53 protein-coding genes, 1 tRNA gene and 3 rRNA genes (1 of these 57 cut by a window edge) are annotated in these 56,905 nt (G+C 66.7%); 44 read left to right on the forward strand and 13 right to left on the reverse strand.

The window, feature by feature from the left end:
* Positions 1 to 30: 30 nt before the first annotated feature.
* Both ACZK39_RS02620 and istA read right to left on the reverse strand, forming a co-directional pair.
* Complete coding sequence (locus ACZK39_RS02620; RefSeq protein WP_463612417.1) at positions 31 to 774, reverse strand: ATP-binding protein; 744 nt, start codon at positions 772 to 774, stop codon at positions 31 to 33.
* On the reverse strand, positions 771 to 2,306 hold the full coding sequence (istA, locus tag ACZK39_RS02625; RefSeq protein ID WP_463612418.1) for an IS21 family transposase: 1,536 nt from the start codon (positions 2,304 to 2,306) through the stop codon (positions 771 to 773). The genes ACZK39_RS02620 and istA overlap by 4 nt, the downstream gene beginning before the upstream one ends.
* A gap of 213 nt (positions 2,307 to 2,519) precedes the next feature.
* Between istA and ACZK39_RS02630 the strand changes: the two genes are divergently transcribed.
* Positions 2,520 to 3,134, forward strand: a complete 615-nt coding sequence (locus ACZK39_RS02630) for an AAA family ATPase (protein ID WP_463612419.1) — start codon at positions 2,520 to 2,522, stop codon at positions 3,132 to 3,134.
* Between the two features lie 65 nt (positions 3,135 to 3,199).
* On the opposite strand, the gene ACZK39_RS02635 is transcribed toward ACZK39_RS02630, so the two are convergent.
* From ACZK39_RS02635 to ACZK39_RS02645, 3 genes are read right to left on the reverse strand one after another with little or no spacing between them, the layout of a single operon-like run.
* Complete coding sequence (locus ACZK39_RS02635; protein WP_463612420.1) at positions 3,200 to 5,395, reverse strand: ATP-binding protein; 2,196 nt, start codon at positions 5,393 to 5,395, stop codon at positions 3,200 to 3,202.
* Complete coding sequence (locus ACZK39_RS02640; RefSeq protein ID WP_463612421.1) at positions 5,328 to 5,894, reverse strand: hypothetical protein; 567 nt, start codon at positions 5,892 to 5,894, stop codon at positions 5,328 to 5,330. Before ACZK39_RS02640 ends, ACZK39_RS02635 begins: the two co-directional genes overlap by 68 nt.
* Entirely contained in the window at positions 5,891 to 7,141 is a 1,251-nt protein-coding gene (locus ACZK39_RS02645; RefSeq protein WP_463612422.1) for an SIR2 family protein, read from the reverse strand. The genes ACZK39_RS02640 and ACZK39_RS02645 overlap by 4 nt, the downstream gene beginning before the upstream one ends.
* Positions 7,142 to 8,015: 874 nt before the next feature.
* Here ACZK39_RS02645 and ACZK39_RS02650 point away from each other — a divergent pair.
* Together ACZK39_RS02650 and ACZK39_RS02655 are read left to right on the forward strand one after the other, a co-directional pair.
* The gene (locus ACZK39_RS02650; RefSeq protein WP_463612423.1) at positions 8,016 to 8,168 is read left to right on the forward strand and encodes a hypothetical protein; all 153 of its coding nucleotides are present in this window, start codon (positions 8,016 to 8,018) and stop codon (positions 8,166 to 8,168) included.
* The gene (locus tag ACZK39_RS02655; RefSeq protein WP_463612424.1) at positions 8,168 to 9,235 is read left to right on the forward strand and encodes an ArdC-like ssDNA-binding domain-containing protein; all 1,068 of its coding nucleotides are present in this window, start codon (positions 8,168 to 8,170) and stop codon (positions 9,233 to 9,235) included. The genes ACZK39_RS02650 and ACZK39_RS02655 overlap by 1 nt, the downstream gene beginning before the upstream one ends.
* Positions 9,236 to 9,366: 131 nt before the next feature.
* Here the strand turns inward: ACZK39_RS02655 and ACZK39_RS02660 are convergent, their stop codons facing one another.
* Both ACZK39_RS02660 and ACZK39_RS02665 read right to left on the reverse strand, forming a co-directional pair.
* Positions 9,367 to 10,527: a tyrosine-type recombinase/integrase gene (locus tag ACZK39_RS02660; protein WP_463612425.1), complete on the reverse strand. Its 1,161-nt coding sequence runs from the start codon at positions 10,525 to 10,527 to the stop codon at positions 9,367 to 9,369.
* 224 nt (positions 10,528 to 10,751) lie between these two features.
* Positions 10,752 to 10,836: transfer RNA gene (locus ACZK39_RS02665), tRNA-Leu, on the reverse strand.
* Between the two features lie 98 nt (positions 10,837 to 10,934).
* On the opposite strand from ACZK39_RS02665, the gene ACZK39_RS02670 reads away from it, so the two are divergent.
* Positions 10,935 to 11,309, forward strand: a complete 375-nt coding sequence (locus tag ACZK39_RS02670; protein ID WP_182783848.1) for a DUF3224 domain-containing protein — start codon at positions 10,935 to 10,937, stop codon at positions 11,307 to 11,309.
* Positions 11,310 to 11,316: 7 nt separating this feature from the next.
* On the opposite strand, the gene ACZK39_RS02675 is transcribed toward ACZK39_RS02670, so the two are convergent.
* Together ACZK39_RS02675 and ACZK39_RS02680 are read right to left on the reverse strand one after the other, a co-directional pair.
* The gene (locus ACZK39_RS02675; protein WP_459054663.1) at positions 11,317 to 12,279 is read right to left on the reverse strand and encodes an aldo/keto reductase; all 963 of its coding nucleotides are present in this window, start codon (positions 12,277 to 12,279) and stop codon (positions 11,317 to 11,319) included.
* A gap of 11 nt (positions 12,280 to 12,290) precedes the next feature.
* Positions 12,291 to 13,115 (reverse strand): undecaprenyl-diphosphate phosphatase, encoded by an 825-nt coding sequence (locus ACZK39_RS02680; RefSeq protein WP_459054662.1) that lies wholly within the window; start codon positions 13,113 to 13,115, stop codon positions 12,291 to 12,293.
* Positions 13,116 to 13,189: 74 nt separating this feature from the next.
* Between ACZK39_RS02680 and ACZK39_RS02685 the strand changes: the two genes are divergently transcribed.
* Genes ACZK39_RS02685 through ACZK39_RS02715 form a run of 7 tightly spaced genes read left to right on the forward strand, consistent with a single transcriptional unit; the run spans position 13,190 to position 18,068 of the window.
* Positions 13,190 to 13,858: an Rv2135c family putative phosphatase gene (locus ACZK39_RS02685; RefSeq protein ID WP_459054661.1), complete on the forward strand. Its 669-nt coding sequence runs from the start codon at positions 13,190 to 13,192 to the stop codon at positions 13,856 to 13,858.
* A 10-nt stretch (positions 13,859 to 13,868) separates the two neighbouring features.
* A complete protein-coding gene (locus ACZK39_RS02690) occupies positions 13,869 to 14,387 on the forward strand; it encodes an Rv2134c family protein (protein ID WP_459054660.1) in 519 nt (172 codons plus the stop codon).
* Positions 14,384 to 15,121: an Rv2133c family protein gene (locus tag ACZK39_RS02695; protein WP_463612426.1), complete on the forward strand. Its 738-nt coding sequence runs from the start codon at positions 14,384 to 14,386 to the stop codon at positions 15,119 to 15,121. The genes ACZK39_RS02690 and ACZK39_RS02695 overlap by 4 nt, the downstream gene beginning before the upstream one ends.
* Before the next feature lie 29 nt (positions 15,122 to 15,150).
* Positions 15,151 to 16,401: a cysteine--1-D-myo-inosityl 2-amino-2-deoxy-alpha-D-glucopyranoside ligase gene (mshC, locus tag ACZK39_RS02700; RefSeq protein ID WP_463612427.1), complete on the forward strand. Its 1,251-nt coding sequence runs from the start codon at positions 15,151 to 15,153 to the stop codon at positions 16,399 to 16,401.
* A 17-nt stretch (positions 16,402 to 16,418) separates the two neighbouring features.
* Entirely contained in the window at positions 16,419 to 16,682 is a 264-nt protein-coding gene (locus ACZK39_RS02705; RefSeq protein WP_459054658.1) for a phosphoribosyl-ATP diphosphatase, read from the forward strand.
* A gap of 13 nt (positions 16,683 to 16,695) precedes the next feature.
* Positions 16,696 to 17,556 carry an ATP phosphoribosyltransferase gene (hisG, locus tag ACZK39_RS02710; RefSeq protein WP_463612428.1) on the forward strand — a complete coding sequence of 287 codons (861 nt, stop codon included), beginning with the start codon at positions 16,696 to 16,698 and terminating at the stop codon, positions 17,554 to 17,556.
* On the forward strand, positions 17,553 to 18,068 hold the full coding sequence (locus tag ACZK39_RS02715; protein WP_463612429.1) for a PH domain-containing protein: 516 nt from the start codon (positions 17,553 to 17,555) through the stop codon (positions 18,066 to 18,068). The genes hisG and ACZK39_RS02715 overlap by 4 nt, the downstream gene beginning before the upstream one ends.
* A 1-nt stretch (position 18,069) precedes the next feature.
* Here the strand turns inward: ACZK39_RS02715 and ACZK39_RS02720 are convergent, their stop codons facing one another.
* Entirely contained in the window at positions 18,070 to 18,543 is a 474-nt protein-coding gene (locus ACZK39_RS02720) for a hypothetical protein (protein ID WP_463612430.1), read from the reverse strand.
* A 54-nt stretch (positions 18,544 to 18,597) separates the two neighbouring features.
* Here ACZK39_RS02720 and ACZK39_RS02725 point away from each other — a divergent pair, with 54 nt between their 5' ends.
* The 10 genes from ACZK39_RS02725 (at position 18,598) to ACZK39_RS02770 (ending at position 28,162) form a co-directional block, all read left to right on the forward strand.
* Positions 18,598 to 19,089 (forward strand): SseB family protein, encoded by a 492-nt coding sequence (locus ACZK39_RS02725; RefSeq protein ID WP_182783868.1) that lies wholly within the window; start codon positions 18,598 to 18,600, stop codon positions 19,087 to 19,089.
* Between the two features lie 138 nt (positions 19,090 to 19,227).
* The gene (gene infC / locus ACZK39_RS02730; RefSeq protein WP_463612431.1) at positions 19,228 to 19,995 is read left to right on the forward strand and encodes a translation initiation factor IF-3; all 768 of its coding nucleotides are present in this window, start codon (positions 19,228 to 19,230) and stop codon (positions 19,993 to 19,995) included.
* Positions 19,996 to 20,028: 33 nt separating this feature from the next.
* Complete coding sequence (gene rpmI / locus ACZK39_RS02735) at positions 20,029 to 20,235, forward strand: 50S ribosomal protein L35 (protein ID WP_182783872.1); 207 nt, start codon at positions 20,029 to 20,031, stop codon at positions 20,233 to 20,235.
* 78 nt (positions 20,236 to 20,313) lie between these two features.
* Positions 20,314 to 20,679: a 50S ribosomal protein L20 gene (gene rplT / locus ACZK39_RS02740; RefSeq protein WP_182783874.1), complete on the forward strand. Its 366-nt coding sequence runs from the start codon at positions 20,314 to 20,316 to the stop codon at positions 20,677 to 20,679.
* Between the two features lie 16 nt (positions 20,680 to 20,695).
* Positions 20,696 to 21,523 (forward strand): TrmH family RNA methyltransferase, encoded by an 828-nt coding sequence (locus tag ACZK39_RS02745; RefSeq protein ID WP_463612701.1) that lies wholly within the window; start codon positions 20,696 to 20,698, stop codon positions 21,521 to 21,523.
* On the forward strand, positions 21,507 to 22,616 hold the full coding sequence (gene pheS / locus ACZK39_RS02750; RefSeq protein WP_463612432.1) for a phenylalanine--tRNA ligase subunit alpha: 1,110 nt from the start codon (positions 21,507 to 21,509) through the stop codon (positions 22,614 to 22,616). Before ACZK39_RS02745 ends, pheS begins: the two co-directional genes overlap by 17 nt.
* A complete protein-coding gene (gene pheT, locus ACZK39_RS02755) occupies positions 22,613 to 25,102 on the forward strand; it encodes a phenylalanine--tRNA ligase subunit beta (RefSeq protein ID WP_463612433.1) in 2,490 nt (829 codons plus the stop codon). The genes pheS and pheT overlap by 4 nt, the downstream gene beginning before the upstream one ends.
* A 41-nt stretch (positions 25,103 to 25,143) precedes the next feature.
* Positions 25,144 to 26,214 (forward strand): GNAT family N-acetyltransferase, encoded by a 1,071-nt coding sequence (locus ACZK39_RS02760; protein WP_463612434.1) that lies wholly within the window; start codon positions 25,144 to 25,146, stop codon positions 26,212 to 26,214.
* A gap of 5 nt (positions 26,215 to 26,219) precedes the next feature.
* A complete protein-coding gene (locus ACZK39_RS02765) occupies positions 26,220 to 26,807 on the forward strand; it encodes a TetR/AcrR family transcriptional regulator C-terminal domain-containing protein (protein ID WP_182783882.1) in 588 nt (195 codons plus the stop codon).
* A complete protein-coding gene (locus tag ACZK39_RS02770) occupies positions 26,804 to 28,162 on the forward strand; it encodes an MFS transporter (RefSeq protein WP_463612435.1) in 1,359 nt (452 codons plus the stop codon). The genes ACZK39_RS02765 and ACZK39_RS02770 overlap by 4 nt, the downstream gene beginning before the upstream one ends.
* Here ACZK39_RS02770 and putP read toward each other — a convergent pair.
* Together putP and ACZK39_RS02780 are read right to left on the reverse strand one after the other, a co-directional pair.
* Positions 28,059 to 29,540 (reverse strand): sodium/proline symporter PutP, encoded by a 1,482-nt coding sequence (gene putP, locus ACZK39_RS02775; RefSeq protein WP_463612436.1) that lies wholly within the window; start codon positions 29,538 to 29,540, stop codon positions 28,059 to 28,061. The two genes, ACZK39_RS02770 and putP, sit on opposite strands and share 104 nt — an antisense overlap.
* Positions 29,541 to 29,607: 67 nt before the next feature.
* Positions 29,608 to 30,510 carry a hypothetical protein gene (locus ACZK39_RS02780; protein ID WP_463612437.1) on the reverse strand — a complete coding sequence of 301 codons (903 nt, stop codon included), beginning with the start codon at positions 30,508 to 30,510 and terminating at the stop codon, positions 29,608 to 29,610.
* A gap of 81 nt (positions 30,511 to 30,591) precedes the next feature.
* Here ACZK39_RS02780 and argC point away from each other — a divergent pair, with 81 nt between their 5' ends.
* The 7 genes from argC to tyrS are packed head-to-tail and all read left to right on the forward strand — an operon-like array spanning position 30,592 to position 38,142.
* A complete protein-coding gene (argC, locus tag ACZK39_RS02785) occupies positions 30,592 to 31,623 on the forward strand; it encodes an N-acetyl-gamma-glutamyl-phosphate reductase (RefSeq protein WP_463612438.1) in 1,032 nt (343 codons plus the stop codon).
* Between the two features lie 40 nt (positions 31,624 to 31,663).
* Positions 31,664 to 32,827, forward strand: coding sequence for a bifunctional glutamate N-acetyltransferase/amino-acid acetyltransferase ArgJ (gene argJ / locus ACZK39_RS02790; protein WP_463612439.1), 1,164 nt, complete (start codon positions 31,664 to 31,666; stop codon positions 32,825 to 32,827).
* A gap of 58 nt (positions 32,828 to 32,885) precedes the next feature.
* Positions 32,886 to 33,791 (forward strand): acetylglutamate kinase, encoded by a 906-nt coding sequence (gene argB / locus ACZK39_RS02795; protein WP_182799566.1) that lies wholly within the window; start codon positions 32,886 to 32,888, stop codon positions 33,789 to 33,791.
* On the forward strand, positions 33,788 to 34,960 hold the full coding sequence (locus tag ACZK39_RS02800) for an acetylornithine transaminase (RefSeq protein WP_463612440.1): 1,173 nt from the start codon (positions 33,788 to 33,790) through the stop codon (positions 34,958 to 34,960). The genes argB and ACZK39_RS02800 overlap by 4 nt, the downstream gene beginning before the upstream one ends.
* A complete protein-coding gene (locus tag ACZK39_RS02805) occupies positions 34,953 to 35,453 on the forward strand; it encodes an arginine repressor (RefSeq protein ID WP_182783896.1) in 501 nt (166 codons plus the stop codon). The genes ACZK39_RS02800 and ACZK39_RS02805 overlap by 8 nt, the downstream gene beginning before the upstream one ends.
* Positions 35,443 to 36,855, forward strand: a complete 1,413-nt coding sequence (gene argH / locus ACZK39_RS02810) for an argininosuccinate lyase (protein WP_463612441.1) — start codon at positions 35,443 to 35,445, stop codon at positions 36,853 to 36,855. Before ACZK39_RS02805 ends, argH begins: the two co-directional genes overlap by 11 nt.
* Positions 36,856 to 36,888: 33 nt before the next feature.
* Positions 36,889 to 38,142 carry a tyrosine--tRNA ligase gene (gene tyrS, locus ACZK39_RS02815; protein ID WP_463612442.1) on the forward strand — a complete coding sequence of 418 codons (1,254 nt, stop codon included), beginning with the start codon at positions 36,889 to 36,891 and terminating at the stop codon, positions 38,140 to 38,142.
* 1 nt (position 38,143) lies between these two features.
* Here tyrS and ACZK39_RS02820 read toward each other — a convergent pair whose 3' ends face one another.
* The gene (locus ACZK39_RS02820; protein ID WP_463612443.1) at positions 38,144 to 39,163 is read right to left on the reverse strand and encodes a CapA family protein; all 1,020 of its coding nucleotides are present in this window, start codon (positions 39,161 to 39,163) and stop codon (positions 38,144 to 38,146) included.
* 1,002 nt (positions 39,164 to 40,165) lie between these two features.
* Between ACZK39_RS02820 and ACZK39_RS02825 the strand changes: the two genes are divergently transcribed.
* From ACZK39_RS02825 to ACZK39_RS02900, 16 genes are all read left to right on the forward strand, one after another.
* Positions 40,166 to 41,683: ribosomal RNA gene (locus tag ACZK39_RS02825) — 16S ribosomal RNA — on the forward strand.
* A gap of 324 nt (positions 41,684 to 42,007) precedes the next feature.
* Positions 42,008 to 45,098 (forward strand): 23S ribosomal RNA (locus ACZK39_RS02830).
* A 98-nt stretch (positions 45,099 to 45,196) separates the two neighbouring features.
* Positions 45,197 to 45,313: ribosomal RNA gene (rrf, locus tag ACZK39_RS02835) — 5S ribosomal RNA — on the forward strand.
* The 16S, 23S and 5S rRNA genes sit together here, the layout of an rRNA operon.
* Before the next feature lie 163 nt (positions 45,314 to 45,476).
* On the forward strand, positions 45,477 to 46,769 hold the full coding sequence (locus tag ACZK39_RS02840; protein WP_463612444.1) for a hypothetical protein: 1,293 nt from the start codon (positions 45,477 to 45,479) through the stop codon (positions 46,767 to 46,769).
* Positions 46,754 to 47,761, forward strand: coding sequence for a hypothetical protein (locus tag ACZK39_RS02845; protein ID WP_463612445.1), 1,008 nt, complete (start codon positions 46,754 to 46,756; stop codon positions 47,759 to 47,761). The genes ACZK39_RS02840 and ACZK39_RS02845 overlap by 16 nt, the downstream gene beginning before the upstream one ends.
* Complete coding sequence (locus ACZK39_RS02850; protein ID WP_463612446.1) at positions 47,761 to 48,750, forward strand: HAD-IIA family hydrolase; 990 nt, start codon at positions 47,761 to 47,763, stop codon at positions 48,748 to 48,750. Before ACZK39_RS02845 ends, ACZK39_RS02850 begins: the two co-directional genes overlap by 1 nt.
* Entirely contained in the window at positions 48,747 to 48,962 is a 216-nt protein-coding gene (locus ACZK39_RS02855; protein WP_463612447.1) for a hypothetical protein, read from the forward strand. The genes ACZK39_RS02850 and ACZK39_RS02855 overlap by 4 nt, the downstream gene beginning before the upstream one ends.
* Positions 48,952 to 49,668: a TlyA family RNA methyltransferase gene (locus tag ACZK39_RS02860; protein ID WP_463612448.1), complete on the forward strand. Its 717-nt coding sequence runs from the start codon at positions 48,952 to 48,954 to the stop codon at positions 49,666 to 49,668. Before ACZK39_RS02855 ends, ACZK39_RS02860 begins: the two co-directional genes overlap by 11 nt.
* A gap of 12 nt (positions 49,669 to 49,680) precedes the next feature.
* Complete coding sequence (locus tag ACZK39_RS02865) at positions 49,681 to 50,574, forward strand: NAD kinase (protein WP_182799567.1); 894 nt, start codon at positions 49,681 to 49,683, stop codon at positions 50,572 to 50,574.
* Complete coding sequence (gene recN / locus ACZK39_RS02870; RefSeq protein WP_463612449.1) at positions 50,550 to 52,247, forward strand: DNA repair protein RecN; 1,698 nt, start codon at positions 50,550 to 50,552, stop codon at positions 52,245 to 52,247. The genes ACZK39_RS02865 and recN overlap by 25 nt, the downstream gene beginning before the upstream one ends.
* A 79-nt stretch (positions 52,248 to 52,326) precedes the next feature.
* Positions 52,327 to 53,979, forward strand: coding sequence for a CTP synthase (gene pyrG, locus ACZK39_RS02875; RefSeq protein WP_370585786.1), 1,653 nt, complete (start codon positions 52,327 to 52,329; stop codon positions 53,977 to 53,979).
* Entirely contained in the window at positions 53,969 to 54,589 is a 621-nt protein-coding gene (locus ACZK39_RS02880) for an NUDIX domain-containing protein (RefSeq protein WP_255422340.1), read from the forward strand. The genes pyrG and ACZK39_RS02880 overlap by 11 nt, the downstream gene beginning before the upstream one ends.
* Positions 54,586 to 55,500: a site-specific tyrosine recombinase XerD gene (xerD, locus tag ACZK39_RS02885; protein WP_463612450.1), complete on the forward strand. Its 915-nt coding sequence runs from the start codon at positions 54,586 to 54,588 to the stop codon at positions 55,498 to 55,500. The genes ACZK39_RS02880 and xerD overlap by 4 nt, the downstream gene beginning before the upstream one ends.
* Positions 55,501 to 55,575: 75 nt before the next feature.
* On the forward strand, positions 55,576 to 56,499 hold the full coding sequence (locus tag ACZK39_RS02890) for a ParA family protein (protein ID WP_370585788.1): 924 nt from the start codon (positions 55,576 to 55,578) through the stop codon (positions 56,497 to 56,499).
* Positions 56,496 to 56,843, forward strand: a complete 348-nt coding sequence (locus ACZK39_RS02895) for a hypothetical protein (RefSeq protein WP_182784042.1) — start codon at positions 56,496 to 56,498, stop codon at positions 56,841 to 56,843. Before ACZK39_RS02890 ends, ACZK39_RS02895 begins: the two co-directional genes overlap by 4 nt.
* A protein-coding gene (locus tag ACZK39_RS02900) for a segregation and condensation protein A (RefSeq protein ID WP_463612451.1) crosses the window boundary here: on the forward strand, positions 56,840 to 56,905 show its beginning. 762 nt of this gene lie beyond the right edge of the window; only the first 66 of its 828 coding nucleotides appear in the window; its start codon is at positions 56,840 to 56,842; the stop codon falls past the right edge of the window. Before ACZK39_RS02895 ends, ACZK39_RS02900 begins: the two co-directional genes overlap by 4 nt.

Consider the following 56,905-nt stretch of genomic DNA (forward strand, 5'->3'; position numbering starts at 1 on the left):
CGGCCGGGACGGTCGGCCCCCGACTGTTGGCTATTCGAGGTGGGTGAAGTGTTTGCGCATGGAGTCGTCGCAGTTGAGGACGGTGGCGTGCGCGTTGGTGGTGATCCGGTCGACGATGGCGTCGGCGAGGATCTTCTCTTCCATCCGGTCGTGCCATTGACCGGGCGGCAGCTGGGTGCAGTAGATCGTTGAGGTGGTCTTGTGGCGCCGGTCGATCAGGGTGTGGAGTTGCTGGACCTGGGGCCGGCTCGGCGGTGTGAGGAACCAGTCGTCGATGATCAGCAGCTCGACCTTGACCAGCGTGTCGAGGCATCGTTTCTTGTCGCCGGTGCGCTCAGCGATGGTGATCCGGTCGAACAGTTCATCGGCGGACAGGTAGAGCACTCTGCGGTACTGCTGGCAGGCCTTGTTCCCCAGGGCGCAGGCGACGTAGGTTTTCCCGGCTCCGGTGGGTCCTTGCAGGATGACGTCTTGGTGTTTGACCAGGTAGGAGCCGATCGCCAGCCGGCTGATCAACTCGGCGTCGACGCTGCGTCCGGGCATGGCCTTGAGGTCGGCGATGTCGGCACCGGGTTGCGCGAGGCCGGCCTGCCGGCGGAGTCGGTGCAGCTTGCTGTCACGGCGCCGTTCGTATTCCCAGTCGACGGCCTGCTTGACCAGCTCTGGGCCGTTCAACGGGGCCGCGGTGGTGGTGTCGGCGAGGTTCTCGAAGTACTCGGCCATCCCCGAGAGCCGCATGGTCTTGAGCCGGGTGAGGGTTTCGATGTCGATCATGCCCGGCTCCCGTAGTAGTCAGAGCCGCGGACGAACCCTGCATCACCCAGCGATGGCGGCGGCGGGGTCGGGACCGGTGTCCATCCAGCCCATAGCTTCTTGATCAGCGTGTAGGACGGCGCAGGGGTGGCCGCCAACGCCCTGCCGCAGGTGTCCTCCAGCCGGGCCATACCGCCCGACCTCTTGGCCAGCGACATCACCCCCAGGCATGACCGGTAGGACTGCTCGACGATCTTGCGTGAGCCGAGGATCGCCCGGATCGCGGCCTGCGTGTTCGGTCCGACGGTCGCGGCCCACTGCTCGAAGCGTTCCGGTGACCAGTCCACCAGCCGGCTCGCGTGCGAGGCCGGCATGTGCGCGGGCAGGGTCGAGTAGCGGCCCCTGACCCCCTTGAACCGCGGATGGGACGCGACGCGTTCGACGCCATCGAACACCTCCACGATGCTGGAGGTGACCCGGACATCCAGCGATTCACCGATCAGCCTCGCGGGGACCGAGTAGAAGTTCCGGTCGACCTGGACGTGATAGTTCGGCCCCACTTTCGCCTTGCGGAGATCGGCCAGCTCGAATCCGATCGGCGGCAGCGGCATCAGGAGCGGCTTCTCGTCGCGTTCGAACACCACCAGCCGGGAGTCCTCCCGCTTCTGGAACGGGCGGGCGTTGATCGCGGCGACCTCGTCGAAGATGGCCTCGTTCAGCTCCGCCAACCCGACGAACTGACGATCACGCAGTATCGCGGCGACCTGACCTGCGACGAACCGGACGCTGCCTTCGACCACCGCCTTGTCGCGGGGACGTTTCACGCGGGCCGGGATGATCGCGGTGCCGTAATGCTCCGCCAACTGGGCGTAGGCCGGGTTCAACGCCGGCTCGTACCGGTCCGCCCGCGACACCCCCGTGCGGAGGTTGTCAGGCACCAGCAGACGACCCACGCCCCCGAACTGCTCGAACGCATGCACGTGGCCCTCGATCCACGACGACAGCGTCATGTCGGTGAATGCCTCCACATAGGTGTAGGCGCTGAACGACAACGCCGCCACGAACACCCACGCCTGGGTCGGGGTCCCGCTCAGCGGATCAGCGAACCACATCGGGTCCCCGGCCCAGTCGACCTCGACCGACTCCCCGGGGCTGCGCTGGATCCGCATCGACGCCCCCGTCGACTTAATCCAGCGGCGGTACTGTTCGTTGAAGAACGAATACTGGTACGGCACCTCGCCCGTCGAGCGGCACTTCGCCACGTACTCGTTCCACAACACCAGCAATGTCACCGACGGCCGACCCAGCTCCCGGTGCACATACTCGAAATCTGGTGCAGCCCGCCCAGAGTCCGGCCTCACCGGCTCCGGCAGCAACAGGTGGCGGACCTCCTCAGCCCCGAGGTCCGCCACCTGCCCGAACCCGACACCAGCCGAGTCCGCCGCCGTGAACACCCCCGCCACCGTGTTACGTGAACACCCCAACGCGTCAGCGATCCCGCGCTGGCTCACCCCCTCAGCACGAAGCTGAAGAATCCTCTTGTAGTCGACCATCGAAGGCGACCCCTCTCGTCACGACCGTGCCCCAACGGCACGGACCCGACGAACGTCCCACACGCGAAACCGCGGCCGACCGCGGCGTCACCATGGCTCAGCCGTCAACGGAACACTGGCTCACCCCACAACGGAACACCGGCTCTCACCCAGCGCAATATGCACGTGAGTCATAGTAGTGATCGTCTGGATGTGTATTGATGGAGGGTCGTAATGGCTAGGTTCGTGACGATTGAGGGCTATGATGGAGCCGGGAAATCATCGCTCATTGGAGCTCTAGCGCTTCTTCTCCCTGAAGCTTCCTTTCGTGTCGTTGGACGAAAGGGCGAGCCCGAGCTGCTCGATATTTCAACAGCTATTGAGCGAGAACTCTTGCGACCCGGGCCAGAGACGGAGATGACACTGCGAATCGCGCTCGAGTTGGAGCGGGAGCGAGTCATATCACGGAATATTGCAGAGGGGCATATCGTTGTCTGTGACCGCGGCATAATCAGCCTCATGGCATGGTGCAAATACTTGGATTTGGCTAGTAGACTATATGAACCCCTGTTGGAACGACTACTTGATTATCGTCGGGACTCGGTGAACATCGTCTGCCAGGCCGACTTTGAGACTTGCTGGGGGAGAATCGAAGAACGGGCAGACAAATCGCGAAAGGAGCGAGAGGGGAAGGACCTCAACGAAGAATACTTCAAGATGTATCACCAGACCGTGCTCGAGTCGGCAAGTGCTGGATTGGATGTCGTCACAATTGAAACCGAAGGCTTGAGTGTGCTGGAGTCGGCGCGTCAGGCTGTTCAAGCCCTGAAAATTCGTGGCATAGTCTGAAGCCAGCATGTCCGCGTCACTTCGGCCTTCTTGGCGCAGACGTCGCGAGCACTCTTCAAGGCCTCTCAGCCCGCCATCTTAACCAGTCGAATGGGATCTTCAAGCAGTTCTGGTCCCACAGAGTACTCGTTGACGGTGGGACCGCTGCGATCCCATCCGGTGAACCTAATGACTCTTGTTTGGGAGTCTTCCGCTCGCGGTGCAAGCTTGCGTTCAAGAAGACTCGCGAACCGGCGCTCGTGTGTGGAGACGATGAGCTGTCGACGAAGCCGAAGGTGTCTACACAAGTCGGCGAAGCCGAGCACGTTGACGTCATCCATTGACTGAACCGGGTCATCGAGGAGCAGGAATGGCAGTCCGCGCTCTCCAGAGGAGAGACTCATCGCTATGAAATACGACAGGGCCACGATGTTGGCCTGCGATGTGGAGAAGATTAGGAGTGGGTCTGCGGAGACGTTTTCGATCTCGTCGATCACCAGAGGGCTGGTGGTCCCTTTTCGGTAGTAGGTATCCAGCTCGAAATCGACTGTCTTGAACGCAGGGTGGGGGTCGAGTCTCTGATAGATGTTGGCGACCAGCGGTTGGATTGACCGCAGTCGAGCCTCAGTCACCTCAACACGAGCTTCGACGGTCTGCTCTGACAGCGCTTGGAGCTTCTTGGCTCGCCCCGCTTCCGCGGCGAGGCGTTCACCTGCTGAGGCTAGGGCGGTCTTCAGACTGCGGAACTCTGCGTTTGCGCGATCTACAGCGCCTTGGTCGGACTGCTGATCGAACGTCTCCAACAGGTCATGCAGCGTCCGGCGAACTCGGCGGCAGTACTCCAAGGCTGGACCAGCGAAATCAACGAACGATTCCGCGCGCGCGTGCTCGAATTGCACCACCTCGTTGTCGCCGTTGACGTCGACCATGGCAGCGCGGGCCGCATCCTCGACGCCGCGAACTTGTCGCCAGCGTTCAGCCTGCTCCTCTGCTGTGTCGAGTCTTGCTTGGGCCTCGGTTGCGATAGCTGCGTCGCGACTGAACTGATTGTGCAGTTTCGTGAATTCCTGTTCCAACTGGAGAATTGTTCCGGTCGATTCCGCCCGCTCACGAAGTTCGCGCTCCACGAGTTCGCGGTCGATGGCCTGCCTACACACCGGACAATGATCCGCCAGCATCGGCACGGCCAGGGCGGCGAGTTGGGCTACCTCGGCCGCAGCCTTCCGGGCGGCATTCAGACGTCCTTGAGCCGCCCCCCGCAAAGCCTCGGAGGCGTCTTTTGCTAATTGTGCGCGTTCGGTTACATCCCGTAAATCGTTGAGTTGTTCTTCCGTCGGACATTGAAGGAGGCCCGCACGTAGTCTTGACGCCTCGCTCATCAGCATTCGCGCTGACTCGATCCTGTCTCCCGCGTTGCCGAATGCTACCGCTGCGAGGTGAACATCGTCGGGACCCTCGAGACTCACTAGGTCTCTATTGACAAGTACACCGGCGGGATTGGCCAGCAAGATGTCGAACGTCTCGCTTCGCAATGCGGCAACTTGGGGCCGACTTGCCAGCCGCGCTTCAGCGGCTAGGGAACGGACCTCAGCTTGCTTCAAGGCTTCAGCGAGCCGGGCTCGCTCACTGCTCGCGTTCTTCTCGCGCTCAGACGCCTGCTTGGCCACTGACCTGATGGCGTCCTCAAAGTCCTCCAGTGCTCGAAGACCAAGGATGGTGCTCAGCTGTCGATACCGATCGGAAGGCTTCGCTTCGAGAACTCGCCTCATCACGTCTTGTTGCATGAGGCCTGACGTGGTCAGTGCAGATTCGAGCGTCAGATCCGTATCGGGCAGCAGGATGCTCTGCAATACCGACTCAGCCTCGTCTCCGAACAAGGGAGGTTCGCCCTCCCGGCGCAGTTCCAGCGTGCTCCCTCCTTGGTCACCGGTGCGTCGCACGGTCGCGGAGCCTGATTCAAGCCTGAGATCGATCTCGACGGAAGCCTTGTGCCCGAGCCGGTACTGATTCACGATGTGCTCGACGTTGCGTCGCGCGCGCAGACCCTCCAGACGCTCAAGGCGTCCAAGCAGCCCCCACTGCAACGCGTCGAAGAAACTTGTCTTTCCGGTTCCGTTTGGTCCGGTTATGACTACTGCTGTCGCCGACAGGTCGAACTCGCGAAAGTCGCGGAAACCCCGGAATGATTCGACGCGAAGGCCGTCGATCATCGGCTCAAAGGACGTCATCGAGTGCGGCCCCCTGTTCAAAAGCGGTGATGGCACGGTGAGCAAGGTCTTCATCGACGCCGCGGGAGATCAGTGCCCGCAGCAGAGAGTCGACCGGATCGGTCTGTCTGACAGACGTCGCTGGCGCGTCAGGAGTGACGAAGGGCGCCAGAGCATGACCAACCGCCTCCAGCGTTGCATCGACGCCGGTGTGCGCGATGCGCCGCAGGCGTGAAGTGTCGTAGTTGATCGCATAAAGAGCACGGGTCATGTCGTCGTCCTCAGAGGACTTATCTTGAGTCAAGAGCACCAAGTAGGTGTCCCATTTCTTCGGGCCCAGGGTGGCCGAATCGAGACGTTGTGCGATTGCGTCGAAAGCCACGGACTCAGCAAGAATCAAATCCGGGATAGTGTTCGTCGCTGCCACGGCTACGACAAAGTAGGCGTTCTCCGCTAGGATCAATCCGATTCCCTGCTTGATGGTCTCGACGTGGAACCCGTGGTGCGACAACACAGCATGGGAAAGACGGAGAAGCTCTTCGTCCGAACGAACAGTGGGGAGGGAACTGTTCATGACGCAATCACCTCATCAGCGTGCCGAATATCGGGCACAAAAGACAGAGGGCCACTGATGATGTCCAACTCGTCAGCTACGCCGAGAATGTTGACGGGCAAGGATTTCGGCATCGGAATCGGCCCGATTCCGCCAGCAACGACGAACAGTGGAGAACTTTCGCCCCGGCTGGCGTGATCGTACAGTCGGCTCTCGGCCTCCTCCACAAGCCGACGAGTCGGCATGGTCTGCGTCGCAATCAATAGTTCGATGGGACCCTGGGCCGTCTCAAGTATGTGGGTGTGAGTGAGTCGCGCAGAATCGCCGACAAGGTGGCCTAGGGCGATGAGGGCCCTGCCGAACTCAGAACTCTTCATAACGGCCTGACCAACCCGCGGGTTAATGTCGACCGCCCGGGCCCATTGAAGGACGGTTAACGGATCGCACTCAAACAGCCCTTTGATGGCCGCCTCAAGGTCCGTGGCGAGGGAATCGTCAGAAGATACGCTCATCCTGTGCTCGCCGAGCCGAGCACTGATGTACGCCGCAGCGAGCTTCTCCGTGAAAAGGTCAGCAGTCGCTGGGATCTTGTGATCGTCGCGGAGGTCTGGCGCGACCGCTTGCCACTGGGAGTGGTCCCAATCCGCATCGATTCCTGGTGCAACGACGCGTATGTTGTTAAGTTGGCCGACCTCACAGATAGCATCCTCGATGCGCTTCTTCACGTACCCAGCGACGTCTCCGATGCCTATGAAGACCACGACAGCGCTGCCCAGCCTTGCACGGGTTTGCTCCTGCACCCAAGCTGGAGGGTTGTCGAGGTGATTGCTTGTTACGAGCAGTGAGTCCGGCCTTGAGGCGCAGCCGTGCACCTTAAGGACCCAAGGCGGGGTTACGCCGGCCAGGTCGATGTGGTTCGTGACTGTCGGGAGCCGTTCTTCGCCCGCTCCCCGCTCAATGCAATTGTCCCAGTTCGTGGTAAGCACGTCGATCGCACCTTCCAGCATGAGATGCGCCAAGACTCTGTGGGCGTAGCCAGGCCTCGCAGACTTGAAGTTGGCCGACTGAGCTGAGGTCTGGCGCAGCGCCTCCTCGCCGCCTGGCAAGGTAGCAACAGCATCTGCAACAGCGAGAAGATCCGACGGCTCGACTGTCGCAAGAACAGGAAAGACACCTGCTAGCTGCTTGTGAACCGTCGCCGCTAAGGTCGCACCTGTCGGGAGGTTTGTTGGTTGCGACAGACTGATGCCTGCGCCAGCGTAGATCACGAGTTTGCCTGCGGACAGGATTCGCGCGGCTAGTGCGACGGCATACGGCGGAACGCCAGCTGAGATCGGGGATGGGCAATGTCGCACTCAGCCGATGCTAGAGGAAACTGATCAACGGTGACGCTACTCTCAGTTTTCTCGACCCATGTTGTGTGCGCTTCGCGGACAGGCATGGGCGGAGCTGTGCTCCAGCACTCACAGGACATGCCCTTGGTGGGCCATCTCAGGACGTTCGACCATCAAGCATGACAGCGAAGTCACGACTCTCGGCACGGACCCTGCCGTCACAACCCACGGGAGATCCGTGATGCCACGCGGCTCGAGTGCAGTACCGGGATGATCCTTACGGCGAGACCCCTTGCGGCATCGCAGCGCGGCTGTCCACGGCCAGGGGGTGGCGTCCGTTATGCGGGGTGACGGGTTCGTCCGTCCGTCATCAGGAGGCCGCCATGAACCCCGAGCCCCGTCGCCAGTCATCGGTACAGACCTGTGGTTCCAGTGGGCCGTCGCCCACGGCGGCGGGTCTGACTGCCAGCAAGTCGTTCGACGCCTACGCCCGCGGCTACTACGGGACGACCGACGCCTACCCCGAACTCTTGCCGCGACGCGAAAGCACCGACGTCCGCCCTCCAACAGGGGCTGCGAACACCGCCTCCGCGCGGGCATCGCTCGTTGATGGCGCGATCGGATGCCGAAGCGGAAACTCGCTGCCTATGTCGACCCCTTTGAGTGTCCTTGACCCGGAGGGACGGATCGTGTCGAGACCCTTGACGCCGGAAGCCGCCGAGTTGGAGTCCATCGCAACCCCTGTTGCGTCCCCGAGGAGAGTCCGGCAGCCACATGCCTTCCCGATCCCGACCACATGGTTCCGGCTGTGAGTGAACCCGAACTCCCGCTCCCCGACGTTCCGCTCATCGTCGAGGACCTCCTCAACAAGGCGATGCAGCTTGCCGACTCCGGCGCACCGAATGAAGTGATCGAGGAGATCCTCGACCACATCGCCGCCCTGAAGGAAGGCCGCGTCTGATGGCTGGCTATCGGAGGCCGGTCAGTGACGCCGAAAGGGCCGCAGCCGCAGAGGCTCGACAGTCCACCCTGGACAAGCTCCACACTCAGCTCAGCGACGGCATCCTCGCGCTCAACGACCCGCAGGCGTGGCAGGCCTGGCTGAAGTTCTCCAGTCAGTTCCACCGGTACTCGTTCGGGAACAGCCTGCTGATCATGCTTCAGGACCCTCAGGCCACCCACGTCGCTGGCTACCAGGCGTTCAAGGCCATGGGGCGCCAGGTGCGCCGCGGCGAAACCGGCATCAAAGTCCTCGCCCCGATCACCCGCCGAGAACCCCGCCTCGATGACACCGGCCACCCTGTGCGCGACGACCAGGGCCGCGCCGTGCACCGGACACACGTCGTCGGCACCAAGCCCGTCACGGTGTTCGACATCCGCCAGACGGACGGCCCTCCTCTGCCTGACCCCAAGATCGGCGAGGCCGTCCTCCTCACCGGACAAGCCCCCGCGGGGCTGTGGGACCGACTGCAGGACCTCCTCGGAGAACGCGGATTTGTCGTAGGTCGCGGCTCGGACCTCGGTGGCCCGAACGGCTACACCGACTTCGGCCGGCGGCTCGTCATGGTCCGCGACGACGTCGACGACGCCCAGGCTGTCAAGACCCTCGCCCACGAAGTCGGACACGTACTCCTTCACCAGGCCGAAGGCAGCCGCGACTGCCGCGGGATCGTCGAAGTCGAGGCCGAATCGGTCGCGTACATGGTGACTAGTGCCCACGGCCTCGACTCCAGCCAGTACGCCTTCAACTATGTCGCTGGCTGGGCACTCAACGCCGTGACGGAGCAACATGACCTTGCCGACATCCTCCGCAGCACCGGCCAGCGCGTCATCGGCGCCGCCGACCTCATCCTTCAGGCCACGCAGCCAGCTCCGGCCATCACCGACACGGCGCTCGATGCCCTCGAAGGCGACATCCGCATCCAGACCGACCCGAAGCGCTGGGAGGCAGTCTCCGTGACCCCCTTAGCCACCCCGGAACCGGCACCCACAAGCGCTCCGTTCGTGTCAGCCGCGGTGGCTCGCTGATCGTGTGGGTGTGCTGAGCTGCGCATTCCATCGGCCACCTCGCCCATCCCGGGGGCATGGCGACGTCGGGCGTTGAGCACCAACGCGGCGGACGCCGCTGGTCGACACCTCCGGGGTCCTGCTTCCGAGCCTCATTGGGCCCCAGCCGGAGCAACGTCTCCGCGTGAGGCCCAAAGACTCCCGCCGGTCGCGAATGCCGACATGCGGGCTGCGAGTTGAGCGTCGCGTTCAGCTGCCACGTGTTGGTATCGCATGGCCATGTTGGGTGTGCTGTGCCCGATGCGGGCTTGGAGTTCGGCGAGGGTTGCTCCGAGTTGCGCGGCCAGGGTCGCGCTCGTGTGGCGCAGGCCGTGGATCGTGAGTCCGGGCATGTCGATCGCGGCCTTGCCCTTGTCGTGCGCCTCCCGCAGCACACTGTCGTTGAGAGGGGAGTGGCCGTCGCCAGCGGGGAACAGAAGCTCATCCCGCTTGCGTGTGGGCTGCTTCTCAGCCCACACCCTGAGGGCGGGAAGCAGGTGCGGAGGAATAGCCACCGACCGGATGCCGGCGTTCGTCTTGGGTGGACCGATGAGCAGCTGCCCCTTGAGCCGCACGACGGCTTGGCGGACGTGGACCACCCCCGCGTCCAGGTCGAGATCACGCACCCGCAATCCCCGCACCTCGCCAGAACGTAACCCGCACCATCCGGCCAGGAGCAGTGGCACTCTCCGTTCCTCTGGCACTGCGGCCAGGTAGCGGTTGAGTTGGTCGACAGTGAGCACCGCGATCTCGCGCGCTCGCTGCTTCTGCCCACCTGCCTTCACCCGGCAAGGGTTGTCATCAAGGAGCCCATCCTCGATCGCTTCCTTGAAGATGGACTTGAGCAGTCCGTAGGCGTTCGCCTGTTGGGTCGGGGTGTGATTCATCCCGGCGTACCAAGCGGCCACCTCAGTCGGCGTGACGTCGCCGAGCTGCCTGCCAGCCCACGTTGGCAGGATGGCCAGACGAAGCAGCTTCTCGTAGAGAGCGACCGTCGCCGGCCGAAGCCGTCGACGCCCCACGACCGTGGCCGCGTACGCGCCCAGCAGCAGGGGGGCCTCGCGAACCTGACGAGCCGGTGGTCTCCACTCTCCGCGGCTGATGAGCCGTTCCTGTTCGACCAGCCAACCCTCGGCGTCGATCCTCGCGACGAACGTGACCGGGGCGCTGTGCCGCCTCGTGTCAGGACCGGTGTAGCGAGCCCTGAACCGCCCGCTCGGAAGCACGGAGATCTCACCGAAGCCTCGCTTGGCCTTGACCCGTCGGCTACCCATGATGCGCACCCCCCGTCGCGCTTCGTAACGGTCGTCCAGTGAGTCTGGGGGACAGGGGAAGGCAGCCAGGGGGTACGCGTTCCCCACGCAGCTGGTGTCGTGGGGAATATGTGGGGAATGAACACCCACTCTTGTCCATCTGTGTCCATGAGAGTCCACCTCCGACAAGGACCGAAGTCCTTGTCAGAGGGGATTTCACGTAGTCAGAGGACCATACATCGTTGTGTCCGAGAGAGGACTTGAACCTCCACGCCCTTTACGGGCACTAGCACCTCAAGCTAGCGCGTCTACCTATTCCGCCACCCGGACGAGTGGTGATCCCCCAAGGGGGAGCGACAAGGAACTCTAGCAGGCGCCCGCCGTGGTTGCACAAATCCGCCTAGGCTGGGGGAGAGGAGGGCGCCACCATGATCGTCAACGCAACGTTCGAGATCGAGATCACGCCGGAGGAAGGTCTGCTGCCCGGCACGCGACGCTTCGAGTTCGCCAAGGTGTGGACCGGTGAGGCAGAGGGCGCCAGCAGGGGGATCATGTTGTCGGCCGGCAACCCTGCAGACGGCACGGCCGGCTACGTGGCGCTTGAAGTGTTCGAGGGACGCATCGGCGGGCGCACCGGAAGCGTGGCGTTCCAGCAGTTCGGTTCGATGCGTGACGGGGACCAGCAGGTGCGCTACGAATTGGTGCCCGGGTCCGGCACAGGGGACTTGGCCGGCGCCGTCGGCATCCTCACCTTGGAGATCGACGCCGAGGGCGTGCACCACGTCGCCTTCGACCTCGTCTGAGCGGGCCTCACCGGTAGGCGTTCGGCCCACCCGAGATGTCGTCGAGGGCTGACACGATCGGCGCAACCAGCACTTTGTCCTCGGCGTCCAACAGTTCCGCCAATTGATCCGTCGTGCGGGGCCCGACAAGGGCCGAGGCCACCTGGGGGGCGTCGCGTACCCACAGCAGCGCAACCTGGGTGGCGGTGAGGCCGAGCCCCTGCGCGGCGTGGGCGACTGCGTCGACGATGGCCGCCGAGCGCGGCTGGAGATACGGTTCGAGGAACCACCCGAAGTGGTCCGACGCCGCCCGTGAGTCGCGCGGAAGCCGTCCGCCGCGATACTTCCCCGTGAGCGTGCCGCGGCCGAGTGCGGACCAGGCCAGGACACCCATCCTGTGGTGTTCGGCCGCGCCCACCACCTCCACCTCGGCTCGCCGGGCCAGCAGCGAATACTCCACCTGGACGCTCGAGATCGGCGTGCGCGCCCGGTCCGCTGCCTGCCAGGTGGCCGCGGTCGCCGATTGCCAGCCCACGAAGTTGGACACCCCGACGTAGCGCGCCATGCCCCGGCTCACGGCGGAATCCAGGGCAGAAAGCGTCTCATCAAGAGGCGCCTCCCCCCAGGCGTGCACCTGCCAGAGATCCACGTGATCGGTCTGGAGCCGCCGCAGTGACTGCTCGAGGTCGCTCAGCAGCGCGCCTCGCGAGGTGTCGATGATGCGCCGCCCGTCGCGGATGACGAAGCCGGCCTTGGTGGCGATCACCAGCGAATCGCGCGCGAGGCCCGCCGCCAGGGCCTTGCCGATCATCTTCTCGGCCACCCCGGCGCCGTATGCGGGCGCGGTGTCGACGAGATTGCCGCCGCCGTCGACGAAGTCCGCCAGCAGGTCACGGGCCGCGGGCCACTCCACGTCCCGGCCCCAGGCCATGGTGCCGAGCCCGAGGCGGGAGACGTGAAGGCCTGAGGCGCCAAGTGGTCTGAGCTGCATGAGGCCCGACCCTACGCGGAGAGGACGCCGGTGAGGATCAGCACCGAGACCACTGCGGCCAGGATGAGGCGGTAGAGCACGAAGATCCGGAAGTTGTGCGTCGAGATGTAGCGCAGCAGCCAGGCGATGACGGCGTAGCCGATGAAGAATGCCAGCACCGTGGCTGCGATGGTCGGGCCCCAGGCCGTGGTCTGGTCCGTCCCGATGTCCTTCAGCTTGTAGAGCCCGGAGCCGAACACAGCGGGAATTGCCAGGAGGAAGGCGTATCGGGTGGCGGCCTCACGCGTGTAGCCCATGAAGAGGCCACCGGAGATCGTCGCGCCCGATCGCGACACCCCCGGGATGAGGGCCGCGGCCTGGAACAGTCCGAACAGCACACCGTCGCGCCAGGTCAGCTGCCGGAGCTCGCGGGTATTCTGCGCCCCCATCGTGTCGGCGACGGCCAGGAAGATTGCCACCCCGGCCAGCATCGCCACCGTGATCCACAGGTTGCGTAGAGAGGTGTCGATGGCGTCCTGGAAGAGCAGCCCGAGGACGACGATCGGGACCGAACCGAGGATGACCATCCAGCCCATGCGGGCGTCGGGGTCCGATCTCTCGACGGTGCCGCGCAGGCTGCCGACCCAGGCCTTGATGATCCGCCAGATGTCGTGGCGGAAGTAGACCAGTACTGCCGTCTCGGTGCCGAGCTGGGTGACAGCCGTGAACGCAGCCCCTGGATCTCGGCCGTCGAACAGCAGCTGACCGACGATCGACACGTGGGCGCTGGAGGAGATGGGCAGGAACTCCGTCAGGCCCTGCACGATGCCCAATACGATCGCCTCGAACCACTCCACGTCACAGTCCCTTCGTCAACGACGGCGCCACTGTACCGTCGGGGCGGCTCCCACCGCCGACTACGCTGGCGCCCATGACGAAGGTTGTCCTGATCCGGCACGCACGATCCACGGCCAACGCGGACGGGGTGCTGGCGGGCCGGATGCCCGGGGTCTCCCTCGACGAGGTGGGTCGCGGCCAGGCGCGCGCCCTCGGGGAACTCCTGTCCGAGGCCCGGATCGCGGCGGCCTACACCTCACCCATCCAGCGCTGCCGCGAGACGGCCGCCCTGGCGGGTTTCCCCGACGCGACCGTCCTCGACGGCGTGAGCGAGTGCGACTACGGGGTGTGGACCGGTGCGAAGCTCGCGGCGCTGAAGGACGAGATGCTGTGGGCGGACATCCAGGCCACACCGTCGGCGGTGTCGTTCCCGGGTGGTGAGTCGATGATGGAGATGTTCGCTCGGACCACCGAGGCCGTGGCCGAACTGGCGGAGCGCCACCCGGATGAAGACACGGTCGTCGTGTTCTCCCATGGGGACCCCATCAAGGCCATCCTTGCCCACGCGTTCGGCATGCGGCTCGACGACTTCCAGCGGGTGCACGTGGGTCCCGCCGGGGTCAGCGTCGTGGAGTACCTGGCGCACAGACCCACCGTCCTCTGTGTCAACGCCGGCGGAAGTCTCGCAGGGCTCCTGGCCATGCACGCGGCCCCCGTCGTCGGTGGCGGCGACGTCGACCCCCCTCCAGCGCACCGCGGCTAGGCTGGGCGTCATGCTGATGGAGTTCAACAGACCGGATCGCTGCGTCGTGGGCACCATCGGGCAGCCGGGCAACCGACTGTTCCTCATCCAGGTGGCGCAGGGCAGCCGCCTCGCGGCGGTTGCGCTCGAGAAGCAGCAGGCACGGCTGCTGGGCGTGCGGGTGGGCGAGGTGCTGGACAGGCTGGCCGAGCTGGGCCACGACGTCCCCGAGGCGGGCGCCTCGGCGGACATGGGCCCCCTCGACGCTCCCGTGACGGTGGCCTTCCGTGCGGCGGCGATCGGCCTGGCCTGGGACCAGGAGCGCGGCAGGCTGGTGCTGGAGTTGTTCTCCGAAGAGGCCGACGAGTCCGGCGAGAGTTCGCTGCTGCAGGTCCTGCTCACCCCCTCCATGGCCAGAGAGTTCGCCTCGCGGGCCGAGCTGGTGGTGGCCTCAGGCCGTCCTGCCTGCCCGGCGTGCGGTCAACCGGTGGACCCCGAGGGTCACATCTGCCCCCGCTCCAACGGTTATCGGGGACCACTCTTCACATGACCGGGCCGGTGGGTGACCTGCGCCTTGTGGGGCGGCTTGTTGACGCCTCCAACGCCACGTTCCTCGCCGTGGACGGGCAGGACACGCGCTGGGTGTACAAACCTGTCGCGGGAGAGGCCCCGCTGTGGGACTTCCCGACGGGGACGCTCGGCCGCCGCGAGGTGGCCGCCTACTCCCTGGCGCGTGAGCTCGCCGTGGACCTGATTCCCCTGACCGTCTGGGTGGACGGCCCCCTCGGGGAGGGATCCGCGCAGCATTGGGTGGAGGGCGGGGCGACCGATCTGATCGACCTGCTCCGCCCCGAAGACCTGACCGAGGCCTGGCTCCCCATCCTCAGCGCCGTCACCGAGGACGACCAGCCAGTGGTGCTGGCCCACCGCGACGACCCCAGGCTGAGGGCGGTGGCCCTCTTCGACGCGCTCCTCAACAACGCCGACAGGAAGGCGAGCCACCTCATCGACCGCGGCGGCTCGCTGGCCGGGGTGGACCACGGGGTGAGCCTCCATGTGGAGGGGAAGCTCCGCACCGTCATCTGGGGTTGGGCGGGGGATCCGCTCAGCCCGGAGGAACTCGATCTGGTGGCCAGGGCCGCGGCCGTGACCGGCCCTCTCGCGCCCGGGTTGGCCGACGAGGAGTGGGGGGCGCTCGTCGCACGGGCCGAGGCGCTGCTGGCCTCGGGCAGCATGCCGGTCCCCGGTGGGCGCTGGCCGGGCATCCCCTGGCCACCGCTTTAGCACTCAACCAAGGCGGTAAGTTGGGCGGCATGTATGCGTGGGCCCCCGTCGCCGTCCCCAGTCTCCCGAAGTCCGAGGGCACCGTCCCCGAGTCGCTCAGCCTGTATGACACCGCCACCCGGCAGCTCGTGCCGGTGGGGCCTGCTGGCGGCACCGCGCGGATGTATGTCTGCGGCATCACACCCTACGACGCCACCCACCTGGGGCACGCCAACACCTACGTGGCGTTCGACATGGTCAACCGCGTCTGGCGCGACCTGGGGCTCACCGTCGACTACACGCAGAACGTGACCGACGTCGACGACCCGCTGCTCGAGCGCGCGGCCGCAACCGGGCAGGAATGGGAGGAACTGGCGGAGGACCAGATCGAGCTGTTCCGCAGCGACATGGAGGACCTCCGCGTCGTCCCCCCAGGCAACTACATCGGTGCGGTGGAGTCCATCTCGTGCGTGATCGAGCTGATCGAGCAGCTGCTGCCGAGCGGGCTGGTCTATCAGGTCGAGGACCCCGAACACCCCGACTGGTACTTCAACACAGTGGCCGCTGAGGGCTTCGGAGGAGTCAGCCACCTCGACGAGGCCACCATGATCGAGGTCTTCCGGGACAACGGCGGCGACCCCGACCGCACCGGGAAGCGACACCCCTTGGACTGTCTCGTCTGGCGCTTCGCGCGCCCCGACGAGCCCAGCTGGACCTCATCGTTGGGAGCAGGGCGCCCAGGATGGCACATCGAGTGCACCGCCATCGCGCTGCGCTTTCTCGGCCCCGCCTTCGACGTGCAGGGTGGCGGGTCGGACCTCGTGTTCCCTCATCACGAGATGTGTGCGGCCGAATCGATCACCGCCTCACGGGAACCCATGGCCGAGGCGTTCGTGCACTCCGGCATGGTGGGCCTCGACGGAGAGAAGATGAGCAAGTCGAAGGGCAACCTCGAGCTGGTCAGCCGACTGCGCCACAGCGGAGCGGACCCGATGGCCATCCGTCTCGCGCTGCTCGACCACCACTACCGCACCAACTGGGACTGGACCCGCGACCAGCTGGATTCGGCCACCTCCCGCCTGGAGAGGTGGCGCGGGGTCCTCAACAACGCCGCCGCCCTGCCGGCGCAGGAGACCATCGACGCGATGCGGATCGCACTCCGCTCGGACCTGGACACCCCCGCGGCGCTCAGCGCCGTGGACACCTGGGTGGCCGCCAGCCTCGCGGTGGAGGGCGATGACACCGAGGCGATCGGCCAGATGACCACCGCCATCGACGCCCTCCTGGGCATCCGCCTGTAGGCGGTAGGCTGCGCGTCGTGAAGTCCTTCGACCAACTCTTCGAGCAGCTGACCGAGACCGCCCGCACCAGACCCGAGGGGTCGGGGACGGTGGCCCGGCTGGAGGCCGGGGTCCACGGCATCGGCAAGAAGATCGTCGAGGAGGCCGCCGAGGTGTGGATGGCCGCCGAGTACGAGTCGAAGGAACAGGCCGCCGAAGAGATCAGCCAACTGCTCTACCACCTTCAGGTGATGATGCTGGCGCTCGATCTGGACCTCGACGACATCTACCGCTACCTCTGACGAAGGCACCCACGTGAGCACAGACCGCCTCCTCCGCATCGCCGTCCCCAACAAGGGCGCCCTCGCCGAGCCGGCCGCCGCCATGTTGCGCGCCGCCGGCTACCGCCAGCGCACCGACGCCAAGGACCTCACGCTCATCGATGCGGACCACGGCGTCGAGTTCTACTACCTGCGCCCCCGCGACATTGCTGTCTACATCGGCCGAGGGGACCTCGATGTCGGCATCACCGGCCGCGACATGCTGCTGGATTCGGCGGCCGCCGCCACCGAGATGATGTCGCTGGGCTTCGGCGGCTCCCGCTTCCGGTTCGCGGCGCTCGGAGGCTCCTCGATGACTGTCGCGGACGTCCACGGCAAGCGGGTGGCCACCTCCTACCCTGGCCTGCTGCAGGTCTACCTCGACGAACTGGGCATCCAGGCCGAGATGGTCAAGCTCGACGGTGCCGTGGAGTCGGCGATCCGGCTCGGCGTCGCGGATGTGGTGGCTGACGTGGTGGACACTGGCACCACGCTGAAGCGCGCCGGCCTCGAGCTCTTCGGCGACTCGATCTGCACCTCTGAGGCCGTTCTCATCCGCCGGGCCGGAGGGGAACTGCCGCCCGGCGTGGCCGGCCTCGAGACGCGCCTCACGTCCGTGCTCGTCGCGCAGAACTACCTGATGATGGACTACAACGTGGCGCAGGAGGATCTGGCGGCCACCACCGCACTGGCGCCGGGCGTCGAGGGACCCACCGTGTCCGCGCTGGCCAAGGACGGCTGGTGCGCGGTGCGGGTGCTCGTCCCGCGTGAAGGGGCACACCTGCTCATGGATCGCCTCTACGAGGCGGGGGCCCGCGGCATCCTGCTGACCGAGCTCGCGGCGTGTCGCCTGTGACCGAGCGGCCGCTTCCGGAGCGGTTGTCCTACACCAGCCCCCCGGCGTTGATGACCGGCGTGGTGCTGTCGGTGATCCTGATGTCCTCAGCCCTGTTCGGGTGGTGGGCGCTGGGCAAGGAGATCCGGGACAGGGTCACCTGGCCGCAGGCCGGCACCCTGCTCTTCTTCGTGCTGCTCATGGTGGGCCTCATGCTGTCCATCGGCTACTCGAGGCTCTGGGCCAACGAGGACGGGGTGACCGTCCGGAACGGGTTGTTCCTGCGTCGCTACCGGATCGACGAGGTGGCCGGCGTCCGGTTGCGCCCGGGGGACGCCTGGTCGTCGCTGCTGATCAAGGGCGGGCACGAGATCCGCCGCCGCCCGGTCCTGGCCATCCAGTTCCTCGAGGGCGAGGCCGCCCAGCGCAAGGTGGTGGAGCTTCGCCGTTGGCTCGTGGACCACGGGGCCACCAGCCGCGACGTGGACCCCAGCCTGCTCGACGACCTCGGCTCCCCACCGGAGCCGGCCTGAGTCACATGATGCCGCGCTTGCGCAGCAGGGCCTCGATCTCCGCGTCCTCGGGGTCCACGCCCTTCTGAGCCGCGGGCTTGGACGCCTGCGCGGCCGGCTTGGAGGTCGGGGCGGGGGAGGCCACCTGCGAGCGCGTGCCCTGCGCGGCCGGCTGCTGGGGCGCCGACGGGGCAGCGGGCTTGCGTGTCTTCGGCAGGAACGCCGCGATCACGATCAACAGCACGCCGCCGAGGAACAGGCCCAGGCCCCAGCTGGTCATCACAGTCCAGGGCGTGCCCATCAGCCAGTCGATGAACGCGCGGATGCCGTCAACGATCACCTGGGTCAGGCCTGTCAGGTAGAGACCGACCGGCAGGAGCGCCCAACCGAGGCCCATCACTGCGGGGCGCGCTCGGCGTGAGCGCGCCGTCACGCCCGCGGCGATGGCGAGGATCACGATGGTCAACCCGATGGTGAGGAGCAGCGACAGTGGCATGCCCACCAGTCTGGCACACGGCCCTGGCTGCGTCGTGAGCGATAGGCTCGGACCATGCCCGAGCTGAGATCCCTAGCCCAGCCCAGCGCCCGCTTTGCGGGCGACGACGGCGCGCCCGACCCCGTCGTGCGATCTGCCATCGAGCGTGCCACGGAACAGGCAGGCTACGCTCGCGCCCTCGTTGCCCTGTGCGCCAGCCGGCTGCTGCTCCCGGTGATCGCGACGGGGGATGAGACCGATCATCCGGACCCGGACCGCCATGCCGAAATGGCGGCCGTGACGCTCACCGACGACTCGGGCACCTACCTGGTCGCCTTCACCGGCTACGACTCCCTGCGCGCTTGGAACAACGAGGCCCGCCCGGTGCTCTGCCTGCTCGACGAGCTGGCCGCGACGGTGATCCCCGCGGGGGCCACCCGGCTGCTGCTGGATGCGGCGGGGCCAGTCCCATTCGTGATCGAGGGCGACACGCTGGCCTCGCTGGCCGACGGAAACGCGCTTGTGGAGCTCGATAACGGAGACTTCGCCTGGGCCAGAACCGCCTGAGCGGCCGCTTTTGGAGTTTCTTCCGGCCCCGGCGTAGACTGCTGCGAGTTATCCGGCGGCCTATGCTGCCGCGCAAAAGTGGAGTCGTCACTCCCACCCGAGCTGCCCTGGTGGCCGGGTCGCCCCAGGCGAACGGTCGTGTACCGTGCGTCGGCGTTGTGGCCTCCGCATGCGCGGAGGTCTTTTTCGTCGGTGCCCACACCATCTCTCACTGGAGGACCCATCAGCACTGAACCGCGGATCAATGATCGCATCCGAGTACCCGAAGTCCGGCTCGTCGGCCCCAAAGGCGAGCAGGTAGGCATCGTGCGCGTCGAGGACGCCTTGCGTCTGGCGGCGGAGAACGATCTGGATCTTGTCGAAGTGGCGCCGATGGCCCGTCCGCCCGTTGCCAAGCTGATGGACTACGGCAAGTTCAAGTTCGAGGCTGCGCAGAAGGAACGCGACGCCCGACGGAACCAGTCGAACGTGAGCACCAAGGAGATGAAGCTCCGGCTCAAGATCGATTCGCACGACTACGAGACGAAGAAGGGCCACGTCGTCCGGTTCCTCAAGGCCGGAGACAAGGTCAAGATCACCATCATGTTCCGGGGGCGCGAGCAGTCCCGCCCCGAGCTCGGAATGGATCTCCTGAAGCGGCTCGCCGCTGATGTGGCCGAGTACGGCTACGTGGAGTCTTCCGCCAAGCAGGACGGCCGCAACATGCTGATGGTGCTCGGCCCCACGAAGAAGAAGACAGAAGCCAAGGTGGAGCAGGCCGCAGATCGCGACCGTCGCATCGCCGAGCGCCTCGAGCATGCCGAGCAGGAACGCAAGATGGAGGCAGAGCTGCGCGCCCAGGCGTCTCCCTCGCCGAAGAAGCATCGCGGCCCGGCAGACAACATGGACCCAGACATCGATCTCTGACGAGATCGAACAGAAGAAGAAAGCGAGCCAACCATGCCGAAGATGAAGTCGCACTCCGGCGCGAAGAAGCGGTTCAAGACGACGGGGACGGGCAAGCTGCTGCGCCGTCAGGCCAACCTCGGCCACCTCAACGAGCACAAGTCATCCACCCGCACCCGCCGCTTGGCCGGCGTCGAGGTGGTCTCGGCTCCTGACGCCAAGAAGATGCGCAAGCTCCTCGGCAAGCACAAGGGTCGCTGAGCGATTCCCCCGGCGCCACCGCCACCTCCCACCTAGACCATTCGTCGGCGCTGCCGACCACATCCAAGGAGATCCCCCATGGCACGCGTGAAGCGTTCTGTGAACGCGCATAAGAAGCGTCGTGAAATTCTCGAGCAGGCCTCCGGCTACCGCGGTCAGCGCTCGCGCCTGTACCGCAAGGCCAAGGAGCAGCTCCTGCACTCGGCCACCTACGCCTACCGCGATCGTCGCGCCAAGAAGGGCGACTTCCGCCGCCTGTGGATCCAGCGCATCAACGCCGCCGTCCGCGCGGAGGGCATGACCTACAACCGCTTCATCAACGGCCTGAAGAACGCTGGTGTCGAGGTGGATCGCAAGATCCTGGCCGAGCTGGCCGTCAACGACACCGCCACGTTCAACGCGCTGGTCGCGGTCGCCAAGGATCACCAGCCCGCAGCAGCCTGAGAACTCCTCAGTGACGATGGAACCGAACGTTGCCCCTGGCCTCCCCGCCTCGGTGCTGCGTTCGGTTCGTCGTTTGACGCAGCGCCGGGGCCGGGACCTGTCGGGGACCTTCCTCGTTGAGGGTCGCCAAGCGGTCCGGGAGGCGTTGGCCGCGGCGCGAGTCGTCGAGGAGGTGATCGTCGACGATCCCGCCAAGCACGCTGATCTTCTCCAGGGGATCGCGGTGCCGGTGTGGCAGGCCGACGAGCACGCCATGAGGCAGCTCAGCGACACGGTCACCCCGCAGGGCATCGTAGCGGTCTGCCGGCAGCTGAGCTTCGGCTGGGACGCCCTGGAGGGCGCTCGGCTGGTGGTGATCTGCGCGCAGGTGCGGGACCCCGGCAACGCCGGCACCGTCATCCGGTGTGCCGATGCCTTCGGCGCCGACGCCGTGATCCTCACCGCCGGAAGCGTCGAGATCTACAACCCCAAGACCGTCAGGTCCACGGTGGGCAGCCTCTTCCACATGCCCATCCTCACCGGCGTTCCCCTGTCCGAGGCCGTCGCGCGGGTCAAGGCGATGGGGTTGAAGGTCCTCGCGGCCGACGGCGACGGGGCACCACTGGACCTCAAGGCCGCCGCCGGTGAGCTCAGCGGTCCCATCGCCTGGATCATGGGCAATGAGGCGTGGGGACTGCCGCCGGAGGATGCCCGGCTGGCGGACGAGGTGGTCGCCGTGCCAATGTGGGGGCAAGCGGAGAGCCTCAACCTCTCCAGCGCGGCTGCGGTGTGCCTCTACGCCACCGCATCTGCGCAACGTCGAACCGGTGAAGAAGGAGGACCCGACGATGTCCGGGCCCAATGACAACTTTGATCCCAAGCAGGTCGCTGCCCTCAATCCGGATGCCATCGACTCCGCCGTGGCGGCCGCCCTGGCGGCGATCGACGCGGCCACCACCACCGCCGAGCTGAAGCACGCCCGCCTGGACCACGCGGGCGACGCCTCGCCGCTGGCGTTGGCGAACCGTGAGATCGGCGCCCTTCCGCCTCAGGCCCGCAAGGAGGCCGGGCAACGGGTGGGGCAGGCGCGCGCTACCGTCGCGCGGGCCTTCGCGGATCGCCAGGCCGGCCTTGCGGCCTCCGAACTCGAGGAGGCGCTCGTGGCCGAACGCCTTGACATGACGCTGCCTGTGGAGATGGGCCCCCGCGGGGCTCTGCACCCCGTCACGTCCCTCATCGACGAGATGATCGACGTATTCGTGGGCATGGGCTGGGAGGTGGCCGACGGTCCCGAACTCGAGGCCGAATGGTACAACTTCGACGCACTCAACCTGGCGCCGGACCACCCCGCACGGGCCCAACAGGACACCCTGTGGGTGGACCCGCCGTCGGAGGGCAAGCTGCTGCGCACCCAGACCTCGCCTGTGCAGGTCCGGTCTCTACTCGAGCGTGGCGTCCCGCTGTATGTGATCAGCCCCGGGAAGGTCTTCCGGGCCGATGAGTACGACTCCACCCACCTGCCCGTGTTCCATCAGTTGGAGGGCCTCGTCGTGGACAAGGGCATCTCGATGGCTGACCTGCGGGGGACTCTGGACCACCTGGCGCGGGCAATGTTCGGCGACGTGCAGACCCGGATGCGGCCCCACTACTTCCCGTTCACCGAGCCGAGCGCCGAGGTGGACCTGCAGTGCTTCGTCTGCCACGGTGAGTCCGTCGGCAACCCGGAGCGCCCCTGCCGCACCTGCCGGTCCGAAGGCTGGATCGAGTGGGGCGGCTGTGGCGTCGTCAACCCGCGCGTCCTCACGGCCTGCGGCATTGACGCCGACGTCTACTCGGGCTTCGCCTTCGGGATGGGCGTGGACCGCACGGTGATGTTCCGCACCGGCGCGCCGGACCTCCGCGACTTCGTCGAGGGCGACATCCGATTCAGCCGTTCAATCCTGGGAGGATCCCGATGAAGGCCCCCGTTTCCTGGCTGCGAGACCTCGTCACGCTGCCCGCCGGCGTCACCACCGCCCAGCTCGCAGACCAGTTCACCGCGTTGGGCCTCACCGTCGAGCACATCGAGTCCACCGAGTCGCCCGTCACGGGTCCCCTCACGGTGGGGCGGGTCCTGTCCTCGGTGGATGAGCCGCAGAAGAACGGCAAGACCATCCGCTACTGCCGCGTGGACGTCGGCGCGCACAACGACGAGGCCACAGACGAGCACCCCGCCAGCCGCGGCATCGTCTGTGGAGCGCACAACTTCGCCGAAGGCGACCTTGTGGTGGTGGCGCTCCCCGGCACAGTGCTGCCCGGCGACTTCCAGATCGCCGCCCGCAAGACCTACGGACACGTCTCCGACGGCATGATCTGCTCCCAGCTCGAGCTCGGGCTGGGCGAGGATCACGACGGCATCATCGTCCTGCCCTCCGACGCAGGTGAGCCGGGCGACGACGCAGTCGCGCTCCTGTGGACCGCCGATGAGGTGCTGGACATCGACGTCACCCCAGATCTGAGTTACTGCCTGTCCCTCCGGGGCCTGGCGCGGGAGGCCGCGATCGTCAACGGGGTCTCCTTCGAGGATCCGTACCGGCAGCACCTGCCTGAGCCCACCGACGGCGGACACCCCGTCGTGCTGGAGGACCCGCGCTGCACGGCGTTCGTGGCCCTCACCATTGACGGCCTCGATCCGGCTGCCGCCACCCCGGGGTGGATGGCGGACAGGCTGAAGGGGGCGGGAGTCCGCTCGATCTCGCTGGCGGTGGACGTGACCAACTACGTGATGCTGGAGTCCGGTCAGCCCCTCCACGCCTACGACGCGGGAAAGCTCCAAGGCCCGATCCGGGTCCGTGCGGCCGCAGCAGGGGAAAAGTTGCGGACCCTGGACGGGCAGGACCGGCAGCTGGACGCAGACGACCTGCTGATCACCGACGACTCCGGCCCGATCGGGCTCGCGGGCGTCATGGGCGGCGAAGACACCGAGGTGTCCGGATCGACAACCACCATCGTGCTCGAGGCAGCGCACTTCCAGCCGGTCTCCGTGTCGCGGACCTTCCGCCGCCACGGACTTCCCTCGGAGGCGTCCAAGCGGTTCGAGCGCGGCGTCGACCCGCAGGTGCCCTACGCCGCCGCCCGGCGCGCCGCCCAACTGCTCACCACCCACGGCGGGGGCGCGATGACAGCCGAGACCGTCGTCGGGTCGGCGCCATCGCCCCACAGGGTGTCGTTGCGCTCCGGACTCATCCCCGCCGTGCTGGGGACGCGCGTGGATCAGGACGAGAGCGTCCGGCTGCTGGCGGCAAGCGGGGTGTCCGTGACTTCGCTGGGCGATTCCCTGACGCTGGAGGTGCCGAGCTGGCGCGGCGACCTCGTTGACCCCTACGACATCGTCGAAGAGGTCGGACGCCACATCGGCTATGACCGCATCGGACTCAAGCTCCCCATCCCGCCCGTGAGCCGCGGGCTGGCGCCGCGCCTGCTCCATCGGCGGGCCGTGCTGCGGGCCATCGCGGCCCTCGGCTTCACCGAGGTGCTGTCGCTGCCCTTCGCCTCGGTCGAGGAGCTCGATCAGCTGCAGATCCCGGCCGACGACCCGACCCGGCGGCTCATCCGGTTGGCCAACCCGCTGTCCGAGACCCATCCCTACCTGCGGACCTCCCTGCTGCCGGGGCTGTTCGCCGCCGTGGCGCGCAACACCTCCCGCAGCCTCACGGACCTCGCGCTGTTCGAGCAGGGCAAGGCGTTCTTCGAGGGTGGCGAGCCCGCCGCACCGCGTCCCGGTGTGGCGCACCGACCGTCTGATGAGGAGATCGCCGACATCGACGCGGCCATCCCAGCGCAGCCGCACACGGTGGCCGCGGTCGTCACCGGCAACTGGAGGCCCGCGGGATGGGCCGGCCCTGCTGTCGCGGCGGACTGGACACACGTGGTGGCCCTCGCGGAGCACGCCGCCGCGGCCGTGGGTGCGCGGCTGTCGCGGCGCAACGTGGAGCGGGCGCCATGGCATCCGGGTCGCTGCGCTGAGCTGTCGCTCAACGGGATCGTGTTGGGCTACGCCGGCGAGGTGCACCCAGCGGTGGTCGCGGCTCTGCGGCTCCCCGAGCGAACCGCGGCTGTCGAGTTCAACCTGGACCTCCTGCTGAGCCAGGCCGTCTCGGGGGGCGCCATCGGGACTCTGTCGCCGTTCCCGCTCGCCAAGGAGGACGTGGCGCTGATCGTCGATCGCGACGTTCCTGCCGCTGAGGTCGAGTCCGCGTTGGCTGAGGGTGCCGGGGAACTGCTGGAGTCCATCTCCCTGTTCGACGTGTACTCGGGCGATCAGGTGGGCGAGGGACGCAAGTCGTTGGCGTTCGCGCTGCGCTTCCGATCCGACAGGACGCTCACCGACGCGGAAGCCGCAGCCGCGAGGCAGGCGGCCGTGGCGGTCGCCGTCGAACGGTTCGGGGCGGTGCAGCGCGCCTGACGCTCACGCCGGTTCCCCGGCGTCCCGAGTAGGCTGCTCAGGTGCAGATCACGCGGATGGACTACCCCTCGTTCCCTGAGGATCCAGGCTTCTGGATCTTCGAACTCGACGAGCGTCTCTGGGGCGACGTGGTGCGCGGGCTGTTCGGCAACGAGGACCTGTCGCACTCGGCGCTGCGCCGCTGGGCCGAAGGGACCAGGCCCCAGTACAGCCTCCAGGTGCCGTTCGTTGCGTTCGAGGACGGCACGCCCGTGGGTGTCGCGTTCGTTGAGCTGCCGCAGCGTGACAACAGGCACGTGGCCTTCCTCAGCGTTGTCGTGGCGGAGGCTCACCGCGGCCGCGGCATAGGCGCGGCGCTCTATGACGCAGCGGTCGCGGAGGCGCGCTCCGCCGGCCGCGACACCCTGCAGGCCTGGACGTGGGAGCCGGCCACTCCCCGCGGCTCGCGCCGGCTCAGCGCGGCTGAGGGGGAGGGGGCCATCGACCCGGAAGGAGCACCGGCGCGATTCCTGCTGGGCAGGGGCTACCGGCTCGTGCAGGTTGAGACCATCTCAGGGATGACCCTCCCGGAGCAGGGCCTGCTGGACGCCGATGCCGCTGCGGCTCGGGCGGCCACCGCGCCCGAGTACGACCTGGTGCAGTGGTCTGGAACCACCCCGGCTGAATGGCTCGACGAGATGGCCCGCCTGATGGTGGTGATGAGCACCGACGTGCCGATGGGCGAGGCGGCTCTTGAGCCTGAGCTGATCGACGCCGCCCGGGTGCTTAGCCACGATGAGGCGCTGGCCAGGGGTGGCTGCGAGTGGCTCTATACCGCCGTCCGGCACGTCCCGACGGGGCGCCTCGTCGGCTTCACCCGATTCATCTACGAGTCCGGCCGGCCGGTGGTGGACCAGTGGGAGACCCTCGTCGTGGGAGACCACCGCGGTCGCGGCCTGGGCTGGTTCGTCAAGACGCACAGTCACGCCTCGGTGCGCGCACAGTGGCCACTGGCCGGGCGGCTGGTCACGGGCAACGCGTCGGAGAACGACTACATGTTGGCCATCAACCGGCGTCTGGGGTATCGCCCGATCGCGGCGTCGGGTTGGTTCGAGCACCGGATGCGGGGCTGAGGCGCGTGGCGCTGTCCCGTCGGTCCATCGTTGAGGCAGGGCTAGGCATTCTCGACGAGTACGGCCTCGGCGACCTTTCGATGCGGCGGGTTGCCGACGCACTCGGGGTCCAGGCCGGGGCGCTGTACTATCACGTTCCCAACAAGCAGTCGCTGCTCGCCGCCGTCGCCGACGAGATCCTCGCCGCCGCTGTGGCCGACGGGGCCCCGGGCCCAGGCGCCGTCGCCGAATGGCTGTCGGAGTGGGCGCGAGGGCTGCGTCGGGCGCTGCTCCAGCACCGCGATGCCGCCGAGCTGGTCTCCTCGGCACACGCGCTCGGACTCGGCGCGGTGGACCCGTGTGGCGCTGGCAGGGAGCGGCTGGAAGCGGGGCTGGCGCCTGAGCCTGCCGCCACCATGGCGGCGCTCCTGCACTTTGTGCTCGGGCACGTCATGGAGGAACAGACGCGGGCGCAGATGCATCAGCTGGGCGTGGTCAGCCACTTCGATGCCGCCGACGCAACCCGCACCTTCGAGTGGGGGCTTGCGCTCTTCATCTCAGGGGTGGACTCGTCCACGGTGCGGATCGGGGTCGGACCCGGCGCGATGCGATGAGCGCGAGTGCGCGCCTCGTCCTGCGTTCGCTGATCGGACCGGTGTACGCGCCCACGCTGGCCCAGGCCGTCGGAATGATGGCCACTCTGCCTGTGATCCCGCTCATCGCCCTGGCGTTGGGGTTCTCGGTACCGGCGGCAGCAGCGCTGACCCTCATCACCGGTGTCGTGGGTGTTCTCGGCCCCATCCCTTTGGGGGCGCTGATGACGGCGCTGGGGGAGCGGCGGGCCATGATCGTCACCGGGGTGGCGGTGACCTGCACCCAGATCGGCACGCTGGTGATGGTGGAGCATGCACGCATCACCGGCCCCACGCACTGGCACCAGGCGGGCCTTGTCGCCTCCCTCGTGGTGTCGTCACTGTCCCGGGAGGTGTGGATCATCGGGCGGCAGGCCTACCTCGGAACCGCTCTGCCACCAGAACTGCGGGCCCGGGGGATGAGCACCTTCGGAGGCATGATGCGCATCGGCCAGGTGATCGGGCCACTGCTCGGGGCAGGCATCATCGCCCTGGGGCATGAGGGTTGGGTGATCGGTCTCGACGCGGTGGCGATGGCCGCCGCCACGCTCATGGTGGCGCTCACGATGCTCCCCGGGGAGCACGCCGCGAAGCGACCCACCATGCGCCAGGCAGTGGGAAGAATCCCGGTCGTGCCCTCCCCGCAGGCGCCGCATCGGACCGCAGGGGTGACAATGGTCCTGGCCGGGTTCGCGACGGTGCCGCTCACCATGTCCCGGATCTCCCGCCCCCTCATCTTCCCTCTGCTCGGTGCGATGCTCGGGCTCCGCGGGGACGAGATCTCGCTCATTTTCGCCATTGCCGCCGTCGTCGAGATCGTGATGTTCGTTCCGGCGGGCACCCTGATGGACCGTTACGGTCGGGCCGCGGTCCTGGTGCCGTGCCTGATCTTCTCCGGCGCCGGATACCTGCTTCTGGTGGTGCTCGCCGCCACACTCGCTGAGGGCTCTCGGGCCGGGGCCTTCTGGGCCCTTGCCGCGTCGGCGGCGCTGGTGGCGTTCGGCAACGGGTTCGGGGCCGGCATAGTGATGACGCTGGGCATCGACCTGTCGCCGGAGGCCCACCGGACCCGGCATCTGGCCAGATGGAACACCGTCAACGGCACCGGCCGACTGCTGGCTCCGGGCATCGTGGCGCTGGTGACGCTGGCGTGGCCGATCTCGGCCGCCGGGGCCGTGGTCGGTGGTCTGTGCTGGGCGGGGGCCGTGTGGGCGTGGTGGCTGATGCCCCAGATCACGCCCGGGCGAGCAGGCGGACCTGCTCGTCGAACTCCGCGTCGATCTCCGGGTTCGGACGGTAGGTCACCGACGACACCGCCACCGCGGTCACGAGGTTGAGCACGAAGCCGGGCAGGATCTCGTAGACGTCGAAGATGCCGCCCTCCATCGTCCCCCAGACCCCGACGGTCGCCGCGCCCATCACCATGCCCGCGAGGGCTCCCCAGCTGCTGAGTCGACGCCAGTACAGACTGAGCAGCACGGTCGGGCCGAAGGCGGCGCCGAAGCCGGCCCAGGCGAAGGCGACCAGGCCCAGGATGGTGTCGTTCTGCTCCCAGGCCAGCGCAGCGGCGACGATGGCCACGGCCAGCACCGCCCCCCTGCTCAACAGCACGCCGCGTGCGGCGGTCAGCCCTGCGGGGAAGAACGTCGCGTACAGGTCCTCGACGAGGGCCGACGCCGTGACCAGGAGTTGCGACGAGATGGTGGACATGATGGCGGCGAGGATCGCCGCCAGCATGAACCCGGCGATCAGGGGGTGGAACAGCAGTTGTCCCAAGGCGATGAACACCGTCTCCTGGTCCGGGAGGAGGCCCTCGTCACGCTTGAAGACGGCGATGCCCACGAGTGCGGTGCCTGCGGCGCCGAGGCAGGACAGGATCATCCAGCCCATGCCGATGCGTCGGGCGGGCACGGCCTCCTGAGGTGTGCGCAGCGCCATGAACCGCACGATGATGTGCGGCTGGCCGAAGTAGCCCAGCCCCCACGCGGCAGACGACACCACGCCCATCACGGTGGTCGTGGCCCCCCAGAGCTTGAAGGCGTCCGGGTCCAGCGTCACGACGATGTCGTACAGCGCGACCGGCCCGCCGACATAGACCACCCCTGCGAGCGGGACCGCGACCAGCGCCGCCAGCATCATGATTCCCTGGACGAGGTCGGTGTAGGACACGGCCAGGAAGCCACCCACCAGGGTGTAGAGCACCACAACCCCGGCCACCAGGACCATGCCCAGGCGGTAGTCCATGCCGAACGAGGCGTCGAAGAACTTGCCCCCGGCCACCATTCCGCTCGAGACGTAGAAGGTGAAGAACACCAGGATGATCACGCCGGCGGTGAGGCGTAGCGCTCTCGTCGAGTCCCTGAGGCGGTTGCCGAAGAAGCTGGGGATGGTGATCGCGTCGCCCGCCAGTTCGGTGTAGGCGCGCAGGCGGGGGGCGACGAACTTCCAGTTGAGCCAAGCGCCGATGCTCAGCCCGATGGCGATCCAGAACTCCACCATGCCTGAGAGGTACAGCGCCCCGGGCAGTCCCATGAGCAGCCACCCCGACATGTCGGAGGCTCCCGCGGAGAGCGCGGCCGCCACTGGGCCGAGCGCCCGTCCCGCCAGCATGTAGTCGTTGACGGTGGTCGTGCGGTAGTAGGCCCAGACTCCGATGCCGATCATGGCGGCGAAGTACACGACCATCGCGATGCCCTGGTAGGTCTCCTCGGACATGTCTTCCCTTCGAAGCGGCGAACTCAGGTCAACCTATCGCGCGTTCGCGGGGGCAGGATCGGCGAACTCAGCTAACGCGACCCTTGGGCCCTGCTGCAGAGATGACCAGGCCGAGGATTCCGAATGCGAGGAGCGCCCATCCCAGCGTGACGGCGGGTGCGGTCCAGTCCTGCAGGGAGGACATCGTGCCCTCGACAAGGGCCGACTGGACCGCCGCCGCGAGGGTACTCCCGTCGGGGACGGAAACCCCGTCGAGCGTGCGCCGCCCGAGGATCACCGCGACCATCCCAGCGACCGCCGCGAGGGTCCAGGCCACCCAGCGCCCTCGTCGGGAGCCGACGGCGAGCCCGAGGACAGCCAGCAGGGTAGCGGCCGCATAGAACCAGATCCAGTGCCTTGCCACCGCCAACCCGTCAGCGGCGTATCCGGCCTGCACGGTGTCGGGCCGGCCGAGCGCGATGCGCAGCTCCTCGGCGGGGACGTCGAGCTCGATGACGAAAGGGCGCAGGAGTTCCGGCGTCATCTCCAGCAGCCTGGCCTGACCCTCCTCGACGAATGGCGCCAGTGGCAGCCACAGAGTCGGAGCGTCGGCGCCGTCGGTGCGCATGGCGTCCAGGCCCGTCACGAAGTCCGCACGCGACCGGTCGATCGCCTCGTGCCACGCCTCCGTCACGCCGTCATCGGTCAGCGCTGCGTGTACGGCGAGCCCGATCAGGTCCTCCAGTTGTGTCCGGACTCCGGGGAGAAGGTCGACGGCGGAGGGGAGACGTGCGACCGCGGCCGCGCTCAGTTCGACGGCGATCGCGTCCATCACGCGCTGATCGGAAGCCAGGGGACCCGCTATCGCGTGCAGGGGGGCCGGGGTGCGGGCAACCCGGTCGAGCCAATGGGCCCCCAGCCCGGCCAATGCGGCGCCAACTGCGGCGAGCAGGAGCACGAGCGAGATCGTCGTGCGGACGAAGCTGGCCACCGGCGCCTCCTCAGATGTGGGGAACCCAGGGTATCCCGCCCCGGGTGGAATATGTATCGAACTCCTGGCATACTCAAGCCTATGACGTATTCAGTGGCGGTGGCGGGGTGCACGGGCTACGCGGGCGGCGAGCTGCTTCGCCTGCTGCTCCAGCACCCCGAGGTCGAGATCGGCGCACTCACCGGGAACTCGAGCGTCGGCGACAGGCTGGGGGTCCACCAGTCCCACCTGTTCGCCTTGGCCGACCGTGTGGTCGCGCCCACCACCGCGGACGAGTTGGCAGGCCACGACGTGGTCTTCCTCGCGCTTCCGCACGGCACTTCGGCCGCCATCGCAGAGCAGTTGGGCGACGACACCCTCGTGGTGGACGCCGGGGCCGATTTCAGGCTCCAGGATTCTGCTGCGTGGGAGCGGTTCTACGGGTCGGCGCATGCGGGGACGTGGCCGTACGGCCTGCCCGAGTTGCCGGGCCAGCGGGAGCGCTTGGCCGGGGCCAGGCGCATCGCGGTCCCGGGCTGCTACCCGACGGCCTGCACGCTCGCCCTTCTCCCCGCCGTGGCCAACGGCCTGATAGATCTGGGCCAGATCGTCATCGTCGCGGCCAGCGGGGCCTCCGGCGCCGGGAAGTCACTCAAGCCGAACCTCCTCGCCTCCGAGGTGATGGGCAACATGAGCCCCTATGGAGTGGGCGGGATTCACCGGCACACCCCTGAGATCGTTCAGAACCTCTCGTCTGTGACCAGCGCCGCGGTCAACGTCTCGTTCACCCCGCTGCTGGCCCCGATGCCCAGGGGAATCCTCTCCACCTGCTCCGCGCCAGTCGCCGAGGGTGTCACCTCCGAGGACGCGCAGCAGGCCTATCGGGAGTTCTACGCAGACGAACCGTTCGTGCACGTCCTGCCGCCGGGGGTGTGGCCTCAGACAGCCTCGGTCGCGGGGTCCAACGTCACGACTGTCCAGGTGACGGTCGACGAGTCGGCGGGTCGGCTGATCGCCATCTCGGCCATCGACAACCTCACCAAAGGCACCGCCGGCGGTGCGGTCCAGTCGATGAACCTGGCCCTGGGTCTTCCGGAGTCACTCGGGTTGCCCGCGGTGGGCGTCGCGCCCTGATCCAGGCAACGAATATCTCAGATAAGGAAGAGACACAGTCATGAGCACACCTACCGGAGTGACCCTCCCGCAGGGATTCCTCGCCTCGGGCGTCACGGCCGGCCTCAAGGCGAGCGGCCGCCCGGACCTCGCCGTCGTCCGGAACACCGGGCCGAGCATGGCGGCGGCCGGCGTCTTCACCTCGAACCGCGTCGTCGCGGCCCCGGTGAAGTGGTCGAGGCAGGCGGTCGAGGACGGACAGTTGCAGGCCGTGGTGCTCAACTCGGGCGGCGCCAACGCGTGCACGGGAGCGGACGGTTTCGCTGATTCGGCTGCGACGGCGTCGCGGGTCGCGGGGCAGCTCGGGCTCATCACTGACAACGTCGCGGTGTGCTCCACCGGGCTGATCGGGCTCCGGCTGCCGATGGACCTCCTGCTGCCGGGGGTCGACGACGCGTGCGCACACCTGTCGGATGACGGGGGCCCCGCCGCGGCCGTCGCCATCATGACCACCGACTCGGTCCCGAAGCAGGCAGGCATTCGGGTTGGGCCGTGGTCGATCGGAGGGATGGCCAAGGGAGCGGGCATGCTCGCTCCAGGCCTCGCGACCATGCTGGTGGTGCTCACCACCGACGCCGTCCTCGACGCGGGAAGCCTCGACGCCGCCCTGCGGGAGGCCACCCGGCTGAGCTTCGATCGGGCAGATTCCGATGGCTGCATGTCCACCAACGACACGGTGCTGCTGATGGCCAGCGGCGCCTCCGGGACAGCGCCGGAGCCCACCGAGTTCCAGGCGGCGCTGACCGCGATCTGCCAGGACCTCGCCCGGCAGCTGATCGCCGACGCCGAGGGCGCGGCCCACGAGATCTCCATCGAGGTGGTCGGTGCAGCGTCCGAGAGTGACGCGGTGACGGTCGGCCGGGAGATCGCCAGGTCCAACCTGTTCAAGTGCGCCATCTTCGGCGGCGATCCCAACTGGGGGAGGGTGCTCTCTGCCATCGGCGTCACCCACGCCACGTTCGACCCGGACGCCCTGGACGTCTCCTTCAACGATGTCATGGTGTGCCGGGCGGGCCAGATCGGCGACGACCGCGGCCTGGTGGACCTGTCGGGCCGTCAGGTCCACGTCCAGGTGGACCTTCATGCCGGCCGCGACACAGCGACGATCCTCACCAACGACCTCACCTACGACTACGTCAAGGAGAACGCGGAGTACTCCACCTGACCGCGGCGCTCCGCCGCACCTCCGCCTTCACGCTCCGCAACCCGAGGGACCTCCCATGATGACCAAGACCCGTATCCAGCAGCAGCCCGAGCTCATCGCCAAGGCGGGCACCCTCATCGAGGCGCTGCCCTGGCTGGCGGAGTACGCCGGGCAGACCGTCGTGATCAAGTACGGCGGGAACGCCATGACCGACGACGCGCTCAAGCGCGCCTTCGCCGAAGACATCGTGTTCCTGCGGCGCGTTGGCGTGAAGCCGGTCGTGGTGCACGGCGGCGGACCCCAGATCTCCTCAATGCTGGCGCGCCTCGACATCGCCTCGGAGTTCCGCGGCGGGCTCCGCGTCACCACCCCCGAGGCGATGGACGTGGTACGGATGGTGCTCGTCGGGCAGGTGGGGCGCGAGTTGGTCAATCTCATCAACCAGCACGGGGCGTTCGCCGTGGGCATGTCGGGCGAGGACGGCGGACTGTTCACCGCCAAGCGTCGCGGCCTGATGATCGATGACGAGGAGATAGACCTGGGACTCGTCGGCGACGTGGAGTCGGTTGATCCGGCGGCCATCCTCGACCTGATCCAGGCTGGCCGCATCCCGGTGGTGGCCACCGTCGCCCCGGACGTCGAGGGGCAGGTGCACAACGTCAACGGCGACACGGCGGCCGCCGCTCTGGCGGTGGCGCTCGGGGCCAAGCGACTCGTGATGCTCACCAACGTCGCCGGCGTCTATGCCAACTACCCGGACGAGGAGTCGGTGATCACGCAGATCTCCACGCCCGAGGTGCGCGACATGCTGCCGCGTCTAGACGCGGGCATGATCCCCAAGATGGAGGCCTGCATCCGCGCCGTCGAGGGAGGCGTCACGTCCGCCACCGTCATCGACGGGCGGATCCCGCACTGCCTCCTCCTGGAGATATTCACCGACGAGGGCGTGGGCACCATGGTCACCAACGAGGGGGCAGCGGCATGAGCCAGGCAGATCTCCAGGCGCGGTACGGCGCTGTGATGATGAACGCGTTCGGCCCCCCGAAACGGGTGTTCGAGCGCGGTGAAGGGGTGCACCTCTACGACGCCGACGGCGCCCGCTATCTCGACCTCCTCTCCGGGCTCGCGGTCAACGGCCTCGGCCACAACCATCCCGGCGTCACCGCGGCCATCACGCGCCAGCTGGGCCACCTCGGCCACGTGTCCAACTTCTTCGCCAGCGAGCAGCAAATCCGCCTCGCCGAGCGGTTGGCTGCCTTCACGGGCGCGCCCGAGGCACGCGTGTTCTTCACCAACTCCGGAACGGAGGCCAACGAGGCGGCCTTCAAGCTGACGCGGCTCACGGGCCGCACCAAGCTGGTGGCCATGGAGGGCTCCTTCCACGGCCGCACCATGGGGGCCCTGGCGCTCACCCACAATCCCAAGTACCGCGAGCCGTTCGAACCTCTCCCCGGCGAGGTGACCTTCGTGCCCTTCGGCGACGTCGCCGCGCTGCGCGAGGCGGTCGACGGCACGACGGCGGCAGTGGTGGTGGAGACCATCCAGGGGGAGAACGGCGTGGTCCCGGCGCCGGAGGGGTTCCTGGCCGCGGCGCGCGAGATCGCCACCGCGGCGGGCGCGCTGCTGTGGATCGACGAGGTGCAGACGGGGCTCGCCCGGTGCGGTGAGTACCTGGCGCACCGCGCTGAGGGCGTGGTGGCGGACCTGGTCACGCTGGCCAAGGGGCTCGGCAACGGTTTTCCGGTGGGCGCCTGCCTCGCCACAGGTTCTGCGGCGTCCCTGCTGCACCCGGGGCAGCACGGCACCACCTTCGGCGGCAACCCGGTCGCTGCGGCCGCCGGACATGCCGTCCTCGATGCGTTGGAGGGCGGCGTCCTGGACAACGCCCGCACCACCGGGCGCTGGCTCGCCGACGCCATGCGGGATCTGGGTCATCCCCTGATCAGCGGGGTCCGGGGCCGCGGGTTGCTCCTCGGCGTGGTCCTCACCGATGAGGTGGCGGCGCGGGTAGCCGACGACGCGCTGGACGCGGGATTCATCATCAATGCGCCGCGCCCGAACGTCCTGCGGGTGGCGCCGCCGCTCATCTCCACGCCAGCAGAACTGCAGCCCTTCGTCGACGCGCTGCCGGGCCTCCTGGCGCCGCATGCCTGAAGTGACGAGGGCGGGACGGCTGGCCACGCTGCGCCAGCTGGTCAACGAGGCGCGCTACGCTTCGCAGGCGGATCTGATCGAGGCCTTGGCCGCGGAAGGCATCAGCGTGAGCCAGCCCACACTGTCCAAGGATCTTCTGGCGCTCGGCGCCATCAGGCAGCGGGCGGATGACGGCTCCCTCGTCTACGCCGCGGGCTCCGATGAAGGGCACGGAGCGACGATGGACAAGCTGGCCCGCCTGTGCGCGGAGATGCTCCAGTCGCTGCGTGCGGCCGGCAATCAGATCGTGCTGAAGGTGCCGCCGGGGGCCGCGCAGTATCTCGCGGCCAGCCTCGACGCCGCCGCGATGGCGGGCGTGATGGGTACGATCGCCGGGGATGACACCATCCTCGTCATCGCCGCAGACGAGGAGGCGGCCGACGGCGTGGTGCTGCGGATCTCCGAGATGACCAAGAGCGGACGACCAGGAAGAGGGCTTCTCGATGAGCACTGAGCAGGGACGACTCTGGGGCGGTCGATTCGCGGGGGGACCCAGCGAGGCCATGTTCGCGTTGAGCAAGTCCACGCAGTTCGACTGGCGGTTGGCGCTCCACGACGTGGCCGGGTCCCGGGCCCATGCCAAGGCCCTGCACGCCGCGGGACTGCTGGACGATCAGCAGGCGGCCGCCATGGACGAGGGTCTCGCGGAGCTATCCCGTCGGGTCGAGGCGCGCGAGTTCGTGGCCGCCGAGAGCGACGAGGACGTCCACGGCGCCCTGGAGCGCGGGTTGAAGGAGATCGTCGGCGCGGAGCTTGGAGGCCGTTTGCGGGCGGGACGCTCCCGCAACGACCAGATCGCCACGCTTATCCGCAGCTATCTGCGCGAGGAGGTCCGGCTGATCGCCCAGGACGTGGATCAGGTCATCGACGCGCTTGCCGCGCAAGCCGACCGGCATCTGGGGGTGGTGATGCCCGGCCGCACGCACCTTCAGTCCGCGCAGCCCATCCTGTTGAGCCACCACCTACTGGCGCATGCCTGGCCGCTCGTCCGCGACATCGACCGCCTGCGCGACCTCGACCGCCGACTGGCGGTGAGCCCGTACGGCTCCGCGGCGCTCGCCGGCACCTCCCTGGGGCTGGACCCCGAGCTGGTCTCCCGCGAGCTCGGATTCGGCTCCTCCGTGCCCAACTCGATCGACGGCACCGCGGCGCGGGACCTGATCGCCGAGGCCGCCTACGTGCTGGCCCAGATCGGCGTGGACCTGTCCCGCCTGGCGGAGGACGTGATCCTCTGGTGCACCGCCGAGTTCGGGTTCGCCAGCCTGGATGACGCCTGGTCCACGGGCAGTTCGATCATGCCGCAGAAGAAGAATCCGGATGTGGCTGAGCTTGCGCGGGGGAAGGCGGGGCGTCTGATCGGCAACCTGGCGGGGCTGCTCGCGACCCTGAAGGGGCTTCCGCTGGCTTACAACCGGGACCTCCAGGAGGACAAGGAGCCCATCTTCGACGGCGTGGACCAGCTCCACGTGCTGCTGCCCGCCGTCGCGGGCATGGTGGGGACCTTGACCTTCCATCCGGACCGGATGGCCGAGGTGGCGCCGAAGGGCTTCTCGTTGGCCACGGATGTGGCGGATCACCTGGTCCGCGCCCATGTACCGTTCGCCGTGGCCCACGAGGTAGCGGGGGAGACGGTGCGCTACTGCGAGGCGAGGGGCATCACGCTGCAGGAGCTCACCGCCGAGGACCTTCCCGCCATCTCGCCCCATCTCGACGGGTCGGTGCTGGCGGTCCTGACGGTGGAGGGATCCGTCGCCTCCAGGGATGGGCGGGGTGGCACGGCGCCGGATCGCGTGGGTGAGCAGCTCGAGGAGCTGCGCGCGGCCCAGGTGGAGCTCGCGGGGTTCCACGCAGGCTGAGCCCCGAGGAGCCCTCGGGCTATGCTGACCGGCGTGAACGCACTGCTCGACGACCTTCGCTGGCGTGGCCTGATTGCCCACTCGACGGACCCCGATGCGCTGGCGGCGCATCTGGACGACGGCCCGGTGAGGTTCTACGTGGGGTTCGATCCCACCGCGCAGAGCGTGCACACCGGCAACCTGGTCCAGCTTCTGCTGGCCCGAAGGCTTCAGGATGCGGGGCACCAGCCGTTCCTGCTGGTAGGCGGTGCTACGGGCCTCATCGGGGATCCGAAGCAGTCCGGCGAGCGTGTGATGAACTCAGCCGACGTCGTGGCGGGTTGGGTGGAGCGGATCCGGGCCCAGGTCGAGCGCTACGTCCTGTTCGAGGGGCCCAACGCCGCCACCATGGTCAACAACTTCGACTGGACCAGTCAGATGTCGGTCCTGGACTTCCTCCGCGACGTGGGCAAGCACTTCCCCGTCAACAGGATGCTCGCGCGCGACGTCGTCGCCCGGCGGCTGGAGTCCGGCATCTCGTACACGGAGTTTTCCTACGTGCTGCTGCAGTCGATGGACTACCGCGAGCTGCACAGGCGTCACGGCGTGACGCTGCAGACGGGCGGCTCGGACCAGTGGGGCAACCTGACCGCCGGGGTCGAGCTCATCCGGCGCAGCGACCAGGGGCACGTCCATGCCATGGCCACGCCACTGCTGACGAAGGCCGATGGCACCAAGTTCGGCAAGACCGAGGCCGGCACCGTCTGGCTCGATCCGACGTTGACCTCGCCGTACGCGTTCCATCAGTTCTTCCTCAACGCAGAGGATGCCAAGGTCATCGACTACCTCAAGGTGTTCTCGTTCCGCTCACGGGAGGAGATCGAGGCTCTCGAGCGCTCCGCGGTCGAGGCTCCGTTCAAGCGGGAGGCGCAGCGCGCCCTGGCAGACGACGTAACGGACCTTGTGCACGGAGTCGACGAGCGGCAGGCCGCGGTGCACGCCGCTGGAGCGCTCTTCGGGCGGGGGCAGCTGGAAGACCTGACGCCACAGACGCTGGAGACGGTGCTGAGTGAGGTGGGCGCCAAGAGCGTCGACGCGGACGTGTCCATCGTCGACGCGCTGGCGCTGGCCGGCGTGGTCGAGTCGAAGGGCGCCGCGCGGCGCGCCATCGCCGAGGGCGGCGCCTACCTCAACAACGTGAAGGTGGAGGACCCGGAGCTCATGCTCACGCCCTCAACCCTCCTGCACGGGCGTTTCGCAGTCCTCCGACGAGGGCGCAAGACGGTGGGCGGGGTTTACCGCTCCTGAGTCACCCGCGTTCCGTCAAGCCCTCCACGCCGAGTGAGTTCACGGTGGCGCGGGTGCGCGCGGCGGAGGCCTGCATCTCGTCCTCCAGTGAGGTGCCCGCGGCCAGCTCGTCGGGGATCAGGTAGACGCGCGCGGGATTGCTGCTGTTGTGCTTGGTGATCATGGTGGGCGCATACTCGGCTGCGGTGGCGGCGAAGCCTCCTCCGCCCTGCTCGGTGAAGGTGACCTGGGCCACGTAGCCGTCGTAGGTGAGCGGCTGGGCCGGTCCACTCGAGGCGATGAGGTTTCCCGCTCCGTAGACCACCCATTTGTCGTTCACCCGATCGATGGGCTGGACGACGTGCGCGTGTTGACCGAAGAGGAAGTCCACGTAGGGCGAGGCGGTGACCTGTTCCGCATACAGGCGCTGCTGTTCGTTGATGCTGCTGGAGTACTCGTCGCCTGCGTGGATGTGCACCGCGACGAGGTCGGCGCCTGCCTCACGAGCACGCTGAGCCTGGGCGATGGCCAGGTCAGCGTCGAGCAGTTCGACCGACCACGGCTTGCCCTCGGCCTTCGGGATCCCGTTGAGGCCGTACGTCTGGCTGATGACGGCGACCTTGACGCCCGAGGCTGTGGTGTAGACGACGGGGGTGTTGGCCGCGGCCTCGGTGGCGTACGAGCCGGCGGTCATGATGCCCGCAGCCTGGTGCACGTCGATCGTGCGCACGAGGCCTTCCCATCCCGCGTCCATGGTGTGGTTCGACGCCGTGGTGCAGAGATCCCAGCCCACGGCCTTGATCGCGGGAGCGATCTCCTGGGGTGCCGCGAACAGGGGATAGTTCCGGAAGGGCCCGTCGACGGCGGCGAAGGGAACCTCCGAGTGGCAGATGGCCATGTCCGCCGCCGAGACGTAGCTCTGGAGCGATTCCAGCTGGGGGAGAAAGTCGAAACGAGGGGCGCCTGTGACCTTGGCGTCCACCTCCGCACTGTTCCAGAGGGAGTTGTGCCACAGCAGGTCGCCGCTGACGTTGATCGTCACCGTCCGAGGGGGGACGGTGGTCGACGGCGCCGCGCTCGGGGACGGGGACGCGCTCCCACTGGCCTGCGGGGTTTGTGCGTCCTGCGAGACGGTGGACTGTGTGGCTTGTGGCTCATCAGGTCCGGCGGGGGACAACCCCATGGGCGCACAGCCCGTAGCCAGCAGGATCGCCAGGACCGGCCAAGGGGAACGGAGCGTCTTCATTGCGCAAGGCTACGCCGCGCCTTGAGGCACTCCCAAAGGCTCACCAGCGTCGAGTTGCACGGCCGCTGAGGGGTGTGTAAGGTTCATCAAGCTTCGACGGTGCACCGGACGATCAGGACGGACCCGAAGCCACCACCCAAACTCACAAGGTCGGGCGAGTGTGTGTTCAACAAGAACCCGCTCAAGGCCCGGGCGGCGAGTGCGGCCCCGAAGAAGTCGATTTGATCGGCCAGAGGGACTCGGGTAGTGTTCCACAGGTTGCTCCGGCAACCGGCAACAACTCAATAGCGGTCGGCCCCAAACCAAGCGGTTTGACAGGGGTGAGCAGAGTGAGTAACGTAGGACAAGCCGCGAAAGCGGAGTTCAAGGCCAAAAGCCCTAGTCAATAGGGATTTGAAGCCACTCGCAAGCAGCTCGAAGCTGTCAGAACGATTTGACAGGCCGAACGCAAGAGAGTAAAGTTGGACGAGCCGCCTAGCGGCAAACAACTAAACTGAGGAACTCGCCGATTTGACAGGCGAAACATTCCAAAGTAAAGTTGATCGAGTTGCCCCAAGCGGAAGTCGAGAGACAGAGGCGCGGGACGCACCCGAAACTTGAGAACTCAACAGCGTGCTTAAAGTCAATGCCAAAAATGCACATTGCAGGGCTTGCCTTGCAATTGCGAACCCGTCACGTGACCTCGGTCACGTACGGATTCCTTTGAATGAATATTGATAGATCCAGCAATGGATCCTGTCAGTTTCAAACCAAAATTAGATTGACGGTTAAACAGGCCTCGGCCTGCACCGATAAATTTCAATGGAGAGTTTGATCCTGGCTCAGGACGAACGCTGGCGGCGTGCTTAACACATGCAAGTCGAACGGTAAGGCCCCTTCGGGGGTACACGAGTGGCGAACGGGTGAGTAACACGTGAGTAACCTGCCCTTGACACTGGGATAACACCTGGAAACAGGTGCTAATACCGGATATGAACTTCCTCGGCATCGGGGAGGTTGTAAAGCTCCGGCGGTCAAGGATGGACTCGCGGCCTATCAGCTTGTTGGTGAGGTAACGGCTCACCAAGGCTTCGACGGGTAGCCGGCCTGAGAGGGCGACCGGCCACATTGGGACTGAGATACGGCCCAAACTCCTACGGGAGGCAGCAGTGGGGAATATTGCACAATGGGCGAAAGCCTGATGCAGCAACGCCGCGTGCGGGATGACGGCCTTCGGGTTGTAAACCGCTTTCAGCAGGGACGAAGCGAAAGTGACGGTACCTGCAGAAGAAGCGCCGGCTAACTACGTGCCAGCAGCCGCGGTGATACGTAGGGCGCAAGCGTTGTCCGGAATTATTGGGCGTAAAGAGCTTGTAGGCGGTTTGTCACGTCGGGAGTGAAAACTCAGGGCTCAACCCTGAGCCTGCTTCCGATACGGGCAGACTTGAGGAAGGTAGGGGAGAATGGAATTCCTGGTGAAGCGGTGGAATGCGTAGATATCAGGAGGAACACCAGTGGCGAAGGCGGTTCTCTGGACCTTTCCTGACGCTGAGAAGCGAAAGCGTGGGGAGCAAACAGGCTTAGATACCCTGGTAGTCCACGCCGTAAACGGTGGGTACTAGGTGTGGGGGACTTCCACGTTCTCCGTGCCGCAGCTAACGCATTAAGTACCCCGCCTGGGGAGTACGGCCGCAAGGCTAAAACTCAAAGGAATTGACGGGGCCCCGCACAAGCGGCGGAGCATGCGGATTAATTCGATGCAACGCGAAGAACCTTACCTGGGTTTGACATATGCCGGAAACATCTAGAGATAGATGCCCCTTTATGGTCGGTTTACAGGTGGTGCATGGCTGTCGTCAGCTCGTGTCGTGAGATGTTGGGTTAAGTCCCGCAACGAGCGCAACCCTCGTCCTATGTTGCCAGCGGATAATGCCGGGGACTCATAGGAGACCGCCGGGGTCAACTCGGAGGAAGGTGGGGATGACGTCAAGTCATCATGCCCCTTATGTCCAGGGCTTCACGCATGCTACAATGGCCGGTACAAAGAGCTGCAAACCTGCAAGGGTAAGCGAATCTCAAAAAGCCGGTCTCAGTTCGGATTGGGGTCTGCAACTCGACCCCATGAAGTCGGAGTCGCTAGTAATCGCAGATCAGCAACGCTGCGGTGAATACGTTCCCGGGGCTTGTACACACCGCCCGTCAAGTCATGAAAGTCGGTAACACCCGAAGCCGGTGGCCTAACCCTTGTGGAGGGAGCCGTCGAAGGTGGGACCGGTAATTAGGACTAAGTCGTAACAAGGTAGCCGTACCGGAAGGTGCGGCTGGATCACCTCCTTTCTAAGGAGCCTCAGACTGAGCGCATAGCGTCTCAGTCCAATGTCTGATTCCGAAGCATTCGTCTTCGGTCAGGCAGGCACCGGAATCGTGGAACATTGACCATTAAGTGAAGTGGAGTCGGTCTGTCAGTACAACCTGAGCAATCAGGAGTGGAAAGTCAGTCAGTCGAAGCGACACCTGAGCACGCTGTTGGGTCCTGAAGGGTCGGTTGCGCAAGCAACCCCTTTCAACGCGGACCAGGTCGAAAGGCATCTATGATGCCGGCCAGCCTGGGCCCGCCCGTATCTTGAGAACTTCACAGTGGACGCGAGCATCTTTGTAGATTAACAAGCTACTAAGTGCGATCGGTGGATGCCTTGGCACCAAGAGCCGAAGAAGGACGTTGTAACCTGCGATAAGCCTCGGGGAGCTGGTAAACGAGCTTTGATCCGAGGATTTCCGAATAGGGAAACCTTGAAATACCGGAGTCATGTCCGGCAACCTCTGCCTGAACACATAGGGCAGTTGGAGGGAACGCGGGGAAGTGAAACATCTCAGTACCCGCAGGAAGAGAAAACAACCGTGATTCCGTGAGTAGTGGCGAGCGAAAGCGGAAGAGGCCAAACCTCAATTGTGTGATAGCTGACAGGCGTTGCAATTGGGGTGTAGTGGGGCCGTTCAGACTGTGCTGTCAAGCAGTCAGAGAGTAAAAAATGATTAACGAAGTCGAAGTGTGCTGCGAAGGCCACAGCAAAGAAGGTAACACTCCTGTAGACGTAAGTTATTCACTCTCGAGCGTAACCCCAAGTAATGCGGAACCCCTGAAATTCCGCATGAATCTGGCGGGACCATCCGCTAAGCCTAAATACTCCTTGGTGACCGATAGCGGACAAGTACCGTGAGGGAAAGGTGAAAAGTACCCCGGGAGGGGAGTGAAATAGTACCTGAAACCGATCGCATACAATCCGTCGGAGCCCGCAAGGGTGACGGCGTGCCTTTTGAAGAATGAGCCTGCGAGTTAGTGGTATGTGGCGAGGTTAACCCGTGTGGGGAAGCCGTAGCGAAAGCAAGTCCTAATAGGGCGATTCAGTCGCATGCTCTAGACCCGAAGCGGAGTGATCTATCCATGGCCAGGGTGAAGCGACGGTAAGACGTCGTGGAGGCCCGAACTCACTTGGGTTGAAAACCGAGGAGATGAGCTGTGGATAGGGGTGAAAGGCCAATCAAACTCCGTGATAGCTGGTTCTCCCCGAAATGCATTTAGGTGCAGCGTCGCATGTTTCTTACCGGAGGTAGAGCACTGAATGGTCTAGGGGGCCCAAAAGCTTACCGAAATCAGTCAAACTCCGAATGCCGGTAAGTGAGAGTGCGGCAGTGAGACTGTGGGGGATAAGCTTCATAGTCGAGAGGGAAACAGCCCAGATCATCAGCTAAGGCCCCTAAGCGATAACTAAGTGGAAAAGGATGTGGAGTTGCGGAGACAACCAGGAGGTTGGCTTGGAAGCAGCCACCCTTGAAAGAGTGCGTAATAGCTCACTGGTCAAGTGATTCTGCGCCGACAATTTAGCGGGGCTCAAGTTATCCGCCGAAGCTATGGCATTCATACGCATGACCGTAAGGTTGTATGGATGGGTAGGGGAGCGTCGTGTGCACAGTGAAGCGGCGGGGTAACCCAGCCGTGGAGAGCACACGAGTGAGAATGCAGGCATGAGTAGCGAATGACGGGTGAGAAACCCGTCCGCCGAATATCCAAGGGTTCCAGGGTCAAGCTAATCTGCCCTGGGTAAGTCGGGACCTAAGGCGAGGCCGACAGGCGTAGTCGATGGACAACGGGTTGATATTCCCGTACCGGCGAAATATCGCCAATGCTGAGGCGAGTAATGCTAAGCACGCAAGGTCAACGGAGGTCTTCGGACCGAGGTTGACTGAGTCTGCGACCCAAACTTGTATTAGGCAAGCTGCGGAGGGACGCAGGAAGGTAGCTCTTCTCGGGTTTGGATATCCCCGGGCTAAGTGCGTAGGGCGAAACGTAGGCAAATCCGCGTTTCATGTGCCTGAGACATGATGGGTCGATTACTTTGGTAATCGTAAGAGTGATCCTATGCTGCCTAGAAAAGCTTCGTGAGCGAGATATTAGCCGCCCGTACCCCAAACCGACACAGGTGGATAGGTAGAGAATACTAAGGCGATCGAGATAACCATGGTGAAGGAACTCGGCAAAATACCCCCGTAACTTCGGAATAAGGGGGACCTGAGACGTATTAGAATTTACTTCGAAAGCGTCGAGGGTCGCAGAGACCAGGCCCAAGCGACTGTTTACTAAAAACACAGGTCCGTGCTAAGTCGTAAGACGATGTATACGGACTGACTCCTGCCCGGTGCTGGAAGGTTAAGGGGAAGGGTTAGCTTCGGCGAAGCCTTGAACTTAAGCCCCAGTAAACGGCGGTGGTAACTATAACCATCCTAAGGTAGCGAAATTCCTTGTCGGGTAAGTTCCGACCTGCACGAATGGAGTAACGACTTGGGCGCTGTCTCCACCATGGACTCGGCGAAATTGCACTACGAGTAAAGATGCTCGTTACGCGCAGCAGGACGGAAAGACCCCGGGACCTTCACTATAGTTTGGTATTGGTGATCGGAGTGACTTGTGTAGGATAGGTGGGAGACTTTGAAGCTTGGACGCCAGTTCAGGTGGAGTCATCGTTGAAATACCACTCTGGTCACTTTGGTTATCTAACCTAGGTCCATTATCTGGATCAGGGACAGTGCCTGATGGGTAGTTTGACTGGGGCGGTCGCCTCCTAAAAGGTAACGGAGGCGCCCAAAGGTTCCCTCAGCCTGGTTGGCAATCAGGTTTCGAGTGTAAGTGCACAAGGGAGCTTGACTGCGAGAGAGACATCTCAAGCAGGGACGAAAGTCGGGACTAGTGATCTTCTGGTGGCACATGGAAGCGCCAGGACTCAACGGATAAAAGGTACCCCGGGGATAACAGGCTGATCTTGCCCGAGCGTCCATAGCGACGGCATGGTTTGGCACCTCGATGTCGGCTCGTCGCATCCTGGGGCTGGAGTCGGTCCCAAGGGTTGGGCTGTTCGCCCATTAAAGCGGCACGCGAGCTGGGTTTAGAACGTCGTGAGACAGTTCGGTCCCTATCCGCTGCGCGCGTAGGAGTCTTGAGAAGAGCTGTCCTTAGTACGAGAGGACCGGGACGGACTAACCTCTGGTGTGCCAGTTGTTCTACCAAGAGCACGGCTGGTTGGCTACGTTGGGAAGTGATAACCGCTGAAAGCATCTAAGCGGGAAGCACGCTTCAAGATGAGGGCTCCCACAGAATAATCTGGTAAGGCCCCCTATAGACCATGGGGTGATAGGTCGGATGTGGAAGTGCAGCAATGCACGGAGCTGACCGATACTAATAGGCCGAGGGCTTGTTCTACAAAGATGCTACGCGTCCACTGTGAGGTTCCCGAGATACGGTCGGGAACCGTCGACAACTGAAACTGTCGCGGATTACCGACACTATTTCAATAGTGTTTCGGTGGCCATAGCGAGAGGGAAACACCCGGTCCCATCCCGAACCCGGAAGTTAAGCCTCTCAGCGCCGATGGTACTGCAAGGGGGACCTTGTGGGAGACTAGGACGCCGCCGGACTTAAAAAACCCCCTGACTTCGGTCAGGGGGTTTTTTGTTTTTCCACACCCAGAGTTCGCCTGGGACTCACGGCCGACTTCTGGCGTCTCATGCTGTGAGCGATTGGGCGGAACTGGCCTTGCCTGAGAAGATGGATGTATGTCTACTGATAACTCCACACCGAGTGACGATCGCCGAGGCGCCGGCGACGGCCGACCACAGCGCGACCACGGAGGTCGCCAGGGCGGGGAGAACCGTGGGGCTCCGCGCCGGGACGACGATCGTGGTGGGTCGCGTCCGGATGGTGAGCGTCGTCAGTGGGACAACCGCGGCGGATCACGCCCCGAGGGTGAACGTCGCCAGTGGGACAACCGCAGCGACAACCGCGGCGGACCCCGTCGCGATGACAACCGTGGCGGATCACGCCCCGAGGGTGAACGTCGCCAGTGGGACAACCGCAGCGACAACCGCGGCGGATCACGCCCCGAAGGTGGGCGTGAGTGGGACAACCGTGGCGGATCACGCCCCGAAGGTGGGCGTGAGTGGGACAACCGTGGCGGATCACGCCCCGAGGGTGAGCGTCGCCAGTGGGACAACCGCAGCGACAACCGTGGCGGACCCCGTCGCGATGACAACCGTGGCGGATCACGCCCCGAGGGCGAACGCCGTCAGTGGGACAACCGCAGCGACAGCCGCGGCGGATCACGCCCGGATGGTGAGCGTCGTCAGTGGGACAACCGCGGCGACAACCGTGGTGGGTCCCGTCCGGATGGTGAGCGTCGTCAGTGGGACAACCCCGGCGACACCCGTGGTGGGTCCCGTCCGGATGGTGAGCGTCGCCAGTGGGACAACCGCAGCGACAACCGCGGCGGACCCCGTCGCGATGACAACCGTGGCGGATCACGCCCCGAGGGCGAACGCCGTCACTGGGACAACCGCAGCGACAACCGCGGCGGATCACGCCCCGAAGGTGAGCGTCGCCAGTGGGACAACCGCAGCGATAACCGTGGCGGGCCTCGTCGCGATGACAGCCGTGGTGGGTTGCGTCCGGATGGTGAGCGTCGTCAGTGGGACAACCGCGGCGACAGCCGTGGTGGGTCCCGTCCGGATGGTGAGCGTCGTCAGTGGGACAACCGCGGCGACAACCGTGGTGGGTCCCGTCCGGATGGTGAGCGTCGTCAGTGGGACAACCGCAGCGATAACCGTGGCGGGCCTCGTCGGGATGACAACCGTGGTGGGTTGCGTCCGGATGGTGAGCGTCGTCAGTGGGACAACCGTGGCGACAGCCGTGGTGGGTCCCGTCGGGATGACAACCGTGGTGGATCACGCCCCGAGGGTGGTGACCGCCCGCAGCGGACTCAGCGTGACGGCGAAGAACGCACCTATCGCCCCGGGACAGCACCGAAGATCGACGAACCGGCGACGCCGTCGGGCTTCGTGGAGTCCGAGTTGCCCGTGGGCGTGCGCGCCGAACTGAAGGGTCTGCCCAAGGACCTGGCTGATATCGTCGGAGCCCACATCTGGGCAGCCGGTCAGCTGGTGGACGAGGATCCCGAACTCGCGTTCCGGCACGCTGAGGCCGCGAGGCGCAGAGCGGGCCGGCTCCCGATCGTCCGCGAGGCGGCCGCGGAGACCGCCTACGCTGCCGGTGAATACGCGATCGCGTTGCGTGAATTCAGGGCGATTCGTCGGATGTCCGGGGGCGATCAGCTGATCCCCGTCATCGCCGACTGTGAACGCGCCCTCGGCCGGCCGCGCGATGCCCTCGAGGTCCTGGCCGAGCTCGATCCGAAGACCAAGGACATGTGGCTGAGGATGGAGTGCCTCCTGGTTGAGGCGGGCATCCGCGCCGATCTCGGCCAGCGGGCTGAGGCAATGCGACTTCTGCAGGCCGCGATCAGCCGCAAGGTCGGGCCCCCGTTCGGCCAGGCACGTCTCCGCTACGCCTACGCCAACCTTCTCGAGGAGGAGGGCGATGTGGAGGGAGCCCGGGAGTGGTTCAGCTCTGCGGCGGCCCTCGATCAGGGCGCGGAGCTGGACACCTCGGATCGAATCGCTCAGCTCGACGGTGTGGTCCTGCCAGACTTCACGCCTGACGAGGAGGATGACGACGAGTCCGAGGGTGATGTGGGCGATGAGTCTCGCGACACCGAGGTCGAGCCAGAGGATTCGGAACTCGAGGGCGACGAACCCGAGGGTGACGAGGACGACGATTCTCGCGACACCGAGGCCGAGCCGCAGCAACCCGAACTCGAGGACGACCAACCCGAACTCCAGGTGGTTGAGCCGGAGCTCGACTTCGAGCCGGACCCCCAGCTCGACCTGGAGGTTGAGCCGGAGCCCGAGCGTGACGTCGAGGCTGAGGGCGTCGATGATGAGCAGCTCAGCGAGGATGAGCCTTCGGGCGCTGATGAGGACGAGGAGCGGGCCGCCGAAGACGGCGGTGTCGCGGAGGAGGAGCAGGACTGATGCTGGCCTTGGCAGCCGCCTATGACGCGGCGCTGTTCGATCTCGACGGGGTGATCTACCTGGGCCCCTACGCCGTCGAGGGGGTTGCCGAGGCGCTCGACGAGCTCCGCTCACGTGGCACCCGCCTGGGCTTCGTCACCAACAACGCCGCACGCACCCCCGCGACGGTGGCAGAACACCTGACGGAACTCGGCATCCATGCGGAGGAGGGCGACGTGGTCAACTCGACGCAGGCGACGCTGCGCATGCTGGAGGCGGACCTCCCCGCCGGATCTCGCGTCCTCGCCGTCGGGACCAACGCGCTCGAGGAACAGTTGAGCGGGGCCGGGTTCACCGTCGTCGGCTCACTCGACGATGACCCGGTCGCCGTCGTGCAGGGGTACAGCCCGACGATCGCCTGGCATCGGCTCGAAGAGGCCGCCCTGGCGGTTCAGCGAGGGGCCGCCTGGTACGCCACCAATCCGGATCTCACCCGCCCGTCGGACCGCGGAATCGTTCCCGGCCTCGGGTCGCAGCTCGCCGTGGTGCGGGTCTGCGTGGACGTGGATCCCAAGATCGCCGGCAAGCCATTTCGTCCACTCCTTGACGAAACCGTCCGGCGCATCGGCGCGGACCGCCCGATCTTCGTCGGGGATCGCACCGACACGGACATTCTCGGCGCCAACACGGTGGCCATGGATTCCCTGTTCGTCTTCACCGGTGCCCACGGCAAGGCAGACCTCGCCGATGCTCGACCCGAGTACCGGCCCACCTACATCGGCTACGACGCCTCCGCCCTGCTGGAGCCTCCGCGCGAGGTGGAGATCATCGGGCAGCGGTTTGTCTGCGGCTACCAGGAAGTCGACCTCATGGACGACCACGGCTACCTCTCGACGAAGCCGGTGACCCGGGACGAGCAGCTCGATGCCCTCTGGGCTGGGCTGCAGGCCAGATGGCGCTACGGCGTCGACATCTCGGCCGTGCTGAACTCCCTCGACACACTCAGGTGAGCGTCCCCACGCCGCGCGCCGCCGCGCCGTCGGACGTGCGCCGCAGCGAGGTGGTCGTCAGCGTCATGGCCGGCCTCGAGGGCGTCGAGGAGCTGCCTGTGGAGGAGCAGACCGCGAGATTGACCGAGGCACAGGCAGTCCTCGCGGGCGTGCTCAACAACGACCCCGGCGTTGGCCAGCCGGGTATCCCCGGCATGGGCCGTGAGGCTTGATCTAGCGCTCGTCGACCGCCGCCTCGCCCGGTCGCGGACACACGCCTCCCTCCTGATCGCCGATGGGCGCGCCACCGTCAACGGGCGCGTGGTGAGGAAACCGTCCACACCCGTCGGCCCAGCCGATGTCCTCACCGCCGACGCCGAGCCGTGGGTCTCCCGCGCGGCCCACAAGCTCATCGGAGCGCTGGACGGAGCGGGGATCTCCGTGCAGGGGCGCGTGCTCGACGCCGGCGCCTCCACGGGCGGCTTCACCCAGGTCTGCCTCGAGCGAGGTGCGTCGCTGGTCTACGCCGTCGACGTGGGCCACGGGCAGCTGGCCCCCGCGCTCCGGGCAGATCCGCGGGTGCGGGTCCACGAAGGACTCAACCTCCGCTCATTGAACCTGGACCACATCGACGGTGTGCCGGTGGACCTCGTCGTCGGCGACGTGTCGTTCATCTCCCTGCGCCTGCTGTTGCCGCAACTCCTCTCCGTTCTGGCGCCCGATGGGGAGGCGTTACTGCTGGTCAAGCCGCAATTCGAGGTTGGACGGGAACTCCTGGGCAGCGGCGGACTGGTCCGCGACGACGACGCCAGACGCCGCTGCGTCGACGATGTGGTGCTGGCAGCCAACGAGCTGGGGTGGAGCGAGCGCTGGCGTGCCCGCAGCGCCCTCCCAGGGGCGTCCGGAAACGTGGAGTACTTCGTGCATCTCACTCGGTAGGGTGGAGGGGTGATGCAACGAACTGTGGCGGTGCTCGTCCACCCGGAGCGCGATGAGGCCATCGACAAGGCGGCGCAGTTCATCTCAGACCTTCACGCCATGGGCTTCGGGTTCATCGTCTTCCCCAACGACCTCGACCGGCTCCGGGGCAGGGTGCCGAGCGCACGGATCCACCCGCTGGACGGAACCCCAGCAGAGCTGGCCGTCGTCTTCGGAGGTGACGGCACCATCCTGCGAGCGGCCGAGTGGGCGCTGCCGCTCGGCGTGCCGCTGCTCGGCGTGAATCTGGGGCACGTGGGATTCCTGGCCGAGCTGGAGCCCTCAGACATCCACGCACTCCCAGGGGTGGTTGCCCACCGGCTGTACCTAGTGGAGGAGCGGCTTGCCCTGCAGGTGGAGGTGCGCGACGCCGGGGGGGACCTCACCTGGTCCTCGATGGCCGTCAACGAGGTGTCGCTGGAGAAGCTGGCCCGGGAGCGCATGCTCAACGTGCTCGTCAGCATCGACGAGCGACCACTGTCGCGGTGGGGGTGCGACGGCGTGCTTGTGGCAACGCCCACCGGATCCACCGCCTACGCGTTCTCGGCCGGCGGTCCGGTGGTGTGGCCGGACGTCCGGGCCATGCTGGTGGTGCCGCTGGCCGCGCACGCACTCTTCAACCGGCCGATGGTGCTCAGCCCCTCGTCGGTGGTGAAACTCGAACTCCCTGATGACTCCCACACCCTCGGCATGCTGTGGTGCGACGGGCGACGCAGCCACGATCTGGCCCCAGGGGAGTGGGTGAGCGTGCGTTCACACCGTCATCAGGTGCGCATCGCGAGGATCGGAGAGCAGCCGTTCACCACGCGGCTCGTGAAGAAGTTCGCCCTCCCCATCGACGGATGGCGGAAGCGGAGCGATCGCTGATGCTTGCCGCGCTGCGGTTGACGGCATTCGGGGTGGTTGACGAGGCCCAGCTGGAGCTCGGCCCCGGGCTGACCGCACTCACCGGCGAGACCGGTGCAGGCAAAACCATGGTCGTGGCCGGGCTCGGGCACCTGTTGGGGGCGCGTGCCGATGCCGGCATCGTGCGCCGCGGCCGCGACCGTGCCGTCGTGGAGGGCCGGTGGGTCCTTCCCCCCTGGATGGTGGAGCGCGTCCGTGGGCTGGGCGGAGACGCGGACGACGGTGAGGTGATCACCCTCCGGCAGGTGTCGGCCACCGGGCGGTCACGGGCCGTGGTGGGGGGCGCCGGCGTCCCGGTCGCCGCGCTCGCGGACCTGATCAGCGACGCCGCCACCATCCACGGCCAGTCAGGGCAGCTACGCCTGTCCTCCCCTGACCGCCAGCGCGACCTGCTCGACGCCCATGCACGTCCCCCTCAGCTGGCGCACTACCGTCTCGCCTACGCCGAGCGCCGCGACGCCGCCTCCGAGCTGCACCTGCTCGAGAACGAGGCGATGGCCCGGGCACGCGAAGCCGACATGCTGCGATTCGGGCTCGGGGAGATCAGGTCCGTCGACCCGCAGCCGGGCGAGGACCGGGCTCTGGCGGCGGAGCAATCGCTCCTCATGGACCTCGACGACCTGCGACGCCTCGGCAGCCTCGCCCAGCAGGACCTCAGCGGCTCCGAGACGGACTACGACGCGCCCAGCGCCGTCGCGCTCCTCGGTGAGGCGCGCAAGGCGCTCGCGCAGCTGGCTGACCGCGACGACCGGGCCGGCGCCCTCGCGGCGCGCGCGGTGGAGCTGGGCATGCTGGCCAACGACCTGGCGGCCGAGGTGGCGGGCTACCTGGACGACCTTGTGGCCGACCCGCTGCGCCTGGAGGCGGTGGGGGCGCGCCGCGCGCAGCTGGCCGGTCTGACCCGCAAGTACGGCGCCACCGTCGAGGAGGTGCTGGAGTGGGCCGACGCGGCGGAGGATCGGCTTGGACAGCTCGTCGGGAGCGACGAGAGGATCACAGAGCTGCGCACCCGCCTGACCCAGCTGGACGCGCAGCTGGCCGCCGATGCCGCCGCCATCTCCGAGGCCCGGCGACGGGCCGCGACCGAGCTGTCCACCCGGGTCCGGGACGAGCTCGCGGCGCTGGCCATGCCGCACGCCGAGCTGCGCTTCGAAGTGGGGGAGGCGCCGCTGGGACCGCACGGGGCGGACCGGATCGAGCTCCTGTTCTCAGCCAATCCGGGCTCCTCGCCCGCGCCGCTGGGCAAGGTGGCCTCTGGCGGTGAGTTGTCGCGGGTCCGCCTGGCGCTGGAGGTGGTGCTCGCCTCGGGCGCGGAGGGCCACACCTTCGTCTTCGACGAGGTGGATGCCGGGGTGGGCGGTGCCGTGGGTCTGGAGATCGGTCGGCGGCTGCAGCGGCTTGCCTTGCGGTCCCAGGTGATCGTCGTCACCCACCTGGCGCAGGTGGCGGCCTTCGCCGACGCACACTTCGTGGTCCACAAGTCCTCGGACGGTCAGGTCACCACCTCAGGGGTCAGGCGGCTCGACGAGGACGAGCGGGCCGCGGAGCTGGCCCGGATGATGGGCGGCCAGGCCTCCTCGGAGAAGGGCGTGGAGCACGCCGCGGAGCTGCTGGAGAGGGCCCGCCACCGGTAACGCCCAAGGTGTTACGTTCTCGTTTCGACCCCCGGCGCGGCTGTACTTCGGCGCCCTCAACCCCATAGGCTGAAGTTCCGTGGAGAACTCGAAGATCACCAAGCATATTTTTGTGACCGGCGGAGTGGTGTCGTCGCTCGGCAAGGGGCTCACGGCCTCCAGCCTCGGCAACCTCCTGGTCGCACGTGGGCTCCGCGTGACGATGCAGAAGCTGGATCCCTACCTCAACGTCGACCCGGGGACCATGAACCCGTTCCAGCACGGCGAGGTGTTCGTCACTGAAGACGGCGCCGAGACGGACCTGGACATCGGCCACTACGAGCGGTTCCTGGACGTCAACCTCACCGGCGATGCCAACGTGACCACCGGCAAGGTCTACTCGACCGTCATCGCGAAGGAGCGGCGCGGCGACTACCTGGGCGACACCGTGCAGGTCATCCCGCACATCACCGGCGAGATCCGCGACCGCATGATGGCCATGGAGGCCGAGGGCGTCGACGTCGTGATCCACGAAATCGGTGGCACCGTCGGCGACATCGAATCGCTGCCCTTCCTGGAGGCCGCCCGGCAGGTCCGTCACGAGATCGGCCGCGGCAACGTGTTCTTCCTGCACGTCTCCCTGGTTCCCTACATCAAGCCCTCGGGGGAGATGAAGACAAAGCCCACCCAGCACTCGGTCGCAGCGCTCCGCCAGGTGGGCATCCAGCCCGACGCCATCGTGTGCCGCTCGGAGCTGGAGATCTCGCAGCCGCTCAAGCGGAAGATCGCCCTCATGTGCGACGTCGACGAGGAGGCGGTGGTCAGCTGCCCTGATGCGCCCAGCATCTATGCCATCCCCAGGGTCATCCACGACGAGGGCCTCGACGCGTATGTGGTCCGCCGCCTTAACCTCAGCTTCCGGGATGTGAAATGGAAGCCGTGGAACAACCTTCTCGAGCGCGTCGAGCATCCCCGGCACGCGCTCACGGTGGCCCTCGTCGGGAAGTACATCGACCTGCCGGACGCGTACCTGTCGGTGTCCGAGGCGCTGCGGGCCGCCGGATTCGCCCACTGGGCCAGCGTGAAGATCCGGTGGGTCGCCTCCGATGAATGCGACTCCCCCGAGGGGGCGGCGAGCCGGCTCTCCGATGTCGACGCCATCTGCGTGCCGGGCGGATTCGGCATCCGCGGCGTGGAGGGGAAGCTGGGTGCGCTCACCTACGCCCGTGAGCACCGCATCCCCACCCTCGGCCTGTGTCTCGGGCTCCAGTGCATGGTGATCGAGGCCGCCCGTAGCCTCGCCGGCATCGGTGACGCGGCCTCCAGCGAGTTCGACCCCCACACCCACCACCCCGTGATCGCCACGATGGCCGAGCAGGTCAGCATCGTCGACGGCGGGGGAGACCTCGGCGGCACCATGCGGCTCGGCTCCTATCCGGCCGTCCTCGTCGAGGGCAGCGTGGTGGCGTCGGCGTACGGCGCGCTGCGGGTGACGGAGCGGCACCGTCACCGCTACGAGGTCAACAACGCCTACCGCGGTCAGCTGGAGGAGGCGGGGCTCGTCATCTCCGGCACCTCCCCGGACGGGCGGCTCGTCGAGTTCGTCGAGCTCCCGAAGGCGGTCCATCCCTACTACGTGGGCACGCAGGCCCACCCCGAACTGAAATCCAGGCCCACCCGGCCACACCCCCTCTTCGTCGGGCTCATCGAGGCCGCCCTCGCCCGACGGGAGTCCAGCGCCGATGCGAACTGACGAGCCGATGAGCTGGCCGGTCCGGTCCCGCACCGTCCTGGGCGAGGGGCGGGTGTCCGCGTTCGTCGACGAACAGGTGACCACGCCGTCGGGCGAGGTGATGGACAGGCAGTACCTCACCCACCCCGGGGCGGTGGCCGTGGTGGCATGGAGGCAGGACAGCGACGACATCGCGGTCCTGCGCCAGTACCGGCACCCGGTACGGATGGAGCTGGTGGAGATCCCCGCCGGGCTCCTCGACCTCGACGGGGAGGAGTGGGTGGTTGCGGCCCAGCGCGAGCTCGCCGAGGAGGCGGAGCTTCAGGCGTCGCGATGGGACGTCCTGGTGGACATGTGCACCACGCCGGGCGCCTGTGAGGAGTCGCTGAGGATCTTCCTCGCCCGCGACCTTGCCCCGGCGGAGCGCCCCGTCGGCTTCGTCCTGGAGGGCGAGGAGGCGCACATGACATGGGAGTGGGTGCCGCGCGCCGAGCTGGTCGCCGCGGTGATGGGGGGCCGCTGTCAGAGCCCCACGCTGGTCGCCGGCGTCTTGGCCCTCGAGGTGGCGCGCCTGACCGGATCGGTGGACCGGCTGCGGGCCCCCAGCGCCCCGTGGCCGATCCGGGAGTGAGCAGCGTCACCGACGCGGTGGCCGATTACCTCAACCACGCGCGGGTGGAGCGGGGACTGGCGGCCAACACGATCGCCGCCTATCGCCGCGACCTGACCGGCTACGCCGCCTTCCTGGCGGGGCGTGGCATCGAGGCCATCGGCGAGGTCACCCCCGTCGAGGTGAGCGCCTATGTCCGGGAGCTCAGCGCCGTGCAGGCCAGGTCGTCCGTGGCGAGGCATGTGGCCAGCATCCGCACCCTGCACCAGTTCGCGGCTGACGAGGGGATGGCGGAGACGAACCCCGCCGCCGATATCTCCCCGCCCAAGCTCGAGCAGCGCCTCCCCAAGGCACTCAGCGTCGACGAGGTGACGCGGATCCTCGACGCACCGGACCGGTCGGAGGTGGTCGGACTCCGGGACGCGGCGCTTCTGGAGCTCCTCTACGGCACGGGCGCCCGCGTCTCCGAAGTATGCGGAATGGACGTCGACGAGGCGACGGCCGCCCTCGCTGCCCCGGACGCCGGGCTGCGGCTGCGCGGCAAGGGCAGCAAGGAGCGGGCCGTCCCCCTCGGGTCCTACGCGGCTCAGGCACTTGACGCGTACCTGGTGAGGTCACGGCCGGTCCTCGCGGGTGCGGCGTCACGACACGACCCTGCGCTGCTGCTGAACCAGCAGGGGAAGCGGCTCAGCCGCCAATCGGCCTGGGCCGTCCTTCAGCGCGCGGCCGCGGCGGCCGGGATCGCAGTGGATGTCTCGCCGCACTCCCTCAGGCACTCCTTCGCCACCCACCTGCTCGACGGCGGGGCGGACCTGCGCGTGGTGCAGGAGTTGTTGGGCCACGCCTCGGTGGCGACGACCCAGATCTACACCCTGGTCACCATCGAGCACCTCCGCGAGGTACATGCCGCAGCGCATCCGCGGGCCCGCTGACGGTGCGACCCACGTCAGGGATGCAGGGCACGGCATACTAGGCTGAATCGGACACTGAGACGAGGAGGCCGACAGGTGGCTGAAGACGGGCTGTTCGAGGCGCCCACATTCAACGTCCCGGACGCGCCCGGGCCTTCAACGCTGGTGGATTCGGGGACCATGGGACCCACCGGGCGCCCCCTTCCCGTGTTTCCTGAGCCACTGCCGGTGGCGCCGGGACGCAAGCACGCCACCATCGTGTCGATGTGCAACCAGAAGGGCGGCGTGGGGAAGACCACCACCACCATCAACCTGGGCGCGGCGCTGGCGGAGCTCGGCCGCTCGGTGCTCCTGGTGGACTTCGATCCGCAGGGGTCGCTGTCGGTCGGGCTCGGCGTGAACCCCCACACCCTCAATCTGTCGATCTACAACCTGCTGCTCACCCGGGGCATCGACGCGATGGACGTGATCACCCAGACCAGCGTCGAGGGCCTCGATGTGCTCCCCAGCAACATCGACCTGTCTGCGGCCGAGGTGCAGCTCGTCAGCGAGGTGGCCCGCGAGCAGACCCTGCTGCGCGTGCTGTCCAAATTGCGCCCCCACTACGACTTCATCCTGATCGACTGCGCGCCCAGCCTGGGGCTGCTCACCATCAACGCGCTCACGGCCAGCGACTACGTGATCATGCCGCTGGAGTGTGAGTTCTTCGCGCTGCGCGGCATCGCCCTGCTCACCGACACCATCTCCAAGGTGCAGGATCGGCTGAACCCAGACCTCCAGCTGCTCGGCATCCTCGGCACGATGTACGACGCCCGCACGCTGCATGGTCGCGAGGTGCTGGAGCGCGTGGTGCAGGCGTTCGGCGACGAGGTGTTCCACACGGTCATCCGCCGCACCATCAAGTTCCCCGAGACCACCGTCGCGGGAGAGCCCATCACCACCTATGCGACGGCCTCGCCGGGAGCGGAAGCCTACCGCCAACTCGCCCGGGAGGTGCTGCTGCGATGCCAGGACCAGTGAAGCGACGCGCCTCACTGCCCGGAGCATCCGAGCTGTTCCGACCCACCCGCGAGCCAGTGCAGGCGGAGACGCAGCAGAACGCCGCTGCCGAGCCTGAGGCCCGGGACGACGGCGAGGCCACGCCCCGTGCCACTGGACGGGTCCGGCACTCGCAGAAGATCACGGTTTACTTCAGCGATGATGAACTCATCGCCCTGGAGGATGCCAACGGGCAGCTACGCCGCGAGCACGGTATCCGGGTGGACCGGGGGCGGATCGTCAGGCTGGCGGTCTCGCGGGCCATCGCGGACCTGACTGCCAACGGCGGCGACAGCTTCCTGGTGAGCGAGCTCACACAGCAGTGAGCCGCGCCACTGCGATGGAGCGCCACGATGGGGTGGACGGCTTCGAGGTGCACCTGAGGAAC

The sequence above is a fragment of the Tessaracoccus luoxuelianae genome (assembly GCF_055326245.1).

What these genes read in the sequence shown, in the direction of transcription:
- pheS (WP_463612432.1), top strand. Translation starts at nt 21,507, where the DNA reads ATGTCCGGGCCCAATGACAACTTTGATCCCAAGCAGGTCGCTGCCCTC.
- putP (WP_463612436.1), bottom strand. Translation starts at nt 29,540, where the DNA reads ATGTCCGAGGAGACCTACCAGGGCATCGCGATGGTCGTGTACTTCGCC.
- ACZK39_RS02640 (WP_463612421.1), bottom strand. Translation starts at nt 5,894, where the DNA reads ATGAACAGTTCCCTCCCCACTGTTCGTTCGGACGAAGAGCTTCTCCGT.
- ACZK39_RS02695 (WP_463612426.1), top strand. Translation starts at nt 14,384, where the DNA reads ATGACCGGGCCGGTGGGTGACCTGCGCCTTGTGGGGCGGCTTGTTGAC.
- argB (WP_182799566.1), top strand. Translation starts at nt 32,886, where the DNA reads ATGACCAAGACCCGTATCCAGCAGCAGCCCGAGCTCATCGCCAAGGCG.
- ACZK39_RS02725 (WP_182783868.1), top strand. Translation starts at nt 18,598, where the DNA reads ATGCCCGAGCTGAGATCCCTAGCCCAGCCCAGCGCCCGCTTTGCGGGC.
- rpmI (WP_182783872.1), top strand. Translation starts at nt 20,029, where the DNA reads ATGCCGAAGATGAAGTCGCACTCCGGCGCGAAGAAGCGGTTCAAGACG.
- argJ (WP_463612439.1), top strand. Translation starts at nt 31,664, where the DNA reads ATGAGCACACCTACCGGAGTGACCCTCCCGCAGGGATTCCTCGCCTCG.
- ACZK39_RS02770 (WP_463612435.1), top strand. Translation starts at nt 26,804, where the DNA reads ATGAGCGCGAGTGCGCGCCTCGTCCTGCGTTCGCTGATCGGACCGGTG.
- ACZK39_RS02635 (WP_463612420.1), bottom strand. Translation starts at nt 5,395, where the DNA reads ATGAAGACCTTGCTCACCGTGCCATCACCGCTTTTGAACAGGGGGCCG.
- argC (WP_463612438.1), top strand. Translation starts at nt 30,592, where the DNA reads ATGACGTATTCAGTGGCGGTGGCGGGGTGCACGGGCTACGCGGGCGGC.
- ACZK39_RS02620 (WP_463612417.1), bottom strand. Translation starts at nt 774, where the DNA reads ATGATCGACATCGAAACCCTCACCCGGCTCAAGACCATGCGGCTCTCG.
- ACZK39_RS02745 (WP_463612701.1), top strand. Translation starts at nt 20,696, where the DNA reads ATGGAACCGAACGTTGCCCCTGGCCTCCCCGCCTCGGTGCTGCGTTCG.
- ACZK39_RS02630 (WP_463612419.1), top strand. Translation starts at nt 2,520, where the DNA reads ATGGCTAGGTTCGTGACGATTGAGGGCTATGATGGAGCCGGGAAATCA.
- recN (WP_463612449.1), top strand. Translation starts at nt 50,550, where the DNA reads ATGGCGGAAGCGGAGCGATCGCTGATGCTTGCCGCGCTGCGGTTGACG.
- ACZK39_RS02685 (WP_459054661.1), top strand. Translation starts at nt 13,190, where the DNA reads ATGACGAAGGTTGTCCTGATCCGGCACGCACGATCCACGGCCAACGCG.
- ACZK39_RS02660 (WP_463612425.1), bottom strand. Translation starts at nt 10,527, where the DNA reads ATGGGTAGCCGACGGGTCAAGGCCAAGCGAGGCTTCGGTGAGATCTCC.
- ACZK39_RS02800 (WP_463612440.1), top strand. Translation starts at nt 33,788, where the DNA reads ATGAGCCAGGCAGATCTCCAGGCGCGGTACGGCGCTGTGATGATGAAC.
- mshC (WP_463612427.1), top strand. Translation starts at nt 15,151, where the DNA reads ATGTATGCGTGGGCCCCCGTCGCCGTCCCCAGTCTCCCGAAGTCCGAG.
- ACZK39_RS02655 (WP_463612424.1), top strand. Translation starts at nt 8,168, where the DNA reads ATGGCTGGCTATCGGAGGCCGGTCAGTGACGCCGAAAGGGCCGCAGCC.
- argH (WP_463612441.1), top strand. Translation starts at nt 35,443, where the DNA reads ATGAGCACTGAGCAGGGACGACTCTGGGGCGGTCGATTCGCGGGGGGA.
- ACZK39_RS02850 (WP_463612446.1), top strand. Translation starts at nt 47,761, where the DNA reads ATGCTGGCCTTGGCAGCCGCCTATGACGCGGCGCTGTTCGATCTCGAC.
- ACZK39_RS02880 (WP_255422340.1), top strand. Translation starts at nt 53,969, where the DNA reads ATGCGAACTGACGAGCCGATGAGCTGGCCGGTCCGGTCCCGCACCGTC.
- istA (WP_463612418.1), bottom strand. Translation starts at nt 2,306, where the DNA reads ATGGTCGACTACAAGAGGATTCTTCAGCTTCGTGCTGAGGGGGTGAGC.
- pheT (WP_463612433.1), top strand. Translation starts at nt 22,613, where the DNA reads ATGAAGGCCCCCGTTTCCTGGCTGCGAGACCTCGTCACGCTGCCCGCC.
- ACZK39_RS02690 (WP_459054660.1), top strand. Translation starts at nt 13,869, where the DNA reads ATGCTGATGGAGTTCAACAGACCGGATCGCTGCGTCGTGGGCACCATC.
- rplT (WP_182783874.1), top strand. Translation starts at nt 20,314, where the DNA reads ATGGCACGCGTGAAGCGTTCTGTGAACGCGCATAAGAAGCGTCGTGAA.
- ACZK39_RS02865 (WP_182799567.1), top strand. Translation starts at nt 49,681, where the DNA reads ATGCAACGAACTGTGGCGGTGCTCGTCCACCCGGAGCGCGATGAGGCC.
- ACZK39_RS02720 (WP_463612430.1), bottom strand. Translation starts at nt 18,543, where the DNA reads ATGCCACTGTCGCTGCTCCTCACCATCGGGTTGACCATCGTGATCCTC.
- ACZK39_RS02670 (WP_182783848.1), top strand. Translation starts at nt 10,935, where the DNA reads ATGATCGTCAACGCAACGTTCGAGATCGAGATCACGCCGGAGGAAGGT.
- ACZK39_RS02675 (WP_459054663.1), bottom strand. Translation starts at nt 12,279, where the DNA reads ATGCAGCTCAGACCACTTGGCGCCTCAGGCCTTCACGTCTCCCGCCTC.
- ACZK39_RS02805 (WP_182783896.1), top strand. Translation starts at nt 34,953, where the DNA reads ATGCCTGAAGTGACGAGGGCGGGACGGCTGGCCACGCTGCGCCAGCTG.